The sequence below is a fragment of the Bacillus sp. MYb56 genome, from assembly GCF_002976445.1.
GTDB classification, from domain to species: Bacteria; Bacillota; Bacilli; order Bacillales; family Bacillaceae_G; genus Bacillus_A; species Bacillus_A mycoides.
In genome coordinates this window covers 1-51,144 of record NZ_PCOH01000033.1, presented here as the reverse complement: position 1 = coordinate 51,144, position 51,144 = coordinate 1, and the positions used below count along the sequence as shown (strand labels likewise).

The window sequence follows — 51,144 nt, the reverse complement described above, 5'->3', positions numbered from 1 at the left end:
ATACCCTAGAGGCTGCCTAATGAAACGACCTGTCTAACTTTCGGGGGTCACTTCATTAAACGCCACGACTTTTTATATTAATTCGTACTAATTCCTCTCGCTGTCCAAATTCGATCGATTTCCGCGGCATGTTGTCCGCCGTATAAAAGAGCATCCGCTTGCTTAATTGCTTTCGCTCCATCACGGAATTTCGCATTTGGCGTTAATGACCAATGTGATTGTAAAATAATTTTTGTTGCTACATCACGTCCAAAAGATTGCGCCATTTCGTATTGACCTTGAGCCCAAATTTCCCCATCATTATGCACTTCATTCGTTATATCTTTCGGGTATACTTTATTCGTATCTAATCGGCGTAAGCACGTCGGATCTGAACTAGAATAAGCAGCCGCATCCCATTCTCCAATACATGCTTTCCCGTATCCTGTTGTCGAAACTGCATCTTCATAAGTAGCACCTAAGAAGTCTCCAAATCCTTCTCCCATCGCTCCACCTTCTGGTGAACTTCCGAAGCCTGGCACTTGATTATCTTGAATAGAATGACCATATTCATGCGCAATAATGCCAGCATCTTCTGCATCATCTACTCCGCCAGTACCGAAGGTTAAAGCTTTCGTTGATGGAGAATAGAATGAATTATCGTCAGTTGTACCATTTACATTCACTTTAATCGAACGTTTATTAATATTTTGAAAGCCTAATCCTTGAATGTAACGCTGTAATGTATCAATATAATAATATGACATAACATCTTCAAAACTATCATTTGCACGTGTATAGTTAAATTGTAAGTTTGTAGATTTCGTCTTCGCTTTTGAAGAAATCGTAACATACTCACCAATTAAAAATCCTGTACCATCTAAACCTTTTAACGTAACAGTTTTCAATTGATTCGTTAATGCTGTTGAATCTGCATCATTATTATCTTTTAACCCTGCTAAACTTCCACTAGATACGACAGGGTTAGGTAAAAATACTTTTCCTGTTCCTTCTGCTTTTCGGTTTATATCAACTTTTTTAATTAACTTTCCATTTTCCGCATCAATGAATGTTTCCCATGCACCGAATGGATTATTAGAATGGACTACCACTTTATATACAGGAATAGCGACTCCCTCTTCAACAATATATCCGAATTCTTTTTCTGTAGGAGCCCATAAGTTTTGCTCACTTTCTCCTCCAACATACGCCATCGATTTTTGTTCTGCATCTTTTTCACTAATTTTTTTCGTAACTTCCTTCACACCTGTAACAGGCTGATAATCAGAAACCGCAAGTAAGCCTTTTCCCTCTCCGTTAAGAGTAACTGTAATTTGTTTTGAAAATACAGGCGCACCATTGACCACTTGTTGGAACCTAACATATGAAGCTACTGATGTTTCTGTTGTAGAAATATATTGCAAGTCTGAAAGGTCTGCCTTCAATCCATATTCCGTAGCATGTCCTTTTAAATATTCAATTGCTTTTTTCTGTGGTGAATAAGCTTCTAGCTTTACTTGCTGTTGTTTTTCCAGTGCTGAAACAGTAGAAATTGTCCCCATTACTAATGGCACAGTCATTGCCATTGCCACCATTTTTTTGTTTAACATAAAACCACTCCCCCTAATAAATTGAAAACTTTACCCCATTCCTATAAGGCTATTCCTGTCCACAAGTAACGAAATAAAGTGAATCTACAAGTAATTCTATACAAACAATTCTATTACCTTTACATTTTGGGTAAGTGAAATTTTCTCAATATTTATGTGTAAAACGAGAAAAATACTGTAGAAATATATTTCTTTTGTAAATTTCTTTACCTTATGCTTTTTAAAGTAATGTGTAAAAAATAAGTTATTTTTTACCTAACGGTAGGTTGAAAATAATATTAATGAATGATACGATTTATGTAACCTTTTTTATTAGGAGGACTTATCATGAGCAAAAGTGAAGAAACACTCTCTTCCATAGTCGAAGCAAGTTATCGACTATTTGCCGGTCACGGCATTGCCAAAACGACCTATACAATGATTGCTGAAGAAGTTGGTATTGCCAAGCCATCTATTTATTATTACTTTAAATCTAAAGATGCATTAATTGAAAGTATTTTTAATGAATTATGTGCAGCGATGCAGTTCTCCTCATTCTTTCATACAGAAGAATTTACGAAAGAGAATTTCATTGAGAAATGTGTTGAAATTGGCTTTAAAATGATAGACGAACAACAGAAAGATCCTTATTTTAATCTTGTATTACAAGAATATGTATTACTATCTTCAAGAAACGATATGTACAAAGATCGATTACTAACTGTACAAACAGAATATTTAAACGGATTTGAATCACTCCTAACAAAAGCAAATGAACTTCAACTCATTCAAAATAAAAATCTAGTTTCAAAAGCTCATATGTTAACATTAGTTCTTGATAATATTGGGAATTTTATGATGTTACATTTAGATATGGATTATAAACAAATATGGATTGAAGCTGTAAATAGCATTTTTGAAAGCAGGGATTGAAGTGAATACAAAAAAGCGCATTATCGGCTTAGATTTTGCTAGAGCGTGGGCAATATTTGGAATGTTACTAGTTAATTTCATGGTGATAACAGGGGCGGAAGGAAATGGACCTCCTCTGTTAAAAACCTTTATAACACTTTTTGAAGGTAGAGCTTCTGCCTTGTTTGTTATACTTGCTGGGATTGGCATAACTTTAATGACTAAATCATCTGTTGCTAGCCAAGAGAAAATAAAAATCAATACCAGCCGAATATTGATTTGGAAACGATCACTATTCTTATTTATTTTAGGATTATTATTGTATGTAATGGAATGGACGGGTGATATTTTACACTACTACGGCGTTTACCTTTTCATCGCTGCATTACTAATTACTGTACGAAGAACTATACTAATATGGCTTTCTATCATTATTTTACTTGCTGCACAATATCTCCAACTTACTTTCAACGCCTTCGAAGGATGGGGAGGCACAATCCCATTTATAAACTATATAGACTTTTGGACCTTAACAGGTTTTCTTCGCAACTTATTTTTTAATGGCTATCACCCTATTTTCCCATGGTTTTCTTTCTTCTTAATCGGTATGATAATTGGCAGATTAGATCTTCATAATAAAAATATTAGAGAAAGATTACTCTTACTTAGTATTATAATCACAATACTGACAGAACTTTTATCAAAAGGACTTACACACTTCTTTATTCCATACATCGGCAAAGAGGCAGCTACATTTTTGTTTAACACAGGACCCATTTTGCCCAATATATTATACGTCGCATCCGCTACAGGATCTGCTATTGCTATATTAATAATTTGCCTCTACATTGCTGAAAAATATGAAAATAATTGGTTTGTTACTTCCATTATACAAACAGGACAATTAACATTAACGCATTATGTAAGTCATGTATTTATCGGTATTGGTGCATTGATTGTATTAAATCGTATGGAACATCAAACACTACTTTTCGTTTTATTATTTGCTACTGCATTTTTCATTTTCAGTATTTTATTTAGCGTATTATGGCGAAGGAACTTTTCTAGAGGACCTATCGAATGGATTATGCGGAAAATAACTGATTAATTTATCTTCATACAAAAAAGGAAGTTGGAATGATTCCATCTTCCTTTTTTCTTTAATTAGCCGCGTTTAATTTAATTCGGATCTTTGTCTCACCTAAAGAAAGTTCATCGTCCTCATTCGTTAAGTGACCAAATGTAAATTGCTTGACGAGTAAGTTTTCTTCCAATAAATCTTTATGATTCGTTAACGTTTGCTGTAGTTCTTCTTCTGTATCAAGAATTACATCCACTCGTAAATTAACTGGTAAATTCAACTGCTTACGATATTCTTGAACTGCACGAATAAATTCACGTGCTACTCCTTCTTGTAACAATTCTTCCGTTACATTCGTATCTAACATTACCGTATATTGACCGTTAGTCGTATTTGAGAATCCTGATTTCGCAACTTTCTCTACTAATACATCTTCAGCTGTTACAACTACTTCTTCTCCTGGTGCTACTTCGTAAACTGCTCTTTCTGTAGATACAAAGTGTTGTACTTCTTCTTTTGATAATTGTTTTAGCCAGCCATTTACTGCATTCACACTTTTACCAAACTTCGGCCCAGCCGTTTTAAAATTCAGCTTTAATTGATAGGACGTGTATTTCGTTTCATCGAGTTCAACATGGAACGCTTTTACATTTAGCTCATCCATGATGATATCACGATAAGATTCCCAATCCATATCATTTTCATTATGCGCTAGTAATACAAGTTCTGCTAACGGCTGTTTTACTTTTAATGAATGTTGATTACGGTTACTTCTTCCAAGTTCAACAACTTGTAAAACAGCATCCATTTCTGCTTCTAACTCAGGCTGGATAAGTGATTCGTTTACAACCGGATAATCTGCTAAATGAACGCTTCTTCCTTCTAAATTCAGATGAATATCCTCAGCTACAAACGGTGTAAATGGTGCGATTAATTTACTAATTGTTACAAGCACTTCATGAAGCGTTTCATACGCAGCTGCTTTTTCAGGATTCATACCAGATTCCCAGAAACGATTACGTGATCGTCTTACGTACCAGTTACTGACTTCATCTACAAGCGCCGCGATTTCACGAGCTGCATTCGTAAATTGATAATCATCAAGTGCTGTTCTCACTTTTTTCGTTGTGCTATGCAATCTTGATAATACCCATTCATCTAATTTCGTACGTTTAACTTCATACTTTTCTTTCGGATTATACTCATCTAACTTTGCATATAAAACGTAGAAGCTATATACATTGACTAACGTATCTACAAATTTAGATTTTGCTTCCAGTACTGTTCTTTCAGAAAAACGCTTTGCATTCCACGGAGCACTGTCAACAAGTAGAGCCCATCTTAAAGCATCTGCACCAAACTGATTTACTAAATCAACTGGATCTAGTGCATTTCCTTTACTTTTAGACATTTTCTGTCCTTCCTCGTCTAGAACATGCCCTAGTGATAACACTCGTTTATATGGTACTTTCCCTGTATATAGCGCTGATACGGCTAATAAACTATAAAACCATCCGCGTGTTTGATCAATGCCTTCTGCAATAACATCTGCTGGAAACTGTTCTTCAAATAACTCTTTATTTTCAAATGGATAATGATATTGTGCAAACGGCATGGAACCACTATCAAACCAAACATCGATTACTTCTGGTGTGCGATTCATTGTACTTCCGCATTTTTCGCAGCAAACTTGCACTTCATCTACATACGGCTTATGCAATTCTAAATCTTCAGGTGTTTCTTTCGTACTATGCTTTCTTAATTCGGCAATGCTTTTCGGTGCGAATTGATGATCGCAGCTTTCACATTCCCATACGTTTAAAGGTGTTCCCCAATATCTATTCCGGCTAATATTCCAGTCCACCATGTTTTCTAAAAACTTACCAAACCGTCCATGCTTCATATGGTCTGGATACCACTTAACAGAATCATTATTTCGTAAAAATGTTTCTTTAATCTCAGTTGTTCGGATTAACCAGCTTTCTCCTGCATAATAAAGTAATGGTGAATCACAGCGCCAGCAATGCGGATAGCTATGTTCATATTTTTCTTTATGATATAGCAAACCTTCTTTCGCTAAATAACGAACGATATCAACGTCACAATCTTTTACAAACTTACCTTTAAGAAATGGTACTGCATCCGTATACTCACCTTTCTCATCTACAACATGTAAGAACGACAATCCTTCACTTTGAACGACTTTATAATCGTCCTCCCCATATGCTGGAGCGATATGAACGAGTCCTGTACCACTATCTGCTGTTACAAAATCTGCTGCAATTACGTGGTACCCATTTGTAACTTCCTTCATCGGAAACGGTGCTGTATAAGATATGTTTACTAATTCTTCGCCTTTGTGAACAGATAATACTTCATAGTTTTCTTTTAATACTTCTTGTACACGCTCTTTCGCAACAATGTATACATACCCTTCTTGTTTCGCTTTAACGTATTCCATATTTGGATGTACGGCAAGTGCAACATTCGCTGGAAGTGTCCACGGCGTTGTCGTCCATCCAAGGAAATATTCATTTTCACTATCTTTTACTTTAAACTTAACCGTTGCGCTTAAATCTTTCACTGTTTTATATCCTTGTGCAACTTCATGTGAACTAAGCGATGTTTGACAGCTTGGACAGTATGGAGAAACTCTATGTCCTTTATATAACAAACCTTTTTCATGAATCGTCCCTAAAATATTCCATACACTTTCGATATATGGATTCTCTAGAGTAACGTATGGATCATCCATATCTACCCAATATCCAATGCTCTCCGTAAATTCACGCCACTGCTTCTCATACGTGAATACACTCTCTTTACACTTTTGAATAAATGGCTCAATGCCGTACTCTTCAATCTCATGCTTACCTGAAATACCAAGTTGTTTTTCGACGCCTAATTCTACAGGTAATCCATGTGTATCCCAGCCAGCTTTTCTTAACACTTTATATCCAGCCATCGTTTTATATCTTGCTACTAAATCTTTAATTGCCCGACCAAGTGCATGGCCGACGTGTGGTAAACCGTTCGCCGTTGGTGGTCCTTCATAAAACACAAACGATTGTGCGCCTTCTCTATTCTGAATTGATTGTTCAAAAATGCCCTGTTCGTTCCACTGCTTACGAATACGTGTTTCTCTCCCTACAGCCGACTCTTTTACATCTACTTTCTTCATCTACAATCACTCCTTTGAATGTTTTAAAAGCACACAAAAAAACCGCCCCTATGAAGTAGGGACGGGTTTACCCGCGTTACCACCCTAATTCTATTAGCTTTTCACTAATAGCACTTAGCAACGTACTAATATACGCGTTCTTTGTAACGGTAGACATCCGTCCGAGCTTACTTTATTCAGCCACGGCTCCTCGGAGATGATTTTCAAATAACGTCTGCACACCGGCTTTCAGCAATACACCGGCTCTCTGGAGAACAGCTCACTATTTTACTCTTTCTCGTCTTCAGATTTGTATACTTTATTAAAAGTTATTTTATGCCATTAAACAATTAATTGTCAACTAATTCGAAATATATTTTTATTTATACCCTTTTTCTCTATTCTTATACAATTACTTTTCAAATTCTCGCAATCCTGCTAAATCTTCATCTTCCTCTGCAAGTTCAGCGAAAAATCCTGTTTCATCTTCACGAAGCACAATTTCAAGTTCATCTCTTGCCTCTTCATTTCTGTTTAATGATGTTAAATAACAAGCATGATCGTATCTTGCTAACAAGTCAGTAGCATCAATTGCTAATATTTCACTTGTTATTTTTTCTGCCTTTGTCGTTTGCCCAGCTCTATGATACGAAGATGCTAAAGCAAGAAGAATTGCCGTTTCATTCGGATGATATACAGAAGCGTCTTCTAATAACTGAATCGCGTCCTCAATTCTCTCTTGACTTTGATATATTTCTGCTAAAGCAAGGAATCCTCTACTTACAAATGGTGTTTTCTCAATTAATTGCAAGTAAATTTTTTCGGCTTTTCTTTCTTCGCCTAGCTTACATAATACATTCGCTTGTAAAAGAAGAGTATCATAATCATCCGGTAGCTCTCGGACCATTTGTTTCGTTAATTCAAAAGCGTCTCGTAACATATCTTCTTCTTCACACTCAATGAAAAGATTTACAAGTTGCTTCGCTACATCATAATCCCACTTATTTTCTAACGATGTTTGTAAAACCTCTATAGCTTCTTTATTCATCGCCGCATTCTCATAAAATATTGCGAAACGCTGCGCTGCCATACTATTTTTCGGATTTAACTTTAAGGAGATTTCAAATAAATCAATAATAACTGTAATCATTGAAATTTCCTTCGCACGATTTTTCATACGATAAAATGCTCTTGTAAATATAGATTTTTTCGGTTGCTCATTTTGTTGCCTTTCTACTAATCTTTCGGCAACCGCAGTAGCTGCATACATAAACGCTGTACTTCTTTCTGCTTTTTTCACCTTTAGCGTATGAAGTACGTCTCGTATTTGGGATAATTTTTTATGTTGTTCCATTGCTTTTACGTACACACCAAAAATACGTTCACTTTCCAAATCTTTATGCATTACTTTCAGCGCAACTTCGATTGCTTCTGCATTCTGCTTTTTAACTAGCAATTTCGCATAATGATATAGTACTTCCACATGCGCTTCATCTATTTTCATTGCGCATTCGATATATTCTTTTTCTTTATCTATGTCATTCATCGCGCCAAACACGTATGCAATCGCATCTAAACGCCATGTTTCAGGAACTTCTTCCTCCAATTTTTCTAGTTCAACTAGCAATTCTTCCTGAAGATTCATTTCTACTGAAAGCTGCGCTAAATATTCCATATTTATATGCATTGGTTCTTCTTTCATCGCCTGGACCATATGCTTTTGTTCTTTGGAACGATTCTCTTCTTTTTCGTATATTTCAGCAAGCTGCAAATGTACACCTAAGAAGTTCTTATCCATTTCTAAACATGTTTCATACGCATGCTTCGCTTCTTGAAATTGCCCTAACGCCATGAATGTTTCACCGATACGGAAATACGGCAATGAATCTTGTTTTTTCTTAAGTGCATCATTATACCGTTTTATCGCCTGATCATACTGTCCAATAGATTCATATAAAACACCTGCGTAACAACCGTATTCAATTACATCCTCTTTTTCTTTTTCTAACGTTCTTAAAAATGCTATGCCTCGTTGCACAAAAGCTGTGTCTTTTATTCGATTTACATACTCATCCAACACGCTCGCTATATTAGCGTATACGCTTCGTATACCGTTCTCTAATTTAGAAAGTGCAAGTTTTAACTCTTTTTCATCCTCACCTAATGCCATTTCAGCATCCCATAACACCATACCAGCATTCATAAGGAAATCTTGATTGTCTTCAAATTGCTTATTAATACTGACAATATAGTTTTTTGCATCCTTATATTGTTCCTTTGCCATATAAACTTGAATTAAACCGAAATGAGAATATACATCTTCATTATTTTCTTCTAAAGAACGCTTATATATAGTTTCCGCTTCTTCAAGTTCATCATTTTGAAAATGAAAATCTCCTAAACGAACATATAAAGACGCCTGATCTTCACAATTTTGAATTCCTTGTAATAGAATTTCCTTCGTATTTTTCTCATCATCCAAATCCGATTCATAGATTTCCGAAAGCTTCGTATATAAATAGGCTGCTGTTTTATCTAATTGAATCGCCACTTTAAGTCCTTTTACCGCCAAATACACTTTCCCTAAATACTGAGCACATCTTGCACGTTCATACCATATGTGCGCTTCATATTTATATTCTTTTAATAAATCATTAAAGAATCCATATGCTTCTTCATATCGTTCTAAATCTATTAAAATTAAACCGTGATTTACAAGTGTAAACCTTTCTGGACTACGTTCTATAGCTGTTAGAGAATACTCTAGCCCCTTTTCGGATTGATCCATATACATGTATGATAATGCTAAGAAACTCCACGCAACTGGTTGATCTGCATCCAATTGTAATGATGAACGAAAACTAGCAATCGATTCTGCATAATTATCTTGCTCAAAAGAATAACGTCCATTTATAAAATGATACAACGCTTGATTGCTTTTCTTCTCCACACTTTGAAGCATCTGTCCTGCTTTTTCCATATCCTGCAGACGAATAAAACACTGTGCACTATGCAATTTCACAAAGTCAGAGCTCGGAAACTTTTTCATTAATTTTTCTATACAAAACTGAATAAAATCTTTATCTACTTCAGCATCTAAATGTTTAATCGTATATAACCAAGTGTTTGGATTTTCACTTGTTTCTTTTAAAAATAGTACTAATTTTTCAATTCCCTCTTTATCTTGCTCACCTAAATGATCTGTAAGAGAAAAGATTGTTTTATAATAAGTGTGTTCTTCCTCATTTAAAAATGAAAGTTGTTCCATTCTATCTTTTGGTATAAACGTAATAGCTAAACAATCTGTATAACGATATTTTTCTTGCAACTTATCATATTCCACAAGAATCGGTTCCAAGAAATTCGGATCTTGAATATAAAAAGCTTGCAGTACATCGTCATAACCAGAAAGCACTTGTACATGGGAAGCGTGCTCAATATCTATACTTAATAAAACGGGAATACCTTGATTGAGTAATCTCTTATAATTTTCCTCATTCCCTTGAAAATAACGATATTCGTAACCTTGCTCTTCTATATATGTAACTGTATCTGAAAACTTAGAACCTGTTACATCAAAAATATGTTGAGCAATTTCATCTTGCGTACGTTTTTCTCCCCATACCCCTAACATCATTTCCAAACTTGTCGGAACGCAATAGTTATCCTTTTGTACAACCGGAACTATCGGTAAACGAACCTTTTTTCCATCAGGATTTTTTTCTATATGATGATATAGAGAATTTTTCAAACTCTTTTCACTTTTCAATAGTGCTTGCAAATCGTGAATATTATTCATTTTATAAAATGCTTCTGCACGTAAATGTATAAAATAAGTTGTATATGCATGATGCGGAAGCATATGATTGATTTTATCTATTACCGCTAACATTTCTTCATAGCGCTCTAAATCTAATAAATATTTTACTTTTTCAAAATAGAAATATGGTACTTGAGGGAACTTTGCAATCGCATCATTAATGAGTTGTAACGCTCGCTGCTGTTCACCTTTATATGCATATAATTGCGCCAATAAGTACGTAGCTAACTCTTCACAATCTTTATGCTGCTGACCGAATAAAAGTTGTTCCTCTGCCTTCTCCCACTCACCAGTCTGTATATATAAGTAACCCCATTTATCAAAAACTGCACGCGTACTATATTTTTCCGCCCTTTGCATATAGGCATAGGCCTCTTCATTTCGCTTCATATCTAGCAAACATCTAACTAACGTAAAGTATGCTTTCGTTAAAACATCCGCATCAGTTTCCTCTTCATTTACCTTTTCCAAAGAGGCTTTTAACAATTGTTCAGCATCAAGGATTTTACGCTCATCAATTAATTCATCACAATATAAAGAGAGCGTTCTCATATTTGGGAATTTTTTATAAGTATAACGAATTAAAAAGGAGCTATATTGATGCATCAAACCTTCATCAGCAAGACGAATTAATGTATCAAACTCCTTAGGTGACGAGACGTTAGAAAGCCAGTTCTTCACGTATGATAACTTATTCGTTTCTTTTATATGCGCAATTTCATTATTTATCTCATGTAATCCATCTACGAATCTCTTTTCTTTCAAACAAATCTCTAATTGCTTAAAATCTAGCATGCATTCACCTCAAATTATTATTTATACTGCCATTTGCAAGCAGTATTCTAACCTACTTGCTTAGATTTTACACATCATATAGTATGCATTCAACTAAAACCTCATATAATGAACGATATTATTTAATATTATTCAAGTTTATAACTAAATATCTTAAAAACGATACTTTTTCTCGTTATTTTGTTTAATTTGATGAAATAACATGTATTATTCGAAGATGGGTTTTATCTTCTTTTTTGAGCCTTCATTCAGTGGATGAAATTATATTAACGATTTGATAAGATATATCGATTCACCGAAAAATCTTGATAATAATGATAACCTATCCATATTAGAAATGTAGCAATTCTCCTTCTCCCTTACTTTTCTAATATGATATTTACTTCTTTATTTCACCAAATGTAATTTTCATATTCGGAGCATATACTAAAGATGCATGTATATGAAACATTTCAAAAAATCGTAGTTCTGCTTCATATTGAGCGAGTGCATCAGCAAATGTTAAGCCCCGACTCATTAAACGGTCTATAAATTGTTGTTTTTCACCTGGATTACTAGCAATCCCCTCTTCTTTTAGAGAATTATATAATCCTTGCTTATCATTTTGATTTAAATTAGAATCTAAATAATTCACTTTATCACTTACTCTACATTCAATATTTTTAACACCTAATTCACTTAAATACATTGGTATTTTCATGCCAATATTGCCATCTCTACCACTTCTGTGTACATCTTCTTCAAATAACTTCTGCAAAACACCAAGCTGGATAATTTCCGATTGAATTAATCCGTCTAGCGTGTATGAGGACATATTAGAAATCCAATGTGGTTCAAAACAAATAACATGTCCGCCCTCCTTAATCAAATTTATCATTTTTTGCAACATTGCTTTGGGTGAATTCATATGTAATAAGAAGGCATGACAGATTGCTATATCATATTTATTTTCCAATTCAATTTCTGTAGCATCTCCTTCAATAAATTCTGATTCATATGGAAGCGAACGAAACAACTCTCTCGCTTCAGCTATTAATGCTTCCCCGCTATCAATACCTATATACTTTGATCCATTTGGAAGTAACGGCAACAAAATTAAACCTAAGTAGCCATACCCACAACCGTAATCAACAATATGTACTGGCTCAGAAATCTTCCAAACTGTATTTACTAAAAAACTTAAATAATCATCGTTATAATATAAATCTCTCGTATTTCTTAAATACGCTAGCTTACTATTCCAATCATACTCTTCCAAGTCCAACACCTCCTTTTATATACAAAACTAAAGTTCTCCATTCAATAAACGTATTCCTATGTTTCTAATATTTTTAGAGATGTTTAGTTCTAATTATTGCGTTAAATCGTACATGTTCTTTACTCTCCACCTATTTGACAAACTAATTTTTTTAAAAAAATAAAAAGGATTACATACCTGAAACGATATATAATCCTTTTCATAAAAAAGAAATACATAGAAGTTTAGATAGTACAATCACAATCTGAGCAATCGGTACAATCTATTACGTCACAATCTAAATTTCTCTTTTTTTTGCTTCTTTTTAAATAAAAATATAGTAGCACCATAAATAATACGCAAATAACAAAAGCTATTGTTGCTTCTATATATTTTTCATGAATGATAAAACCAATTCCACTTCCACCTGCTATAAAAATTAGAATTATGTAAATCCAAAACATGTAAGTAGCTACCTCCGTTGATATGTGGTTTAAGATGGAATCCATATAATACTAGATGCAATAAATAGTCCCATACCATTACCGCTTAATAAGCCAGTAGTTACTCTTAGCAAATTTGTGCTGCTTCGCCATTTCCACTTTTGGGTGAATCCATCAATTAATAATGGAATTTGAGCAAAAAAGGATAGCATTAATGAGAGACTAAACGAAGGTGTTATTAAAAAGTAAATTGGAAACATACATAAACCAATAAACATACCTGTGCATCGCGCACATAAAGGCATGTATTTTTGTAGTTTAAGAAAACTCCTTTCCGGTAGTCTATGACAAGGAATATTTAAAATAAAACTTCGAATCAATACGAACCATCCTCTCTACAAATATTTTAATTGATTTCGTAACAAAATTATAGAATTCTTACACTTCGTAGCGTATAACACTTTATAAATAAGAATTTATTTAAGAAAATACAAAAAGACAAATCAGGTTAATGACCGTCTGATTTGCCTTTTTGTTACAAAATTTTTATTTTACATCTCCTCAGGTGCCCCTACCCCAAGTAAACGTAATCCCTCTTTTAATACAACCGTCACAGCATAAGCTAATGCGAGTCTACTCTCTTTCTCTTCGCTCTCTTCTAATATACGAACATTTCCATAATATTTATTGAACGCTTGCGCTACATCTAATACGTATTTTGAAATAATAGATGGCTCATTTTTGTTGAAGGCCGCTTCAATTGCTTGCGGGAATTTATTGAGTAATTTTACTACACTCCAGCTGTAATCGTCTTTTAATTCAAAAGTACACGTTTCAAATTCTACACTTTCTTTTCTTAAAATAGAGCAGGCACGCGCATGTGTGTACTGCACATATGGTCCTGTTTCTCCTTCAAATTTCAACATATTTTCTAATGAGAATTCGATATTATGCATACGCTCATTTTTTAAATCGTGGAAGATAACTGCTCCAATACCGACTTGTTTTGCCACTTCTTCTTTTTGTTTTAAATTCGGATTTTTCTCTTCAATATTTTGTTCCGCAAGCGCAACAGCTTCTTCTAACACTTCTTCCAATAAAATAATTCTGCCCTTACGTGTCGACATTTTCTTACCATCTTTTAATATGAACCCGAACGGTACATGTTCCATACCATCGACCCAGTCATAACCAAGCTTTTTTAATACAGTGAAAAATTGATTGAAATGTAAGCTTTGTTCTGGGCCTACAACATATAACGCTTTATCAAATTCGTATGTGTTTTGACGATACAATGCCGCTGTTAAATCACGTGTTGCGTAAATGGTAGCACCATCTGATTTTCTAATTAAACATGGCGGCATACCTTCTTCTTCTAAATTAACGACTAATGCCCCTTCTGATTCTTCCAGTAAGTCGTACTCTTCTAAAATCCCAATAAAGTCTTCCATTTTATCGTTATAGAAAGCTTCTCCTTGAAAGTTTGTAAATTCCACACCGAGAAGTTCATAAATACGAGAAAATTCTTTTAAAGACTCATGACGGAACCAATTCCAAAGTTCGACTGCTTCTTCATTTCCTTCTTCTAGTTTTTTAAACCATGAGCGTCCTTCTTCTTCTAGTTCTTTGTTCTCTTTTGCTTCTTCATGAAACTGAACATATAACTTAAATAACTCACGAATTGGATCCTCTTTAACAACTTCTTCATTTCCCCATTTTTTATATGCAGTAATTAACTTTCCAAACTGCGTGCCCCAATCGCCAATATAATTGATTCCGACAACTTCATACCCACATTTTTCGGCGATATGTTTCAGCGAATTACCAATCATTGTAGAACGTAAATGCCCCATTGAAAAAGGTTTCGCGATATTAGGAGAGGAATAATCGATAACTACCGTTTTTTCACATCCAAAGTGATTTTGACCGTACTCTTCTTTCTCCGCTAAAATCGTTTTTAATACTTTATCACTTACTGTTTCACGATTAAAAAATACATTTACATAAGGACCCACAGCCTCTACTTTCGTAAAGAACGGATCATTTAATTTCTCCGCCAATTCCTTCGCTATAATAGCTGGTGATTTTTTATATTGCTTCGCTAGTGAAAAGCATGGGAACGCTGCATCTCCGAATTCATCTTGTTTTGGTGTTTCGATTAAATCTAAAATTTGATTTTTTGTTAATTCATTCGTAAAAATATTCGATAAACTTTTCGCAAACTGCGTTTTATAATTCATACTATAACCTCCTTATTTTTTAAAACACAAAAAACTCGTCTCTAAAAAAGAGACGAGTTTTAACCCGTGGTACCACCCTTGTTGTTCATTTCGAACCACTTTCCCGTTTATAACGAGGACAGGGGGCCTCGGCTTACTCTACTATTCGTTCAAGAAGCGTCTCCGAAGTGCGCTTCATCTTTTTCTTCTGCACTAGGCTCACACCATCCCTAGCTCGCTTTCCTTCTGAAAAAGATTACTCTCTTCATCACAGACAGTATATTTAATTAATTATTGCTTATTATACATCTTTTCAAACAATTAGCAAGGGTCAATTACACCAAAGTGAAACTTAGCACTTTTTCTTTTGTATACGTGAAAATTATGTTTTTCAAATCTAGAACTACGAAAATGATCTTTCAGAACGACACGCTTTCTCGCCACACGCTTCGCTTCCGCAATTGTTTCGTCAGTAATATCATGATACAAAGCGAAGTGTTTTAATCCTTTAATTCCATCTGATTCTATGACAGTTTCTTCAAACATTGGATCAAGGTAAACAACGTCATAACTATTATCTTCACATTGTTTTAAAAATGCAAAATGCTCTGTTTGCTTTACATCGATTCTTTGCATTGCTTCATCGATTTCAGAAACGGATGAAGACCATGTTTGCAAGCCTTTTCCCATGATGTAAGACATATATTCGTTTCCTTCAAGCCCTGTTACTTTTCCACTTTCACCAACAACATAACTAGCTACAATACTATCTGATGCCATACCGAGCGTACAATCTAATACTGTCATTCCGCTCTCTAATTTAGCAGCTTGTATAAATGGATCATGTTCTCCGCGCATTAACCTTTTCACACGAAACATCGCTGAGTTTGGATGAAAGAAAAACGACTCTTCCGTACCTTTTGGATAAATGGCTAATCGATTTTTCCCTACGACAAGTACATCTTGTTCATACTGCTCATGCAGTTTATGTACTGGTATGTCATTACGTTTAACGAAAGAAAGATTTAATTCTGCTGCTACCTTGTTTGCATAATCTTTCATTTCTTTATTTGTTCTTCCTGCTGTTGTTACTATCATTTTTTCACCTCTATATAAAGAAAAGAGGGAGATTCACTCTCCCCCTACTTTAGCAATTCTTTTCGAAAGCTTGTTCTAAGTTTGTAATAATTTCGTCCATTGTTGCGCCTTCAATTTCATGACGGTGAATGAAGTGAACAACTTCTTTTCCTTTTAGTAATGCCATAGATGGTGAAGATGGAGGAATTTCTCCGAAGTATTCACGCATTTTTACAGTAGCATCTTTATCTTGACCTGCAAATACAGTTACAAGATGATCAGGTTGTTTTTCAGCACGTACAACCGCTTGACCTGCTGATGGGCGTGCTAAACCAGCTGCACAACCACAAACAGAGTTTACAACTACTAAAGTTGTACCTGATGCATTCTCCATAAATTCTGTTACAGCTTCTTCTGTAGTTAACTCTTCAAATCCAGAACGCACTAACTCTTGGCGCATTGGAATTACCATTTGACGCATGTATTCTTCATATGCATTTGACATCTTGTATCTCTCCTTCAACTTTCATTCCAAATTTATCATATCACGCTCTATTAATAGGTGCAAAAGAAAGATAACGATGATTTCATTTTTTTGTAGGGATTTCACAAACCCCTTCACGACAGTGTCCAACTGGGACAAGTTTTCTATTGTTGGCAATATAATCGTATACTTTACTTCCAAATCCAAGTACGATAGATAGTTTTATAAAAGGTACTGCAAACCAATAAGATGGAACGGCCTTTGCTAATACGTTAATGCTATGAATTCCGTCATACCACTTATTATTTTTTAAAATATACAATCTTTGTTCCATCTTACTTTGTAATTCTTGAGAAAGTTCATACTTCTCAACTACATCTTCATCTCGAAATGAAACAAATTTCATCTTACCCTTTTTATCTAATCTTTTCGTACGTTCTGCAACCGCCGTACACATCGGGCACCAACTATCATAGAAAACAATCATAAACTATTCCCCTTTACGAGACTCCGTCATTTGCTTCCATACTGATCCTTTTGCTTCTTCGCCGCCTTCAATACGTTCTAAAGCTAAACGTGCTTGCATCGCCACTTCAAACTCCGGATCATCTTCTGCTGCTTTTAGTGCCGGAATTGCACTTTCATCACCAAGTTCAAATAAGAACATTGCTGCACGCCAGCGTACTAATTTACTTGAATCTTTCAGAGATTTAATCATAACGAACATCGCTGCTGGATCACCTACGTCTGATAAGCAATCTCCTGCTGTACGACGAACGCTTACTGAACGATCTAATAACGCTTTATATAATAACGGCAATACTCCTTCACCTTTTACCATACCTAAATAAGCTGTTGCTAAACGGCGGATAGATACTTTCTCATCATCTAATGCCATTTTCAATACCATCATATCTTCTTCCGTTGGATCCATTTGTTCTAAAGCTGCAAAACGGTTTTTCCAGTCAGAATCTTTCATCATCTCTTCTGTTACTTTATATGGCTCACGCTTTTGAATCGTTACTTCAACAGCACCTGCTTGATCTAATAATTCTTTAACCGTTTCATTTACCCGTTCTTCTGAATAAGCAGCAATAATTTCTTCTACTACTTCTTTCCCGATTTCTTCAAAATTACCGTAACGTGTACTTTGCTCTACCCACTTACGCTCTTTCACAACGTTAGGTGCAGACATTTGCACTTTCATAATTGATTCTTTAAAACGATCAGGTAAACCAACACGCTCTTCTGAGGTTCCATCTGTTAACTTCACTTGCATCGGAATTGTAAAGAACATTTGAACAAACACTTTCACTTCTCCAAAATGAGAAAGTTGTTGTTCTTCGCTTTCTTCCACTATTTCTTCACCGAAAACAGCACGAACTTGTTGTAATAAAACTTTCCAGTCATACTTCGCATTTCGCTCCACTGCTAAAAAGTCTGCAACATGATACACACCTTTAATGCCTTCAATCTTCAAAATTTCTTGCACTTGCACTGGTGCTTGTTCTTTATTTTCATTTGTATAATTATTACGCGCTCCTGATGGTAATACTTCATTCAAAATAACTTTCATTGTATTTGGACTTGGCGTCGGTTCAATTGCTTTAATCTTCACGTAAAAAACTCTCCTTTATTGCGTGTTCTTAGCTGTATTGTAACATGTTACCCCTTTATACTCCTACTCGGATGCTTAATTTTATTGATTTCTTCCCATCATCATACTTTCTCTTTCCACCTAATTAATCCGAAACTATCATTAAAATTCTAATATTATTGCGATGCACTCTCCCGCCTTCTCTCTAAAAATGTAATATTCTCAATCAGAACTTCAGTTCTATATACTCTCTTTCCTTGTTCATCATCGTAATTACTCGTATGAATACGCCCTGTAATCCCAACAAGTGAGCCTTTCGTACAATATTCTGTTACATTTTCAGCCGACCTTCTCCATACAACACAATTAATAAAATCTACTTGTTGCTCACCTAAACTATTTCGAAAACCTCTATTCACCGCAACACATATTCGTGCATAAGCGACACCTTGTTTTGTGTAGTATAATTCTGGCTCCTTTGTCAATCTACCGATTAATACAACTCGATTCATCATAAGTTATACCACCTCACATATTTTTCTTCATTGTAAGGAAAAATGTGTGCAGGGTAAAAAGTGCAAAATGATATATTTTCAAGTAAAAAGTACTACTTTATATCTTTTAAAAGTAAAAAAGAAACCCTACATAGTTTAAACATGTAAGGTTTCCAAAAACATTATACTTTACTGCAAGATATGTAATATCCTCCGCGGGCCATCTTTATTTCAGCGCGGTACATTACATTTTCTAGGTAGAAAGTAATCGGTTTAACTTTACTCTCAATTTTTAATTGTTCATTACATTCAGCTGTATATCCTTCGATAGCTGAACGAATGACTTCTGCTGATGGATATGTTAAAGCGTCATCTAGTTCTATGAAAAAACTTTTAGAAAATAGTTTTTTCATAATCCCTTTTTTCTCTTTCATCATATTCCATCCCTCTTAATTCAAGTTGCCAACATCATATTTTAAATTTATCTTTGAAAATAAAAAAAACCTGCACATTTCATGCAGGATTTTTTTATTAGTCATTTTTCGTAAAGTAAGAAACGAAACGAAGAATTTCTAAGTATAACCATACTAGAGTCATCATTAGACCCATTGCACTGTACCATTCCATATATTTTGGAGCTTGGCTACGTGCACCGCTTTCGATTAAATCGAAATCTAGTAATAGATTTAATGCAGCAACTACAATAATAACTGCACTAATGATCATACCAATTGTCCCACCTTGGTGAATATATGGAACAGAAACACCGAACATGTTTAGTAAGAATACGATTAAATACATAACCATAATTCCCATTGTTGCTGCCATAACACCTGTGCGGAATTTATCAGTTACCTTCACTACGCGTGTTGCATATAAAACTAACATCGCAAATAGAATTGAGATTGTTAGTAATACAGCGTTTAAAACGATAGAATCCTGAAATTTCATTGCATAAACTGCTGAAATACTTCCTAACACTACCCCTTCTACTGCCGCATAAATCGGTGCACCAATTGGTGATATGCGCGGGAAGAAGATAGATGCAAACGCAACGATTGCCGCAATAACTAAAGCACCAATTAATACTGGCATTTTCATCGTACCATTTGACATCTGTATGTATGAATAGACAGACGTTGCAAGCAGCAAGATAAGCATGATAAACGTTTTGCCTACTGTTCCGCCAATAGTCATCGCAGAAGTATTTGCTCCCTCTTTACGGAATGCCTCTTTTTTCAACATTGGATTAGATGTTCTCATTTTTTCCCTCCTAAAATAGGTTCTACCAATAGTGTAAAGTTTTTCTCTTTACTTTTCAATATATGCAGCTTGTTTTTATTTTAATCCTTCAACGATGTCGGATAGTTCACTCCATCGTTCCATCGTTTTTTCTAGCTCTTCTTCTATCTTCTGCCCTGCTTCAGATAATTCTTGGGCCTTTGTGAAGTCAGATCCAACATTCGTAAGTTCTTCTCCAATTGATTCAAGTTTCTCTTCTAGTTGTGCAATTGTATCTTCAATTGTTTCCCATTCACGCTGCTCATTGTAAGAAAGTTTACGTTTACGTTGTTGTTTCGGAGCCTCTTCTACTACTTTTTTCTCCTTTTGAACTTCTGCTTTCTCAATGAGTTCTCTCGTTTTTTCCATTTCTAAATACTCTGTATAACTACCTAGGAATTCACGCACTTCGCCTTCGCCAGTAAAGATGAACAATTCATCTACTACTTTATCTAAGAAGTAACGGTCATGCGATACAGTTAAAACGACACCTGGGAAATCTTCTAAATAATCTTCTAGCACTGTTAATGTTTGTGTGTCTAAATCATTCGTAGGCTCATCAAGTAATAGTACGTTTGGTTCTCCCATTAAAATACGCAATAAATATAACCGTCTTCTTTCGCCACCAGATAGTTTACCAAGCGTTGTTCCATGTGAATGCGGTAGGAATAAGAAACGTTCTAGCATTTGAGATGCGCCAATTACTTTTCCGTCTGTCGTATGAATAACTTCCGCAATTTCTTTAATGTATTCAATCATACGCTGGTTTAAATTCATCTCTTCATTTTCTTGCGTATAATAGGCAACTTTTACAGTTTGTCCTACTTCAATTTCACCACTATCAGGAGAGAATTTTCCTGCAAGCATATTTAATAGTGATGATTTTCCGCTTCCATTTGCTCCGATGATTCCGATACGATCACCAGGCTTCACAATATGATTAAAGTTATGTAATACTGTTTTATCACCAAATTTTTTCGTTACATCTTTTAATTCAAGTACTTTCTTTCCTAAACGACTTCCACTTAGTGCAATATCAACTGATTGCTTCGCTGCTGGTCCTTCTTGTCCCTTCAGCTCATCAAAACGCTGAATACGCGCCTTTTGTTTCGTAGAACGGGCTTTTGCACCACGGCGAATCCAAGCAAGTTCACGACGATATAAATTTTGGCGTTTTGATTCTTGTGCCGATTCTTGCTCTTCACGAAGTGCTTTCGCTTCTAAAAATGTACTGTAGTTTCCTTCGTAGCTATACAGTTTACCGTTATCTAATTCAAAAATACGGTTTGTCACACGGTCTAAGAAATAACGATCATGGGTTACAAGTAATACCGCACCTGTATATCTTGCTAAATATTCTTCTAACCATTCAACTGTCTCATGGTCAAGATGGTTCGTAGGCTCATCCAAAATTAATAAATCAGGTGTTTCAATAAAACATTGCGCCATTGCAATACGCTTTTTTTGTCCACCAGATAGGTTTCCAACAGTTGCTGTAAAATCAGTAATTCCTAATTTCGTTAATAACGATTTTGCATTCGCATTTGCTTCCCATGCACTCATCGCATCCATACGTTGCTGCACTGCAAATAATTGTTCCTGTACTTTTTCATTACTTGGATCTTTTTCGATATTTAATAACGATTGTTCATAATCACGAAGAAGACGAATTAAAGGTGTATCACCATGGAACACTTGCTCTAATACTGTTAGTTTTTCATCAAACTCTGGTTGCTGTGATAAATAACTAATTGTATATCCGCGTGAATGCGTCATATCACCTGTATCAGGAGTTTCTAATCCTGCAATAATTTTTAATAACGTTGATTTACCAGTACCGTTTACACCGATAATTCCGACACGTTGTCCTTCTGTAATACTACATGATAATCCATCAAATAACGGTTTTTCTCCGTATGATTTCGATAAGTTCTCCACAGTTAACATTTTCATATTTGTGCATTCCACTCTTTCATAAATTGTTCAATAAACTGTTCCATATAACGATGACGAACTTCAGCCTCTTGTTTTGCTGCGTTCGTGTTCATTAAATCTTTTAGTTTTAAAAGCTTTTCATAAAAATGATTTAAAGATGGATCATTATTTTTTCTATATTCATCTTTCGTCATCACTTCTCGAGGAGGGATAGTTGGATCATACATTAATCTCCCTTTCGCTCCTCCGTATGCAAATGTTCGAGCTATTCCAATTGCACCAAGAGCATCTAAACGATCCGCATCTTGAACAATTCTCCCTTCAAGTGACTCAACTGTGCCACCATGACCGCCCTTATAAGACATATTGGCGATGATATGAAGAACATGCTTACTTTCCTCTTCTTCAACACGTAACTCTTCTAACCAATCAGAAACTTTTTTCATTCCTGCTTCTTCACTCTCATTTAACTTCTCATCTGCTACATCGTGAAGTAATGCTGCCATTTCAATTATAAAACGATTTCCCCCTTCTTGCTCGGATAAAGAAATCGCCAATTTATGTACGCGTTCAATATGATACCAATCATGCCCACTCGCATCTTTTTCTAAAATATGCTTTACGAAAGTTATTGTTTTTTGTATTTTTTCTTGTTTTATCATTTTATCTTCACCCAGTTACTTATTGTAACACGCCCGCATTTTTTCATCACATATTTTCTTGTCCGCCCATACACTAGGTGGTAGGCATCATTATGAAGGAGGAATAAAAATGTTCTATAATAACCAACCGCCTTACCCACAACAACCATTTTCCCCTCAACATCAGGAACAAAGATATGCCGAACAATATGAGGAGCAAGAGACACAACATCAAGAGCCACAATACGAACAAAATCCATACGCAACACCGCAAACTCAAGGAGCTGAATATCAACAAAATCCATATGACACACGTCCAAATTATGAATATCCTCAAAACCCATATGCAGCACCACCAACTCAAGAACAACAATATCAGCAAAATCCATACACAACTCAGTACACTCAAGAACAACAAAATCCATATGTACCGCAGCGCACCCAAGAACAACAATATCAGCAAAATCCATATGCAAATCAGCCACAACAGCCAATGTATCAACCAAACTCCGAACAACGTGTCTCACCACCTGCACCACCAACTATCGATCCGACGCAACCACAAATTTTACCGCCTGGTCCAACATTCGATATTACACAGTCACAAATTTTACCACCAGGACCTATTACAGAACCAACACAACAACAAATTCAACAAGTTGTCGGTACACAGTTTTTACCTTTAAAGAAACCTGTACTAGATTTCGTAAAACCTTGGGTAGATTACGGTTTAAATGAAGCAAAACATACATCACATCAACACGCTTTAACTGAGGTTGCTGCAATTATGTTCTTAGTTGGTAAAGGATTCAACCCAACGATTGCTCATTATATTGTTGAATCTTGGGAGAAGAATGAGCAGTTTTAAGGTGGTTCATTTTATATTATATAAAACTAGAAAAGTGTCACAAATGCCTGTTATACAAGCATTTGTGACACTTTTTATTTGTTATATTATATTCTATTGCAAAAGGGGATTTCATATTTTTTCACGTGTTTTTATATTATTTGTGAGCAATGTTTTCCCCTACTACTCACAATACAACTATAACATGCTAATTCCAAAACAACCGGCACATATACTGCCAAAAAGCGGTCAAAACTCTGCCACTTATTTTAATTTACTAATAGCCTTTATTTCCCTAGACAACCTCACTACAACAGCCATAAAGAATAGATTGAATTTTATTTAGGTATTATGCTTGATCTGATTGTAGAACATGTAATGGAGGCGGAATAATCCAACTTTTTTTCTTATTCAGTCGAAGTAATATAGCTCCAGCTTGTGCTTTTTTCATATGAAATTGACCAAACATCATTCCAACATCTTCTCGAAGAGATTGTCCCATAGCTTGACTACATGCTACTAACCCAGCAGCAAGATCCATAGAAACTTTAGCTGCAATTTCTGCATCATTAATACGAGCACCAGGAGGAATCGTTTCAATAGATGCAACTGGTCTTTCTGGAGGTGCTGGTGGTAATGCAACACCATTCAATTTTAATATATTTTTTAATTCTTCAACTTCTGATTGGATATCATTCTCTACAAGGTTTTCTAAAAATTTCTTTAAATCCTCGTCTCCTGTGTGGTTAATAAGAACTTGATATCCAGCAATTGCACCTTGTGCCGCTGCAAGGTAACTCCAAATCCCAAAGACTTCTCCGTAGTGCATTGGTTCATTTTGTGGATTTCCACTTAAAATACCCATAAAAATATTCCTCCTTAAAGAAATTAGACTTTTAGCAACAATACTTACTATAGAAAAAATTTTCCCAACCATGTTCTGGATTAAAGAAAATAAGTTCTTATAACTCATAAGGAACACCTTACCCAAATATAGTAATTACCTCTCATAGAATGTACCGTTACCAAAAATTTATTCTTATAAAGAATAAATACATTTCAATTAACTTAATCCATTATTATAAGTACTTTTAATAATATAAATTAAAGATGTTTATCGGAATTTCAATTCAAATGGTTTTATATATTTTCAACCGAATATTGTCTAAAGGAACTGGAGACATTACTAAATACGAAAGGAGGGAAAACCATGAAGAAAAAACTTTCATCTATTTTAGGTGCCCTATTACTAACTATTATGGTTTTTGGTACAAGCGTCCATGCTGAATACGATGGATATAATACGAATAGAGTTAACAATAATAATATTACAACTCGAGTTAATGACAATAACATGAATAGAGTTAATAATGATGTGAGAACTCGAAATGTAAATACGACAAATGATTTAAATGATAATCGTGATAAAAATAATAATTGGGCTTGGCTTGGTTTATTGGGACTAGTAGGATTATTTGGTCTTAGAAAAAAAGACAAAGATCCAGAAACACGTTAATGTAGAACATTGCATTTAATTTTAAAAGATATTTATTTATCAAAAGAATACAAAATGAATAAATTATGAATCGCCTTTACTAAGGCGATTTTTTATTTTTTTTAGAATCAATAACAATCACATAAAAACGGATACTATTAATCGGAAACAATGAATTTCTTAACTTGATGGTAATGGAGCATTACGTCCATTTGACGAACTACGCTTCTTTTTATGCCGTTTCTTCACTTACCCATATCTTATATTTTGTGTAACTGATCCTTTCGCTAGAGCCCTTGATATTCATAGCTTCATAAACCTTCTCTTTTTGAGTTACACAACACATAAAAAATGGGTAATTATAAAAATCAAAAAATAAAAAGGATGTTGCTATATTTTAAATTTAATCATAGCTTTATCCATCGCATCTTGATTGACACCTATGTATCTTAACGTAACCCTTTCAGATGAATGATTAAATATCTCCATAAGTAAGGCTATATTCTTCGTCTGCGTATACATGTGATACCCAAATGTCTTACGTAATGTATGTGTCCCTATCTCATCTAATCCGAACTCTGCTGCTATACTTCTAAGTATCTTATATGCCATGCTGCGACCAATCGGTTTATTCTTTCCTTCTCGACTCTTAATTAAATACTCACTATCTTCTCTTTCTTCAATGTACCAACGTAATTCTCTTTTTAATGCTGGTGTCAATTGAATCCGTTTCTGTTTACCCGTTTTCTTTTCTCTCATTGAAATATGACTACCCTTTAAATCGCCTATTTTAAGCTTTAGAATATCACTTATACGCAACCCCGTATTAATTCCCATCACAAACAAAATATAATTACGTTCATTGTTTTCCTTTAGATATTCTTTAATATGTTGTATTTGTTCTGGATCACGAATAGGTTGAACAAAGTTCATAGATACTCCCTCCCATTCTGCTCTTCTATCTCATATACTTCTAATCTAAGAGCGAAAGCTAATTTATAAAAAGCATTAGATTTATTTCTTCTATATGTACGTTCACTCATACCAATATCGTTATAAATCATATAATCAAAGACTTCCTCATCTTCCAAATATCGTTTTACAATGATATCTCGTTGATTTTTGCTAAATCGACTTAATGCTTTATCAATTTGAAAAGATAAACGTTGTAATTTTAATTCTCTTTCACTCATTGCAACATTTGCTAAAGCAACATCTTCAGCTGGCTTTCCTACTATGTTTGTTGGACCATGATATCTTACCTCACTAGAGGCTGTGACCCTCATCTCGTTTCTAATCATCCCAAATTGTCTGTAAATACGAACGTTTTCTAAAATCTCTTCTAAACGAACCTGTGTTGCTTTTCGGTCAATTTTAGGTAAGAAAGTTAATTGCATCATATATAAAAACACCCCTTATTTATTTTGTTAATAAAAAACAAAAAGCGGACACCAAACTACAGAGCAATATCACTAATGCTCTTTATAGTTTGATGTCCGCTGGTTCTTCCAGTAGGACTAAATGTTTAATTGGTATTATTATATCATTTTCTCATATTTTAGTAACTTTCTTATTAGAAAAGGATTATTTTATTAGGTTTTCTATGAATTATTTTCCTCTATCTCTTGGCTTTCTTCTCTTATTTGACCGATTAATGAAACTACTGAACCGACCGCTTGGACCCAACTCCCCGTAATCACTATAAGCTGTCCATCCTCCTCATCGCCTTCCGAAATTCCCTCCACTTTATCCCGACTAGCTTTCAATTCATCTATTCCACCTATTGCCTGTAATGAATTACCAGTCGCTTGTAACACATTCCCGACAATGTTATACGATTCATCTATATTGGAACTATCCTCTATTTCCCCACTTATTGATGTAACACCACCTAATGCTTGTATCCAATTTCCTGCAATCACTAATTTTTTTGTGTTTCATCTTCAAATTCTATAATGAGTCCTGTTAGAACCGTTACATTACCAATTGATTGGATTGCGTTCCCAATCAATTCAAGGGATATTTCTCCTTGTCCATCAGCTTCCAGACCATTCCCCGTTGCCTGTAATACATTCCCCCATACGTTCAAGTCTTTTCTTAATTCGCTGTTCAATCTTTTTAAAGGTGTACTCCCAATCGCAGCAATAATTGTCCCTACTGCAACAAACCAAGCGCCAACTATCTCCTTAATCGGATCATCCATTCTCAATCTACCCCGTCATTAATTTAGTACTTACAGGATATGAATTGGCACATCTTCATGTTAATGGCCTACTTCTCTCCCTCCTGAATAAAACTCAATATTTCGTCAATAATGTAGATAGGCTGTTAGCCAGAACTCATTTAAAGTAGTTTTCTCTGTATCTCCTTGTAGGCAGCAGTTAGCTTTTGCTAGCTGCTCTTTTGCATACATTGTTATATTTAAACCCATACTAAACATTAGTTATGTGTATACATGACCAAAATTTCTAATAACAAATTTACTGTTCAAATGCATCCTTCGATTATTCTCCTTTTGGATGCATTTGAACTTTACAAAATGAGATTTTTATTAAGCTCATTTTCACTCCCACATAATATTTTTAATTCTGCTTATACTATAGCTGTAACTAAAAGTTACATATCATTTACTTGTAGGGCCTAATTTTCTTTTGTAAAACAAGTAGTTAGCTTATTAAGCTAGCTACTTTGTCGTGCAATATGAAGTTTTTCAATTCACTTTACCCGATGAATAAACTTTTAAGTTTCTAACTATACTACTCATGAGCTATTACAGATGTAGCTCAATCTTTCCAAATCACATTTGTTCATTCATTTAGCAGGCAGTTCATTTACCAACTGTCTGCCATCTTATTTTCATTGGTCCTTTATTATAAAATTCAAGAATTAATTCCCACAAATTATAGATACTATAGGTAGGCTAACAGCCATATTAGTTTTCCCATGAAATTGTGCGAATCACATATCCTTTAGAGAAAGTACTAAGAACATTGCAGTTAGCTTAATTAGCTAGCTGCTTTGTTTGTTAACCATTTTTTGCATGAATACAGTTTATATGCATAACTTTTAAATTGAAATCCATACTATATTTAGGTCTTAATATCTAAAACCCTTATTTCAACCTTAGACCTAACAAATCGCTCCTCTCCCTTCCCTGGGGCTAAGCAGTTAGCTATTGCTGGCTGCTCTTTTATTTTTATTAGATTGATGCACCAAAAAATTAAGAAAACTATGGAACTTCCAATGAACATTAGGTGAAAAACATAGAAAACGCAAACCTAAAAAGGGTAAATATGATGTTAATTGAGCATTTCAAACGTAAAGTAATAAGATAAAAACCCTATTCTATTTTTGGGTTTTACATTATAAAATTTAATTTTCATCCCAAAGTGAGGGTTTCACTCCTACACTTCGTAATATCATTATCTCGTGAATTATTTTAAAAAAACTTATTTATATATATATTTATACGTACGAATTATTTTACATTCAATTGAACTAACGGTTGCATGTTAATTAAAGAATGAATTAATAAACTACCAAATACCCCTTTAACTAAAAAAGGATGCTTGTCCATGTCAGATAGGGTATTTCTTTCATATCTTGTAATATCTTCATAGAAAGGAGAAAAGATCCTATGGAAAATGTAACGATACAACAAACAGAAGAATGCCCTACATGTCCAGAAGGCACTGTTTGTGAAGATAGTGATTTACTATGTATAAACATTCCTTGTACGACTACGGTAGTATTATTGGGATTGATTCGGTTAAATATTGGTCCATTATGTATTCGAGTTAGTTCAGTAGATGATTTATCAAAATTCTCAGACGAAGAGAAACTTGCCAAAGTACAACAGGCATTTGATGGACTAAGAAACACTCTCCCAAATTTTAATTCACTACCTAAAGAGTAACAGTTAGTAGGAAACGATTGCTCAACAAGGGCAGTCATTTTGTTTACTAACGGAGGCAATAGTGAAAGAAGGGAATCGTAACATTGATTCCCTTTTATTTTAGGTATGCTAACAGCCATATTATTTTTCCCATGAAATTGTGCCGAATCACATATCCTTTAAAGACAGTATTGAGAACATCGCAGTTAGCTTAATTAGCTAACTGCTTTGTTTACTGGCTGAATAAATTCAAAAAATATGTTAATTCTATAGATACACCAAGTTGGAATACGAATGACCATTGTATTCTTCTTATGCATGGAGTAGTTAGCTTTTGCTAGCTGCTCTTTTTTATTAGTCTGATTATAAAATTTTGTTCTTATTTATTTTTCACACCATATACTTCTAACCTAGACCCAGCTCATAGAGTTACCTCCTATCTTGAAGAGCACTTGTACATGGTGCTCTTTTTTAGCTTCCTCATTTCTACACAATGCAATTTTTGTGCAAAAGATACACACTCAATTAAAAATAACCTCATATGATATCTTCTATCCTCTCTTTTTAGAATAAATAGCCTTTACAGAGCACTTTCCAAAGTGCTCTAACTTTTACATATCAAATAGCGTTTTTGTTCCAATACTTCACATCCATGAAAAACTTACATTTGGTATCACGTACTCTTTTACACTAAGAGATTTGATCCGAAGAGCACTTATATATAGTGCTCTTTTTGGTATGGAATGTGAAATAAAGGCTTGCTCTTAAAACCTTTTATGTAATTATTATAGGTTTTTTCCTTACACCCGTGTGGTTGTTTACTCATAAGTTGTTAAAGTATAAATATAAATTGTTAGTTAATTTATAAGGGAGGTGAAAAAATGAGTAAATTTAAAAAGAATTGTCACATACCCTTTCAATGTGCCTTTCCTTTACCTCAAATAGGGCCTACTGGACCAACTGGAATAACTGGAGTAACCGGACCTTCTGGTGGACCTCCGGGGCCTACTGGGCCTACCGGCATAACCGGAGCAACTGGACCTTCTGGTGGACCTCCAGGGCCTACTGGACCTACCGGATTGCCAGGAACTGGTGGACCTCCGGGGCCTACTGGGCCTACCGGCATAACCGGAGCAACTGGACCTTCTGGTGGACCTCCAGGGCCTACTGGACCTACCGGAATAACTGGAGTAACCGGACCTTCTGGTGGACCTCCAGGGCCTACTGGACCTACCGGATTGCCAGGAACTGGTGGACCTCCGGGGCCTACTGGGCCTACCGGCATAACTGGAGCAACTGGACCTTCTGGTGGACCTCCAGGACCTACTGGACCTACCGGAATAACTGGAGCAACTGGACCTTCTGGTGGACCTCCGGGGCCTACCGGACCTACCGGATTATCAGGAATTGTTGGAGCTACTGGGCCTACTGGACCTACCGGACTTACAGTATCTGGGTTATCTCATTATGCTTATGTTTTCAATACAGCAACTCAAGTTGTTGCCTTAGAAGCACCTATTCTTTTTAATTCACATGGTAGAATGACATCTGGTTTTACTCATACGCTGGGAACTTCTCAATTAATGGTTCTTAATGCAGGAGATTATAAAATTTCTTTTTCTGTATCAGGAGTTGAGCCTAATCAATTCACACTTTTTTTAAATGGCGCTCCGGTTACCAGCGCAGTTTATGGATCAGGTGCAGGGACTCAACCAAACAACGGTCAAACAATTCTCGCTTTAGCTGCAGGTGATATTATTACCCTTAATAATCATATTTCCGCTGCTGCAGTTACTTTGCAGACTTTGGCAGGTGGAACACAAACGAATATAAATGCTTCGATTGTAATTGAAAAATTAATTTAATGATTTATTTCTTGAAACTCTAGCAGTTAATAACCTAGAGTGGATTCTTTTTTTAACAAGCAGTTAGCTTTTGCTAGCTGCTCTTTTAATTAAAATAACGCTTTTGTTTAAAAACTTTTCACATTTAAACCAGACAAGCATATGTTATTGTATGGAAGCTTTCCATTCATAGCATTCTACCTTTCTTATTTGAGAGCACGCTTATTTGTGTGCTCTTTTGTATTTGCTATGAAATAAGGATTTTATTTAGTTGCCATTAACCTTTTTATCCACTTTGAATATAGTATTATCATCCAAGTGAATACACAGGTCGCCCTGGACCAGCCTCCTTGTATTCCTTGTGTTCCTTGTATTCCTTGTACACAGAACCCGTTATAACTAGCGGGTTCTGTGTATTTTTATCTATACAATAACTATTTTGTTTAATTTATAAAATACAAGCGCTTGTCCATTTCATTTTGTTCTACCCCTACATTTACTATTAGTAATAAGAACTGAACTTTTCAGAGGTGAAAATATAATGGACGAGTTTTTATCTTCTACTTCAATAAACCCTAATTTAGTTGGACCTACTTTACCACCCGTTCCACCATTCACACTACCGACTGGGCCGACTGGGCCAACTGGGCCGACTGGACCGACTGGACCGACTGGACCGACTGGACCGACTGGACCGACTGGACCGACTGTATCACTATCAGTAGCTTACGGAACTTTTTGGCAAACGGAAATCATTACAGTCCCTTTCGAATCCCCTTTTTCTTTTAATCAGGCTGACCCTATGGTGGGGGGAATTTCTCTGTTAAATCCAACCACAATTAATATCACACAAGCTGGGGATTATCGAATTTCTTTCATTTCCTCGATTAACTTGACTGTAGCCCTTTCATTTCCTTATTCGCCTACCATTTCTATACTATTAAATAACAGTCTGATTCCAAATTTCAAAGCTACTTTCGGTCTTTCAATACTAGATCCAGAGGATGTAGATTGCGCTCAACTCATTGGAGACACTATTTTATCAGTCCCAGCCAACTCAACACTTCAACTTATAAATAATAGCTTTGTAGGCGAAACAGCCATTCGTACATGCGATAATGGAATAAATGCTTTAGAATTAAACATTATCAAATTAAACTAGTACAAGTACGCCTTTAAAACTAGGGGTTATTATGGCATCTAGTTTGCAGTTTCCAATGAAATTTTTGTACAAAGAATACACACAAAATCAAAAATAAATTCATAAAATATTTTATATTCTTTTCTTTTTAGAATGAATAGTCTTTACAGAGCACTTCCCCAAGTGCTCTTACATTTACATATTAAATAGCTTTTTTAATTATTTACGAGAGCGGATTTTATTATTTTGTACAAGCACCCTTTCCTTTTGTTTAATAAAATATATAGACATCTCAAAGAAAGGAGAGCAACATAAGTATGGCTGATTATTTTTATAAAGATGGTAAAAAGTATTATAAAAAACAATCGCATTCGGGCAATCAAAAAAACAACTGTTTTATCGAGACTCATACAATTGCTGGTTCTGAAGAAAATGTAAATGGAAATATACCTGTATCTGTTTTCCTTGAAACCACCACTCCACAAACTGTATTTGAGGATTTTACAAACAATCATAATAAAACATTAATTCAGTTATTCGTTGTCGGTATGAGTGCACCTGTTCAAGTAACTATTCTAACAAGAATATCTACCAGCCCAATTAATACTATATTACAACCCGCTCAAACAAAAATATTTCAAGTTGAAGATTTTCAAAGTCTTACTCTTACAAAGCAGGAAGGTCCTACTAGTCTAGTTAGCTTATTTGTTCAAAAAACATTTTGTATCTGTTGTAATGAGAATAACGATTCATGCGATGAATATTACAAAGAATGTAATTAATAGATTAAACCACCAGAAGAATCCTTTATATAAAGGGTTCTTTTTCTTTCACTTCCCTCATTTTCAAAACCATTTTAGAATCATACTCAACGATTTTTCTATACATTCCTCATTTCCCCGTTTTTTTATTAAAATAACGTTTTCATTAAATTTTTCCAGTAATATTCTTCTTTTCCAGTCACAAATATGTTCATATTTCATTAATACTGTGCATCTATTAGATACGATTAGAAATTTTTTTGGAGGTGAACTATGTCAAAGAAAGATGAACTGAATTTATTTTAAATTTTACATGCTGCTGCATTAAACCCAGATTTAACCGGGCCCACATTTCCTACTATCCCACCATTCACATTTCCTACAGGGCCAATTGGACCTACCGGCAACACTGGGCCTACCGAACCTACTGGACCACCCGATGGGCCTACTGGACCCACTGGACCTACCGGGGACACTGGACCTGGATGCATAGAACCTCTACCAATATTCACTCAAATAGTCTATGTAAACAAAGCTGGTAATGACGTTACCGCTGATGGTTCTGAATGTGACCCGTTCTTGACAATTACTGCAGCAATGGCATCTATCATAGATGCTTCACCAGCTAAACGCTACGCTATCTCTATTGGACCTGGCACTTATACAGAACCATTAATTCATTTAAAAGCAAATGTACAATTAATCGGAACTAGTACTTTATTAACTAGATTAGCTATCCCCTTCGATATTAATGATCCGTCATGGTTTGAAAACGGATTTCAAAATGATAATCGATCTGGATTTGTAGACCTGACATTATTAACTGGACCACTTGATTTTAACTTTGTAACTGCAAGTAGTTTTAGTGGGAAGTTATTCTTTGTTAGCGTTAATATAACCCCTACTCCTATATTCACAGCTTTAACTACTTCTGTGAATCAAGTTAATATCCGTGACTCAATGTTATCCGCTGGTTATACTCAAAATGGCATTAACATGGTGATGTTTGCTTCATTCGTTTCTAGTGGGAATATTACTATTAATTCACAAGCAACAACAGATACCCAAGTCAATTTAGTAGGTGGCGGAATAAATGGTAATGTCATCATTAATGTGCAATCTGGTCATATTCCAATTGACCCTTTAAATTTAACCAGTTTTGCTATTACAGAAAACATCTTCAATCCCAGCCCTAATTCAGGGAATTTAATTGTTAATGGCGTTAATAACGTTATTACAAGAGTGAGAGCGACAGTTGATTCTTTACCTATTCGTTCCCCAGTAACTCTTATAGGCACAAATACATCTTTAATTAGAGTTGATGACGTTTTCGATTTAGCTTATACACCTATTAATCCAGTGAATTGGGCAGTTCCTCCTCCTACTACAGTACAGGAAGCTTTAGATAGAATTGCTGCATTACTGGCAGGAACTATCGGTACTCCCTAAATACCTTAGAAAGAGCTTAAACCCTATTTTAATAAGAGCTAAGTTGCTATGGTATGTGAAAGAAAAGTCTCTTCAAATCTTATTGGAGAGACCTTTTTTAATTTCTAAGTAAATCCAATATCAAAAAATGAATCTATATGATAAACAAAGTATTTATCTCTTAACAAAATTCAAATTCGATTATAGTAACTGTGTTTTTCGTTCTTCCATATTATCAAGAAGCAAAGGCTAAAAACTTCGCACAACAATTTTGCGTACCTACTTTTATGTTACGAAAGCTACCTCCCCTACAGTTAAAAGCATATATAATCTCAGAAAAATTCAATGTAACAACACAATTTGCTGAAAAAAGGCTTTTACATTATAAAAATCAATTATTAGCAAGTAAATTACAGAATCAATTATCACTATACCGCAATTTTCAAAACTAACGATACAGGAGGTATTGAATATGAAAGGAAGTTTTCGTAAACGTGGAAATACGTGGTCTTTTACAATAGATATCGGTATAAATCCAACTACAGGAAAGCGACAGCAAAAAAGTAAGAGTGGATTTAGAACAAAAAAAGAAGCCCAACATGCTGCTGCAACAATGATTACAGAGATAGAGAAAGGAATATATTTTGATGACAAACAATTAACTGTTTTAGATGTATGGGAAAAGTTAAAGCCTCTTCGTAAAGCTGAATTAAAAATTACATCTTATGAAAAAGACATGAGCTTAGTTAGGCTCTATATCCTTCCCCCATTTAGTTATAAAAAAATTAAAAGTATTAAGCCTGTAATGATTCAAAGCTACTATGCTGAACTTAAGGAAAAAGGACTATCAAATGGTACAATCAGCAATATCCACCGCTGCCTAAGATGCATTTTCAAACACGCTGTAGAATGGGAAATCATACATGATAATATAATGAATAAGGTTAAAAAACCACGTGAAGAGCAAGGTGAGATGAAAACATGGTCCAGCGAAGAATGTAATCGATTCCTCCAGTATCTAAAAGAAAAAAATATTAAGTACCATATGTTCTTCTTACTTGCAATCTATACAGGTATGAGACGCGGAGAATTACTTGCACTAACATGGAAAGATATTGACTTTGATAATAAACGTATCCTGGTTAATAAATCGCTTGTAAAAACAGAAAAAGGACTTTTTAAAGCTGCTACAAAAACTAAGTCTTCAAATAGAAGCATTAGTATCTCTTCTTTTGTTATAGGGAAGTTACAATCCTACTACTCCTATAAAAAGAAAGAATTTTTCCGCTGGGGTATACACTTGAATGAAGAGGCCTATATTTTCACTGGAAATACGATACATTCGCCCTTACATATAGATGCTCCCCATCGCTTTTTGAATGATCACTATAAAAAAGCTGGTGTTCCCCGAATTCGTATACACGACTTACGACATACTCACGCTACACTCATGCTTCAGGCTGGAGAACACCCTAAAATCGTACAAGATCGCTTAGGACACTCATCTATTCAAATGACGTTAGACAAGTATAGCCACATCACACAGAACATGCAGCAACAAGCAGCGGAAAACTTCGAGAGCATAATCAAATCTAATGAAAACACCTGATAAAAAATGAAAAGATTTAATGTGAGCAAAATGTGAGCATCGAGGGAAATCGCCACTTATAAACCTTGATACAATAAGGTTTTTCATACTATATCGTTGAATCTTGGGAGAAGAATGAGCAGTTTTAGAATTGTTGATTTTAAAAAACATAAAAACCTCAAAAATGCCAAATCCCTTATGTCACAAAGGATTTGGCATTTTTAAGTTTCTAGAAAAACCCGCTAAATATAAAGAGGAATTAAAAGTCATAAATCCGGTACAATACTGTATCCACGCCCAAGGAACTGTCAAATGAAATAACGTGTCTAACTTTTTGGAGTCTATTGACCTTTTCAAATCCCCTTATATTAATGCTCGCTATTAAGATCTTCTCCTTCTAGGACCTACAATTAATTTGATTGCTGTTCTTTCTTGATTATCGATAGTAACCTCTTGAAACGCTGGAACAAGAACCAAGTCAATGCCACTTGGAGCTACAAAACCTCTTGCAATCGCAATTGCTTTAATCGCTTGATTTAAAGAACCAGCTCCAATCACTTGGATTTCTACTTTGCCACTTGCTCTTAGTACGCCCGCTATTGCACCTGCCACTGAATTCGGACTTGATTTTGAGGATACCTTTAATATATTTTCCATGTAAGTTGCTCCCTCTATTATTTAATCTCTCTTTTCTTACTGTTTGAAATATAACTAACGTATCTTTAACTACTATTCGAAATAAATACAAACAATTCTGTATAATTACATTCATTCGATATTTTTTGCCTTCTTCCTGCACAACTACATAAATAAAAAGCGACGACTAAGTTAAAAACTTAATCATCGCTTTATCCATTTCTCTGTTTCACTAAAATGCTGTCCTTTAAATACTTCTCTTCTTTACTTTGGCGATATACTATCTTAAAGTTTAAATACTTCAACATTTTAAAACCTTGGATAGAGTTATCTGCTAAATATTCATCCTTTTTCTTCTCCAAAATTCATTACATAGAATATTCTAACTCCATTTTTTTGAAAACTATATCTCCTCATTAGAGCACTTTATATTATGCCAGCTTTTTATCCCAAATCTATTACCTTATATATGGACAAGTATACACGCCAATTGCTTTTCGATTGCATAAACTACTATGTGTTATACATTTATTAATAATAGGAGGTAATATATTGGGTTCATACTATCATTCTTCAAGTTCATATAAAAGATCTTCATGCCACTCTTCTTCTAGTTCATATAAAAAATGTTCGTGCCATCAATCTTCCAGTTCGTATAAAAAATGTTCATGCGACCATTCACATAAATCATCTAAGCCTGCTTACGGCACTTTTTGGCAAACTGAGTTTATAACTGTTCCTTTTGGCGGTTCTTTTCCGTTTAATCACGTTGGCCCTTTGGCAGGAGGAGTTTCCTTATTAAATCCGACTACTATACAATTTAGTAAAGCTGGTGATTATAGAATTTCTTTCATTTCAAGTATTAACACTACGTTAAATCCTGTATTTCCCCATATTCCAGTCATCACTATATTTTTAAATAATAATCCACTTGCTAATAGTCAAGGTGATTTCGCTTTTCAAATGAATACTTCATCAAATAACGAATGCCTTCAACTAGTTGGCGAAACTATTGTTACGGTGCCTGCTAATTCAACTCTTCAACTTAGAAATAATAGTGGTTTCAATCATCAAAGTATTGTAACTTGTGATAATGGTATAAATTCAGTTGAATTAACAGTTACAAAACTAAGTTAATACTATTCCCTCACATTCAGATGCTAATTCAGCATCTTTTTTATTGCATAACGTTTTTTTGATTCCTATCGTCCTCTTATAGAACATAAACTCCTATTTCACTTTTCTATTCATCTAATAAACATGAAAAAGTGCCGAAATCCTTCTTCCACAAGAATTCGGCACTTTTTTTATTAAAGCCGATTCATTCTTTCCTACTTCTCCACATAAACCGATTTAACTATCGTACGATTATAAGGTTGTCCTTCCTTATTCATTCCTTTCATATCAATTGTAACGTTATATACACCTGGCTGTTCTATATTTTTCAAAGCACCTGTAAATGTAGTTGTATTAATGTTTTTCGATTCATTTGATTCAGAAACTAATTTTCCATCTTTATTAATTACTCGTACTGTTACTGAAAGATCGCCTTTCATTTCTGGAGCTACAGGTGATTTTTTGAGTTTATACTCTGCTTTATTTACTTTAACCTTTGCCGGCATTTGAAGGACGAACTGAGCATCTTTTTTGTAATCGGTCACGATTAAATATGCATCTTTCGGCTGCTTCGCCATCATTTTAACTTGCCATTCTCCTGCTTCCATTTTATCAAATTTAAATGTTCTTATAGTGGCTCCTTTAAAGAGAGATTCACCTTCACCAGTAGATACAGCACTATCTTTATTTGTATAAACTTTTCCTTTTGGAGATATTAGTTGTATTTCTACATCTGAAGAAGCTGTTAAAATAGAAACTACCCCTTCTGCTTTTTTATCAACTGCGACAGTTTGTCCTACCCACTCATTTTGTGACAACTCTCCTCCTAAAATAGCTTGATTAGAAGTTGTGTTTAATTGTTCTACCTTATCCTCTGAACTATTACTCGGGGCTAATAAAGCTGGTACTGGTACATTTACTGTCCGTAAATATGGTTCAATTCGTGCGAAAACGGCTGAACCTTTTCGTATATTATCATGATCAAATCGTGAATCTGTAAATAAATGTGTTCCATATGGTAACTTAGCACTCCATTCGTTCACCAATCCATCATTAGAACCGTATGATGACAAATACAACCCGCCCATAGATAGTGCTGAAAAAACAGGTCCCCAGCTTGTCCCAGTAGCCGTATAGTAACGGTTTAATTTAGCTGCAGGATTATTATCTATTGTAGAACGAAACTTTGCCATTTCACCTATTTGCAATGAATATGTCCCATCATCTTTTTGACCTAATATAGAGGCAAGCCATCCTGCCCACCAACTATATGATAAATCCGCTAAATTGGATCCGTAATGCGGAGTGGCAAGAGTAATAACATTTCCAACAAATCGATTCGCTCCATATCCAACTAACGCAGCTTGTGTATCAATACCACCTTTACTGTGAGCTACAATATTTACTTTTTTGCCAAAATGATTATAAATCTCTTCAAGCTTTTGTGCTAACAATTTTCCATTGTCCCATTGGCTAGCTGATCCTTTGCCCGCGGCATCATATAATTGAATAAATACAGTTTGATAGCCTGCTTTCAAAGCATAATCGTACATATCATTCATCTCATGATATACTGTCTTTCCATACCAACTATCCGCATTACCATTTCTTCCTTGTACAAAGAGAATTGGTGTTTTATTCTCATCATAATTAGCAGGTTTCTGACCTAAAAACCATTCTCCAGGAGTAAATACTTCTTGATCTGGAAAGCCAGTCTTAAGCTCTGTTACAACCTCCGCGTGTACATTTGCACTAAAAACCAGCGGACTCATAAAACAAAGTACAATAAATAATGCGATACTCCTTTTCATAATTCCCATTAACATCCCCCTTTTTCTCCTGAAAGAAAACGCTGCCATTCCGTTGAACACCAATTGTTTTAAATTCCATTTAATCAATTACTTTTACGTTACAATATAATAAGAAATTAATAGCCGCATTTCTTTCTTATCAAACGTTATTCTCTCAACATTTCTTCATTCCTTTTTACAATAAGCGTTTTGAATATTTCTCAATAAAGCTTTCTCTTTACAAAAAAAACTGCGTATAAAAGGTCTCTTTAATAACCTTTTATACGCAGCTTCTTTGTTTAAAACTCGATGATGTACTCATCATCATATTTATCGTATTGCAAACCCGCTCCTATTTTGAATTCTGTAACTTGATCTCTTAGAAATGGTGCATCTTCTATTTTACTAGTTGCTATTTCAATCCCATATTTTTTTGTTAAATGCGCTAATTCTATTAAAAACCATTCTCTTCGTAATACGACTGGAATATCATACGTTCGTCTTTTCATATATACTAGCACCTCTTCTATTTTCATTATTGAAAAGAATATCACTTCTACTTTCGATACACTTTTTAAAACTATCGTTCATCATCAAAGGCCAATGAAACATTATAGTATATGCATGTCCGTTTTAAACGTGCTATGGCAAAAATAATATTAAAAAACTTAAAAAGTCTTATTTAGTTTACATAAAAAAATTATGTAATAGTAAAAGGGGAAGGCTTGTCCCTCATCCTTTTACTATCAAAAGCTAAATTAAGAACATCTTGGTACACCTAAAGCTAAGAATAAACCTGCTACTCCTGCTGTAATTGGCACTTTCAACGTAATAACATCGTCTACTTTTGTTACTAAAAAGTAAGCATTCCCTTCTTGTAACACGCAATTCACTAATAATTGAAATTCCATTCAAATCTCCTCCTTTCAATCGATATACTATAATTTATGAAATCTCTTTCAAAATGTAATAGTAAATATATCTATTTTCCCTTATATACGAAATAAACGTTTATACATCTATTAAAAATATTAATTTTCTAAATTAATATAAAACGTGTAATATCCAATAAGTCCCTATATAATCAATAGAGAAAATCTTACAAATGGAGGTATGAAAATGGCAGTTTTGAGTAATATTGGTGTAGCTTTATTTTTTATAGCTTTTATTCTTTTAATCTTATGTATCATTTCATTCTTTAAGAAAACTGGAAAAACAAAACAATATGGTCGTCCTACTGTTATTCTTTTTATGATTTCAATTCACTTAATAGGAATGGGCACTACAAAATCTGAACACCCAGTCATCGATTTTTTTGCTACTTTAAGTTTAATTTTATTTATTTTTTTCCTTGTTCTAGCAATCTTATCCGTAATTAAAAAGACAGGTGTAGCAAAAAAACAATTTATTATCACTGCTATTTTATTTGTCATTTTTGTTGCATTATCAAGTATTTCAGCTCCTTCTTCTGAAAAGACGGCAGCCACTAGTAAAAAAGTTGCTTCTAACAATGCAGAACAAAAAGAGAGCGAGAAGAAAAAAGAATTAGAAAAGAAAGAAGCGGAAGAACAAGCTCTTAAGCAAGAAGATGAAAAGCGTCTAGCTGATGAACAAGCTCGTAAACAACAAGAAGAGCAAAAACGTCTAGCTGATGAACAAGCTCGTAAACAACAAGAAGAGCAAAAACGTCTAGCTGATGAACAAGCTCGTAAACAACAAGAAGAGCAAAAACGTCTAGCTGATGAACAGGCTCGTAAACAACAAGAAGAGCAAAAACGTCTAGCTGATGAACAGGCTCGTAAACAACAAGAAGAGCAAAAACGTCTAGCTGATGAACAGGCTCGTAAACAACAAGAAGAGCAAAAACGTCTAGCTGATGAACAGGCTCGTAAACAACAAGAAGAGCAAAAACGTCTAGCTGATGAACAGGCTCGTAAACAACAAGAAGAGCAAAAACGCCAGGCTGATGAACAAGCTCGTAAACAACAAGAAGAGCAAAAACGCCAGGCTGATGAACAAGCTCGCAAACAACAAGAGGATCAGCAAAAAGTACAGCAAGCTCAAACACAACCAGCTGCAAGTAACAATAGTAATGTAACTTACAAAAATTGTACTGAAGTTAAAAACGCTGGAAAAGCTCCATTATATAGAGATCAACCAGGTTATAGCTCTAAACTTGATCGTGATGGCGATGGAGTTGCATGTGAAAAATAGTAGTAAAAAAGAAGCTTCTAGTAAGCTTCTTTTTTTATTATCAGAAACTATTGCGACGAATTACCCTCCCTCTCCCTTTTATAAAACTCATTTTATTATTCTCAAAAATGACACATAATAAGTGATTTAAATCACCACATTGATTTTAATTTAACGCTATTCTTAATTTAGATATTACATTTAAACTTTATGGAGGCATTCATATGAAACATACATTTACTGAAACTTCAATTATCGGTGAGATTGTTACACAATTTCCGAAAGCTAGTGATCTTTTTAAATCATATAGAATAGATTTTTGTTGTGGTGGTAGTAGACCACTTATTGATGCAATTAATGAAAGAAATTTATCGGCAACAGAGGTAATTACAGAGTTAAATACGCTTTATCATAAAACAAAACTATTAAACGAATCTGAAATTGATTGGAAAAATGCTTCTTATCAAGAATTGATTGATTATGTTGTAAATAAGCATCATCGCTATTTAAATGCAGAGTTGCCACAGTTAAGTCCATATGTGACGAAAGTATTACGCGTTCATGGGGTAAGTCAGCCTCATTTAGCTCAAATTCATAAACTATTTCATGAACTTAAAATGGAATTAGAACAACATTTAATTAAAGAAGAAACGGAAGATTTCCCATTAATTTTAGAATTCGAACAAAATCCAACTAATGAAAACTATGCAAAGTTACGTAAAGTAGTAGATGCGCTCGAAAATGAACATAACCACGCTGGCAATATTATTAAAGAACTTCGTAAGGTGACAAATGACTTTACTCCACCAGAAGAAGCTTGCGGCACTTATCGCCTTGTTTACCAGCGCCTTGAAGCCATTGAATCTGATTTATTTGAGCATATTCATTTAGAAAATAATATTTTATTTCCGCGTGCAATTTCAAGAGCATAAATAAAGTGCAGGACATGAGTATAAATGCTCCTGTCCTGCTTTTTCATTGTGTAAAAAATATTTACACTTCTCCTCTACCCATATAACCATATTCCCTTTCGCTTCTCCCTTCACATAAATCCGAATTTTAACAATTTGTGAATCATTATAAAAATGTGATAAATATCACATCTCCCCCTTTTTTAATTTTCTATAATGGAAATATAATTCTTTGTTCAACTTTTCACATAGAAAGGGAAATGAATATGAAAAAACGTTTAGTTATGATCGGGAATGGTATGGCTGGCATACGCTGTATGGAAGAAATATTAAAACATGATAGTGATTCATATGAGATTACTATTTTTGGAGATGAACCACATCCAAACTACAATCGCATTATGCTCTCTCATGTTCTACAAGGCAAAACAAATATGCAAGATATCATTATGAATGAATATAGTTGGTACGAAGAAAACGAAATAACTTTATATACAAACGAGAGAGTTCAAAGTATTAACCGAGAAGAAAAAATCATTATTACAGAAAAGAATCGTACTCTTACATACGACAAACTCATTATCGCAACAGGTTCTAGTGCTTTTATTTTACCAGTTGAAGGTTCCACCCTTCCTGGTGTAACAGGATTTCGAACAATTGAAGATACACAATTTATGATGGATACCGCTAAAGAAAAGAAAAAGGCCGTTGTCATTGGTGGTGGATTACTCGGTTTAGAAGCCGCAAGAGGTCTTATTGACTTAGGAATGGACGTACATGTTGTTCATTTAATGCCTAGCTTAATGGAGCAACAACTAGATACGAAAGCAGCTTCCCTATTGCGTGAAGATTTAGAAGCGCAAGGCATGAAGTTTCTAATGGAAAAGAAAACTGTAAAGATTCTTGGTACAGACCATGTTGAGGGCATTCAATTTGAAGATGGTGAAGTTGTAGATTGTAATTTAATCGTGATGGCTGTTGGAATACGCCCAAATACTCAAATAGCAAAAGATGCTAGTTTACTTGTAAATCGCGGCATTGTAGTCAATGACTATATGCTAACAAATGATGAATCCATTTATGCAGTTGGAGAATGTGCAGAACATGACGGTATCGCATATGGACTTGTTGCCCCTCTTTATGAACAAGGCGCAATATTAGCAAAACATATAACGAATTTACAAACTAATGGATATACGGGCAGCATCGTCGGTACACAGTTAAAAGTTGCAGGTTGTGATTTATTCTCTGCTGGTCAAATTTATGAAGATGATCAAACGAAAGCAATTTCAATCTTTGATGAATGTAAACGTTCCTATAAAAAAGTATTAATTCGTGACAATAAAGTCGTCGGTATCGTTTTATATGGTGATGCAACTGATGGTACACGCCTCTTTAGCATGTTAAAGAAAGAAGAAGATATACAAGAATATACAGCCGCTTCCCTTCTTCACAAAGCTGGTGAAGAAAGTGAACTTGACGTTGCTACAATGAGTGCGGATGACACAATTTGTGGATGTAATGGCGTTACGAAAGGTACAATCGTTCATGCCATTTTAGAACAAGAGTTAACTACTTTTGAAGAAGTTAAAGGATGCACGAAAGCCGCAGGGTCTTGTGGTAAATGTCGTCCGCTTGTGGAACAAGTTCTAGCTCATACACTCGGAGATGCTTTTGATGCTTCTGCGCAGTCTGCTGGTATGTGCGGATGTACAACTTTATCACGTGACGAAGTCGTAGCCGCCATTCACGAGAAAGGTTTAAAATCGCCAAAAGAAGTACGAAATGTACTCGGTTTTGCACATGAAGACGGCTGTTCGAAATGTCGTCCTGCTTTAAATTACTATTTACGTATGGCGATTCCGGAAGAATATGTAGATGATAAATCATCCCGTTACGTTAATGAAAGAATGAATGGTAACATCCAGCATGATGGTACATTCTCTGTTATTCCACGTATGTACGGAGGCGTTACAACCGCAGATGATTTAATGAAAATTGCTGAAGTCGCAAAAAAATATGACGTTCCTCTTGTGAAAATTACAGGTGCGAGCCGAATCGGCTTATATGGTGTTAAGAAACAAGATTTACCTAACGTATGGGCTGACTTAAATATGACTTCTGGATATGCGTACTCAAAATCGCTTCGTAATGTAAAATCATGTGTTGGTTCTCGCTTCTGTCGTTTCGGTACGAAAGATTCTTTAGGACTTGGTATGCTCCTTGAACAGTCATTAGAAATGGTAGATACACCTCATAAAATGAAAATGGGTGTAACGGGTTGTCCACGTAACTGTGCGGAAGTACTGACGAAAGATTTCGGCGTTGTGTGTGTTGAAAATGGATTCCAACTGTATATCGGCGGAAATGGTGGTACGGAAGTACGTGAAGCTGATTTTGTAATGATCGTCCCTACTGAAGACGATGTCCTTCGCATCGCTACAGCTTACATGCAGTATTATCGTGAAACTGGTATTTACGGAGAGCGTACTGCCTACTGGACAGAACGTTTAGGCTTCGATCACATAAAAGAAATACTACAAGATGCAAGTATGATTACTACGCTAAATGAACGTTTCCAAACAGCTCGTAGCACATATACGGAAGCTTGGGGACAAGCACTAGAAACGAAGTCTTTAAAAGCGATGTATGAAGTAGAAACTGTGAAATAAGGAGCTGTGATCTATATGATACAAACGAAAGAAAAAATAAAAGTTATGCGTGCGGAAGACCTTCCTATTCAAATTGGTAAAGAGGTACAAATGAAAGGTATGTCTATCGCCCTATTCCGCCTTTCAAATGGCGATATTCGAGCTGTAGAAAATCGTTGTCCTCATAAAAACGGACCGTTAGCGGAAGGAATTGTATCTGGGGAATTCGTCTTTTGCCCACTACATGATTGGAAAATTTCATTACTAACAGGTGAAGTCCAAAAACCGGATGACGGTTGTATTCAAACGTACGAAGTAGAAGTTATTGACGGTGACATTTATATAAAGTGAAACTTTAATCAGCGGGGATTGGTTCATCCCCCGCTGATTATTAGCCCTCACCAATCGGGCTTTTACGGACAGTTGATCCCCACCTAACTATTTTGCTTTCGCTGAATTTTGAGGTAGGGGTCTTACTGCCCGGCAAATAGCGGGATAAACATGTAATTTACGAAAGGAAGCCTCCTCTGGCTTCCTTTTAAATAAAAAATGATGAGGTGCGATTATGAACGGATATGTATATTTAGTTGGTGCAGGACCAGGTGATGAAGGGCTTATTACAAAGAAAGCGATAGATTGCTTAAAGCGTGCAGATATCGTTTTATATGACCGTTTATTAAACCCTTTCTTTCTTAATTATTCAAAAGAAACATGTGAATTTATTTATTGCGGAAAAATGCCAAAGAATCATACTATGAGACAAGAAATGATTAACGCTCATCTCCTTCAATTTGCACAAGAAGGAAAAATCGTTGTCCGCTTAAAGGGCGGAGATCCATCTATTTTTGGCCGTGTTGGTGAAGAAGCAGAAACTTTAGCAGCAGCGGACATTCCATATGAAATTGTACCAGGTATTACATCTAGCATCGCCGCTAGTAGCTATGCAGGTATCCCCCTCACCCACCGCAACTACAGTAATAGCGTTACTTTACTAACTGGGCATGCAAAAGGTCCTTTAACCGATCATGGAAAATATAATTCATCCCACAATAGCGACACAATTGCCTACTACATGGGTATAAAAAACTTACCTACAATTTGCGAAAACTTACTACAAGCAGGAAAAAAAGACGATACGCCAGTAGCAGTCATTGAATGGGGTACAACTGGAAAACAGCGCGTTGTCACAGGAACACTTTCAACCATTGTTCCTATCGTCAAAAACGAAAATATTTCTAACCCTTCTATGACAATTGTTGGTGATGTCGTTTCCTTACGGGATCAAATCGCTTGGAAAGAACGTAAACCATTGCATGGTAAAAAAGTTTTATTTGCATCCGCAACAAATAAAACCAGTTTCATGAAGCAAAAGTTACAAGAATGCGGTGCAGAAACATATCAAATTCCAACTTTCAAAAGGGAAGAATACACATTAACATCTGAACAAATCAATGAAATTTTTAACGTTGATCGCCTTGTATTTTGTTCAGATGAAAGTGTAGAAATCTTGATGCGATCATGTAGTAAACACCAGAAAGATATTCGTTCCTTACAGGCGAAACTGCAGTATATGAACGTTGCCACTCAAGAAAAACTTATGCAATATGGGCTACTAAGTAAACAAGCAGAGTTCTCTTCCGGTACAACTATTTATTTAAGCAGAAATATTAATCGAATTGGTTTTATTCAAGAAAAAATTGGTGCTGGGTCTTATATGATGACTCATGAGTATACAATTGATCATCGCTTCGATGAAATTCATTCTCGTATGCTTTCTGAGTTCTCATGGGATAGCATTGTGTTTGACGGCCGTGCTTCACTTGATACATTTTTATCAGAAATAAAACGACTTGGCTTTATCGATATTCTTACTCTTCCCTTCTCGTATACCGACATTCCAACGTTACACTATGCGAATAAAGTTGGTTTTCATAATGTAGATGAGCAATTACAAGACATGATTATGAAGAAAGATTTGGTGGTACGATGAAAGGAATTGTATATGTTGGACACGGTAGTCACCTGCGAGAAGGTAATGAACAATTCATTCACTTTATTCAATCTGTTATGAAAGAACGTAACGAAAGGAGTCAAAAAATAGCTTTTCTAGAACTAACGACACCTACCATTTCGGATGCAGTTACAGAAGCAATACTAGAGGGTGCAACTGAAATAATGATTGTACCTGTTTTATTATTTGCAGCAGCTCACTATAAACGTGATATTCCTTTTGAAATAGAGCAACTACAAAAGAAATATCCTCAAATAACATTTTCAGTTGTACCACCTTTTAGTACGCATCCACATATGGTTGAACTTGTAGTGAAAAGAATACGTGAAACTATGCCAAAGCAAGATAGTAGCGTTTTACTCGTAGGACGAGGCAGTAGTGATCCACAGCCGATACATGAGTTACAACAAATCGGAGCAGCGGTCGAACGAAAACTCGGTATGCCAGTATCGTGCTCCTTTTTAACGAAAGGAGCGCCCTCTTTTACTGCTGAGCTCAAGACGATAACATCGACTGCGTCCCATGTATATGTCATGCCCTACCTTCTCTTTACCGGTTTGTTGCTTCAAAAAATTAAGTTGCATACAAAAAAATATGATCACATCACGACTTGCAACTGTCTTCAGTTTGATACATATATGAAGTTAACATTATTAGAACGAATGGAGGAATGTGTGTATGTATAACATGTGCCCTCTTATGTTTAATTTAGATAAAAAAGTAGTTGTTATAGTTGGTGGTGGTAAAATCGCATATCGGAAAGCATCTGGATTAAAAGATACAGGCGCTTTTGTCACCGTTATCAGCCCAGAGATTTGCGAGGAAATGAAGGAACTTCCTTATATTACTTGGAAGCAAAAAACTTTTAGTAATGATGATATTAAAGATGCTCACCTTATTTATGCAGCTACAAATCAACATGATGTCAATATGATGGTCAAACAAGCCGCACATGATTTCCAATGGGTTAACGTTGTAAGTGATGGCACAGCATCATCCTTTCACACACCTAGTGTCATCCGAAATGATGAATATATTGTAACGATTTCAACTTCCGGTAAGGATCCATCGTTTACAAAGCGTTTGAAGCAGGAACTAACATCTATATTTCCTAAACTTATAAAAAAGCTTTCTCGTACTCACAAATAATAATCTATTTCTTAGCTAAAATAGTAATTACCTTTGGACAAACGTTTTTTAGAAGCGTTTGTTCTTTTTGTTTTGGTTCCTTTTTTGAATTAAGCCGCTTGATTATCAGACATGGTACAATTGTAAACGACACCCAATATATCAAAGACTGTTTTCTTCTCATATCGATGGGATTTCCGTCCATCATTTACCGCCTCAAGTCTATCCGTTTTTGCACGTATATTCAAAACAAAATATATGACAAATAAATAACGACAGTTACTGTAATAATGCTGAAAAGTGTTGAAAATAAAACGATTTGTGCATGTAGTTCAGGCTCTATTTGATACTCCATAGCAATAGTTGCTGTATTTCTTGAAGTAGGAAAAGAACTTGCAATAAATAATGATTGTGCAACAATACCATCAATGTTTAGTAGGTATATCATGGCAAGTGCTAATAATGGTCCCATCAATAATCTTCCAATTAAAGCCCATGTTATGACTCGATGGAAAAAATTAAGCTTAATGTTGGATAATTGCGCTCCTAGCAATATGAGTGCTATTGCAACAAAACTATTCGCAAGCTGATTAAGAGGTAGAAAGATAGAATTAGGTATTTGAATTGTAAAAGATTGAAAGAGAACCCCTAATATGAGTGCATGAAATACAGGCAGTCTTAGAAATGATTGAATAATACTTCCGATTGTTTTTGTTGCTGATAGTAAGTTATATATCCCGTATGAATAAGTTAAAAGATTCTGGAAAATCACAATGAAAATCTGAATGGAAACCCCCACTGGATTGTGACTGAAAATCAATTGACTTACTGGTAATCCATAATTACCGGAATTCATTAACGAAATGCTATTTTTTAGAGCTGCACTTTCTCCTTTTTCTAACCTTAATGTTTTTGAAATGAAATGACTTACTATCATCACACTCAGACTGTAAAGTATTAAATAGTATATTATCTGGAGCAACAAACCTGTTTCTATACTAATATCATATATATTCACAAATACAGCCGCTGGCATCAAGCAATAAGTAATAAGTGTAGATAGCTGCTTTAAGTTAAATTGGAACTTTCTTTGTAAGATTGCACCAATTAGAATCAATATTAATATTGGTAATATCACGTCTAATATAATAAAAACAAACATTTAATACCCCATTCTAAATACATTATAGTTGGATTAAACTCTTTACTAAATATGGATACAGTTAATTCAAATGTAGCCCCTGACGCTACCCAAAATACCATTTGAAAGCATTCGTATACAGGATTTTATCGGTAGCTTGTTCATCAAATAGCTGTTGAATCAATTTGATATCTCCATACTCAAAAGGTCTTTTTGCTCTTGTAGATGGTAAATCTGTTCCAAACATAAGTGCATCTGGGTTAACTTCATAAATCGACTTTAAGGCATTCTCAACATCTAATTCGACACGACCAAAACCAGTAGCTTTCACATGTACCCCTTTATCAACTAGTTTTAATAAATGTGGTAAACCTTCTTCTGATAACCCTAAATGGTCAATTGATATAGCTGGTAACTTTTCTATAGTGGATGCAATTTCGGGCAACTCTATTGCATCCATATAAAGCTCACTATGCCATCCTACTAAATCATGAACTCTTCTAGCAAAGTAATCCAGCTTCGATAAATCTTCTGAACCACCTCTTTTAATATTAAAGCGTAATGCTTTTACCCCATTTTCATTTAAATTTAGTATTTCTTCATCCGTCACTGTAAAAGGTAATTGTGTTACGCCACAAAATGTTGAACCCAACTGTTTTAGTGCCTTTAATAAATATTCTTGATCAAACCCTTGGAAAGAACCAGATACGATCGCTCCACCAATTACATTCAAATTAGGAGTTTCATTCTGATAATCTTCTACAACAAAGTTGGGTGGAAAATACCCTTGGTTCTCAATAATCGGAAAATTAAAATCAACAATATGAAAATGTGCATCAAAAATTCTCATTTCATTTCCCTCCCCTCTCTTTTCTTTAACATATCAAATATGACTCATAAAGAAAATTATGGATTATTTATACAAATTCATAATTTTATCTTATCGACCTAAACTTTATTCTTTATTTTAAGTGTACTTTTTCACAATATCCATTAGCCTTACCAAAAAATCTGGCCCTAAAAAATATGAAGTTTTTTCTTGTTATAAATACCTTCATATATTTTTAAAATTTCTGGATATTTCTATATATTTATATATAGTTTTTAGAAAATGGCGACTATTTATCGATTCGTTAGCGATCAATAGTCATCGTTTAATTCAAAAGTTATTATTTTCGTTCTCGATATATTCCGAATGTTTTATGAGGATTTTTCGTTTGTTCATTTCAGTCTTATAACAATCGTACTATTGCTTTTACTTTGGAAACTTTCAATAGACAAAAAACAGAGTTCTCGATTGTGGAATTAGATTTAAGTTCATACATTTATCTCTTAATATCTTTATCTGTAGGCAAAACAATTGCAGCTATTATATAAAGTAACACCGTAAATCCACTAGTAAAAAAGGCTGATAATGCAGTTACTATTCGAAGGATACTTACATCAATTCCATACTTATCGCTTAAGCCACCTAATACACCTGATACTTGTTTATCTTGAGTGGACTTATATAATTTTTTCATCTAAACACCCCGATCCAATTAAATATTTGTATGCTAAAAATTAGTTCTATCTTTGGAAGAGATTTAAACTTTCTTTAACTAACCCTTTAATTGAATAACATCTGATATCTATATTTTAACATAAAATTCCATAAAACTTCTGTTTTTCATTTTTAAACCACATTATTTTAGAATACAAGTGTTTGTTAAGTTAGCAATAAAAAACATATCGAAGCCTATTACTAAAAGAACCCTCCTAGATTACTTTGAACTGTACCCCGAATCATGGACACTTAAAAAAAGCCCCATGATTCGGGGTTTT

44 protein-coding genes, 2 pseudogenes and 2 other annotated features are annotated in these 51,144 nt (G+C 34.8%); of the genes and pseudogenes, 19 read left to right on the top strand and 27 right to left on the bottom strand.

Features of this window, described 5'->3' with window-relative positions; translation table 11 throughout:
• Positions 1 to 77 precede the first annotated feature (77 nt).
• Positions 78 to 1,589 (bottom strand): M36 family metallopeptidase, encoded by a 1,512-nt coding sequence (locus tag CQ058_RS26385; protein WP_105590060.1) that lies wholly within the window; start codon positions 1,587 to 1,589, stop codon positions 78 to 80.
• 327 nt (positions 1,590 to 1,916) lie between these two features.
• Between CQ058_RS26385 and CQ058_RS26380 the strand changes: the two genes are divergently transcribed.
• Complete coding sequence (locus tag CQ058_RS26380; protein WP_105590059.1) at positions 1,917 to 2,501, top strand: TetR/AcrR family transcriptional regulator; 585 nt, start codon at positions 1,917 to 1,919, stop codon at positions 2,499 to 2,501.
• A 1-nt stretch (position 2,502) separates the two neighbouring features.
• The gene (locus tag CQ058_RS26375; RefSeq protein WP_142396411.1) at positions 2,503 to 3,588 is read left to right on the top strand and encodes a DUF418 domain-containing protein; all 1,086 of its coding nucleotides are present in this window, start codon (positions 2,503 to 2,505) and stop codon (positions 3,586 to 3,588) included.
• Positions 3,589 to 3,640: 52 nt separating this feature from the next.
• On the opposite strand, the gene ileS is transcribed toward CQ058_RS26375, so the two are convergent.
• The 15 genes from ileS to CQ058_RS26300 form a co-directional block, all read right to left on the bottom strand.
• Positions 3,641 to 6,742, bottom strand: coding sequence for an isoleucine--tRNA ligase (ileS, locus tag CQ058_RS26370; protein WP_002189455.1), 3,102 nt, complete (start codon positions 6,740 to 6,742; stop codon positions 3,641 to 3,643).
• Between the two features lie 54 nt (positions 6,743 to 6,796).
• Positions 6,797 to 7,035, bottom strand: a binding site (T-box leader).
• A 98-nt stretch (positions 7,036 to 7,133) separates the two neighbouring features.
• Positions 7,134 to 11,336, bottom strand: coding sequence for a bacteriocin-processing peptidase family protein (locus CQ058_RS26365; protein ID WP_105590057.1), 4,203 nt, complete (start codon positions 11,334 to 11,336; stop codon positions 7,134 to 7,136).
• Between the two features lie 379 nt (positions 11,337 to 11,715).
• Positions 11,716 to 12,594 (bottom strand): class I SAM-dependent methyltransferase, encoded by an 879-nt coding sequence (locus tag CQ058_RS26360; protein WP_002189453.1) that lies wholly within the window; start codon positions 12,592 to 12,594, stop codon positions 11,716 to 11,718.
• A gap of 224 nt (positions 12,595 to 12,818) precedes the next feature.
• Positions 12,819 to 13,037, bottom strand: a complete 219-nt coding sequence (locus CQ058_RS26355) for a hypothetical protein (protein ID WP_002189452.1) — start codon at positions 13,035 to 13,037, stop codon at positions 12,819 to 12,821.
• Positions 13,038 to 13,066: 29 nt separating this feature from the next.
• Positions 13,067 to 13,396, bottom strand: a complete 330-nt coding sequence (locus CQ058_RS26350; RefSeq protein WP_002189451.1) for a DUF2085 domain-containing protein — start codon at positions 13,394 to 13,396, stop codon at positions 13,067 to 13,069.
• Between the two features lie 171 nt (positions 13,397 to 13,567).
• Complete coding sequence (gene argS, locus CQ058_RS26345) at positions 13,568 to 15,256, bottom strand: arginine--tRNA ligase (RefSeq protein ID WP_002189450.1); 1,689 nt, start codon at positions 15,254 to 15,256, stop codon at positions 13,568 to 13,570.
• A gap of 45 nt (positions 15,257 to 15,301) precedes the next feature.
• Positions 15,302 to 15,516, bottom strand: a binding site (T-box leader).
• Positions 15,517 to 15,556: 40 nt separating this feature from the next.
• Positions 15,557 to 16,333, bottom strand: a complete 777-nt coding sequence (locus CQ058_RS26340) for a class I SAM-dependent methyltransferase (RefSeq protein ID WP_002141576.1) — start codon at positions 16,331 to 16,333, stop codon at positions 15,557 to 15,559.
• A gap of 49 nt (positions 16,334 to 16,382) precedes the next feature.
• Entirely contained in the window at positions 16,383 to 16,817 is a 435-nt protein-coding gene (locus CQ058_RS26335) for a BrxA/BrxB family bacilliredoxin (RefSeq protein WP_002012568.1), read from the bottom strand.
• 82 nt (positions 16,818 to 16,899) lie between these two features.
• Positions 16,900 to 17,283, bottom strand: coding sequence for a thiol-disulfide oxidoreductase DCC family protein (locus CQ058_RS26330; protein WP_002085930.1), 384 nt, complete (start codon positions 17,281 to 17,283; stop codon positions 16,900 to 16,902).
• 3 nt (positions 17,284 to 17,286) lie between these two features.
• Entirely contained in the window at positions 17,287 to 18,414 is a 1,128-nt protein-coding gene (locus CQ058_RS26325) for a conserved virulence factor C family protein (RefSeq protein ID WP_002012566.1), read from the bottom strand.
• 155 nt (positions 18,415 to 18,569) lie between these two features.
• The gene (locus CQ058_RS26320; protein ID WP_002012564.1) at positions 18,570 to 18,908 is read right to left on the bottom strand and encodes a single-stranded DNA-binding protein; all 339 of its coding nucleotides are present in this window, start codon (positions 18,906 to 18,908) and stop codon (positions 18,570 to 18,572) included.
• A 161-nt stretch (positions 18,909 to 19,069) separates the two neighbouring features.
• Positions 19,070 to 19,324, bottom strand: a complete 255-nt coding sequence (locus CQ058_RS26315) for a DUF4318 domain-containing protein (RefSeq protein WP_002189447.1) — start codon at positions 19,322 to 19,324, stop codon at positions 19,070 to 19,072.
• A 94-nt stretch (positions 19,325 to 19,418) separates the two neighbouring features.
• Positions 19,419 to 20,150: a Bax inhibitor-1/YccA family protein gene (locus tag CQ058_RS26310; RefSeq protein ID WP_002189444.1), complete on the bottom strand. Its 732-nt coding sequence runs from the start codon at positions 20,148 to 20,150 to the stop codon at positions 19,419 to 19,421.
• Positions 20,151 to 20,225: 75 nt separating this feature from the next.
• A complete protein-coding gene (locus CQ058_RS26305) occupies positions 20,226 to 22,121 on the bottom strand; it encodes an ABC-F family ATP-binding cassette domain-containing protein (protein WP_002127139.1) in 1,896 nt (631 codons plus the stop codon).
• The gene (locus tag CQ058_RS26300) at positions 22,118 to 22,765 is read right to left on the bottom strand and encodes an HD domain-containing protein (protein ID WP_002065130.1); all 648 of its coding nucleotides are present in this window, start codon (positions 22,763 to 22,765) and stop codon (positions 22,118 to 22,120) included. Before CQ058_RS26300 ends, CQ058_RS26305 begins: the two co-directional genes overlap by 4 nt.
• Positions 22,766 to 22,874: 109 nt before the next feature.
• Between CQ058_RS26300 and CQ058_RS26295 the strand changes: the two genes are divergently transcribed.
• Complete coding sequence (locus tag CQ058_RS26295; protein ID WP_002189441.1) at positions 22,875 to 23,612, top strand: hypothetical protein; 738 nt, start codon at positions 22,875 to 22,877, stop codon at positions 23,610 to 23,612.
• Positions 23,613 to 23,940: 328 nt separating this feature from the next.
• Here the strand turns inward: CQ058_RS26295 and CQ058_RS26285 are convergent, their stop codons facing one another.
• Positions 23,941 to 24,456, bottom strand: coding sequence for a DUF3231 family protein (locus CQ058_RS26285; protein ID WP_105590056.1), 516 nt, complete (start codon positions 24,454 to 24,456; stop codon positions 23,941 to 23,943).
• Between the two features lie 345 nt (positions 24,457 to 24,801).
• Here CQ058_RS26285 and CQ058_RS26280 point away from each other — a divergent pair, with 345 nt between their 5' ends.
• Positions 24,802 to 25,107 (top strand): WGxxGxxG family protein, encoded by a 306-nt coding sequence (locus CQ058_RS26280; RefSeq protein WP_002031652.1) that lies wholly within the window; start codon positions 24,802 to 24,804, stop codon positions 25,105 to 25,107.
• A gap of 369 nt (positions 25,108 to 25,476) precedes the next feature.
• On the opposite strand, the gene CQ058_RS26275 is transcribed toward CQ058_RS26280, so the two are convergent.
• The 3 genes and pseudogenes from CQ058_RS26275 to CQ058_RS32930 all read right to left on the bottom strand — a co-directional run bounded on the left by CQ058_RS26275 (position 25,477) and on the right by CQ058_RS32930 (position 27,289).
• Positions 25,477 to 26,019 carry a site-specific integrase gene (locus CQ058_RS26275; protein WP_002127134.1) on the bottom strand — a complete coding sequence of 181 codons (543 nt, stop codon included), beginning with the start codon at positions 26,017 to 26,019 and terminating at the stop codon, positions 25,477 to 25,479.
• Complete coding sequence (locus CQ058_RS26270; RefSeq protein WP_002127133.1) at positions 26,016 to 26,486, bottom strand: ArpU family phage packaging/lysis transcriptional regulator; 471 nt, start codon at positions 26,484 to 26,486, stop codon at positions 26,016 to 26,018. The genes CQ058_RS26275 and CQ058_RS26270 overlap by 4 nt, the downstream gene beginning before the upstream one ends.
• A gap of 201 nt (positions 26,487 to 26,687) precedes the next feature.
• Positions 26,688 to 27,289 (bottom strand): annotated as a pseudogene (locus CQ058_RS32930) (DUF6944 family repetitive protein).
• 1,434 nt (positions 27,290 to 28,723) lie between these two features.
• Here CQ058_RS32930 and CQ058_RS26250 point away from each other — a divergent pair.
• The 7 genes and pseudogenes from CQ058_RS26250 (at position 28,724) to CQ058_RS26220 (ending at position 35,764) form a co-directional block, all read left to right on the top strand.
• Positions 28,724 to 29,002 carry a hypothetical protein gene (locus tag CQ058_RS26250; protein ID WP_002127130.1) on the top strand — a complete coding sequence of 93 codons (279 nt, stop codon included), beginning with the start codon at positions 28,724 to 28,726 and terminating at the stop codon, positions 29,000 to 29,002.
• Positions 29,003 to 29,862: 860 nt separating this feature from the next.
• On the top strand, positions 29,863 to 30,846 hold the full coding sequence (locus CQ058_RS26245; RefSeq protein ID WP_105590054.1) for a BclA C-terminal domain-containing protein: 984 nt from the start codon (positions 29,863 to 29,865) through the stop codon (positions 30,844 to 30,846).
• Positions 30,847 to 31,366: 520 nt separating this feature from the next.
• Entirely contained in the window at positions 31,367 to 31,987 is a 621-nt protein-coding gene (locus CQ058_RS26240) for an exosporium leader peptide-containing protein (protein WP_105590053.1), read from the top strand.
• A 296-nt stretch (positions 31,988 to 32,283) separates the two neighbouring features.
• Positions 32,284 to 32,748, top strand: a complete 465-nt coding sequence (locus CQ058_RS26235) for a hypothetical protein (RefSeq protein WP_002035352.1) — start codon at positions 32,284 to 32,286, stop codon at positions 32,746 to 32,748.
• 285 nt (positions 32,749 to 33,033) lie between these two features.
• Positions 33,034 to 34,176, top strand: coding sequence for an exosporium leader peptide-containing protein (locus tag CQ058_RS26230; RefSeq protein ID WP_050551316.1), 1,143 nt, complete (start codon positions 33,034 to 33,036; stop codon positions 34,174 to 34,176).
• Positions 34,177 to 34,388: 212 nt separating this feature from the next.
• Positions 34,389 to 34,607 (top strand): annotated as a pseudogene (locus CQ058_RS32435) (ImmA/IrrE family metallo-endopeptidase); the annotation flags it as partial.
• Positions 34,608 to 34,627: 20 nt separating this feature from the next.
• Complete coding sequence (locus tag CQ058_RS26220; RefSeq protein WP_002035357.1) at positions 34,628 to 35,764, top strand: site-specific integrase; 1,137 nt, start codon at positions 34,628 to 34,630, stop codon at positions 35,762 to 35,764.
• Between the two features lie 360 nt (positions 35,765 to 36,124).
• Here the strand turns inward: CQ058_RS26220 and CQ058_RS26215 are convergent, their stop codons facing one another.
• Positions 36,125 to 36,400 (bottom strand): stage V sporulation protein S, encoded by a 276-nt coding sequence (locus CQ058_RS26215; protein WP_002035358.1) that lies wholly within the window; start codon positions 36,398 to 36,400, stop codon positions 36,125 to 36,127.
• A gap of 531 nt (positions 36,401 to 36,931) precedes the next feature.
• On the opposite strand from CQ058_RS26215, the gene CQ058_RS26210 reads away from it, so the two are divergent.
• A complete protein-coding gene (locus CQ058_RS26210; protein WP_002127124.1) occupies positions 36,932 to 37,516 on the top strand; it encodes a hypothetical protein in 585 nt (194 codons plus the stop codon).
• A gap of 194 nt (positions 37,517 to 37,710) precedes the next feature.
• Here the strand turns inward: CQ058_RS26210 and CQ058_RS26205 are convergent, their stop codons facing one another.
• From CQ058_RS26205 to exsG, 3 genes are all read right to left on the bottom strand, one after another.
• Complete coding sequence (locus tag CQ058_RS26205; RefSeq protein ID WP_002127122.1) at positions 37,711 to 39,321, bottom strand: lipase family alpha/beta hydrolase; 1,611 nt, start codon at positions 39,319 to 39,321, stop codon at positions 37,711 to 37,713.
• A 263-nt stretch (positions 39,322 to 39,584) separates the two neighbouring features.
• Complete coding sequence (locus CQ058_RS26200) at positions 39,585 to 39,794, bottom strand: hypothetical protein (protein ID WP_002085943.1); 210 nt, start codon at positions 39,792 to 39,794, stop codon at positions 39,585 to 39,587.
• A gap of 249 nt (positions 39,795 to 40,043) precedes the next feature.
• On the bottom strand, positions 40,044 to 40,196 hold the full coding sequence (exsG, locus tag CQ058_RS26195; protein WP_000395676.1) for an exosporium protein ExsG: 153 nt from the start codon (positions 40,194 to 40,196) through the stop codon (positions 40,044 to 40,046).
• Positions 40,197 to 40,404: 208 nt separating this feature from the next.
• Between exsG and CQ058_RS26190 the strand changes: the two genes are divergently transcribed.
• From CQ058_RS26190 to CQ058_RS26160, 7 genes are all read left to right on the top strand, one after another.
• On the top strand, positions 40,405 to 41,499 hold the full coding sequence (locus tag CQ058_RS26190; protein ID WP_105590052.1) for an excalibur calcium-binding domain-containing protein: 1,095 nt from the start codon (positions 40,405 to 40,407) through the stop codon (positions 41,497 to 41,499).
• A gap of 203 nt (positions 41,500 to 41,702) precedes the next feature.
• Positions 41,703 to 42,410: an iron-sulfur cluster repair di-iron protein gene (gene ric / locus CQ058_RS26185; RefSeq protein ID WP_105590051.1), complete on the top strand. Its 708-nt coding sequence runs from the start codon at positions 41,703 to 41,705 to the stop codon at positions 42,408 to 42,410.
• A gap of 245 nt (positions 42,411 to 42,655) precedes the next feature.
• Positions 42,656 to 45,061, top strand: a complete 2,406-nt coding sequence (gene nirB, locus CQ058_RS26180) for an NADPH-nitrite reductase large subunit (RefSeq protein ID WP_088265721.1) — start codon at positions 42,656 to 42,658, stop codon at positions 45,059 to 45,061.
• Between the two features lie 15 nt (positions 45,062 to 45,076).
• The gene (gene nirD / locus CQ058_RS26175; protein ID WP_002127109.1) at positions 45,077 to 45,391 is read left to right on the top strand and encodes a nitrite reductase small subunit NirD; all 315 of its coding nucleotides are present in this window, start codon (positions 45,077 to 45,079) and stop codon (positions 45,389 to 45,391) included.
• Between the two features lie 214 nt (positions 45,392 to 45,605).
• Entirely contained in the window at positions 45,606 to 47,030 is a 1,425-nt protein-coding gene (locus CQ058_RS26170) for a uroporphyrin-III C-methyltransferase (RefSeq protein ID WP_105590050.1), read from the top strand.
• Positions 47,027 to 47,737, top strand: a complete 711-nt coding sequence (locus tag CQ058_RS26165) for a sirohydrochlorin chelatase (protein WP_105590049.1) — start codon at positions 47,027 to 47,029, stop codon at positions 47,735 to 47,737. Before CQ058_RS26170 ends, CQ058_RS26165 begins: the two co-directional genes overlap by 4 nt.
• Positions 47,730 to 48,200 carry a precorrin-2 dehydrogenase gene (locus tag CQ058_RS26160; RefSeq protein WP_105590048.1) on the top strand — a complete coding sequence of 157 codons (471 nt, stop codon included), beginning with the start codon at positions 47,730 to 47,732 and terminating at the stop codon, positions 48,198 to 48,200. The genes CQ058_RS26165 and CQ058_RS26160 overlap by 8 nt, the downstream gene beginning before the upstream one ends.
• Before the next feature lie 223 nt (positions 48,201 to 48,423).
• Here the strand turns inward: CQ058_RS26160 and CQ058_RS26155 are convergent, their stop codons facing one another.
• From CQ058_RS26155 to CQ058_RS26145, 3 genes are all read right to left on the bottom strand, one after another.
• The gene (locus CQ058_RS26155; protein ID WP_060749855.1) at positions 48,424 to 49,341 is read right to left on the bottom strand and encodes an AEC family transporter; all 918 of its coding nucleotides are present in this window, start codon (positions 49,339 to 49,341) and stop codon (positions 48,424 to 48,426) included.
• 85 nt (positions 49,342 to 49,426) lie between these two features.
• Positions 49,427 to 50,170 (bottom strand): amidohydrolase family protein, encoded by a 744-nt coding sequence (locus tag CQ058_RS26150; RefSeq protein ID WP_002127101.1) that lies wholly within the window; start codon positions 50,168 to 50,170, stop codon positions 49,427 to 49,429.
• A gap of 475 nt (positions 50,171 to 50,645) precedes the next feature.
• Positions 50,646 to 50,843 (bottom strand): PspC domain-containing protein, encoded by a 198-nt coding sequence (locus tag CQ058_RS26145; RefSeq protein WP_000737853.1) that lies wholly within the window; start codon positions 50,841 to 50,843, stop codon positions 50,646 to 50,648.
• Between the last annotated feature and the right edge of the window lie 301 nt (positions 50,844 to 51,144).

Excerpts from the sequence above, each read along its gene's own strand:
- argS (WP_002189450.1), bottom strand. The coding sequence starts at position 15,256 with ATGAATTATAAAACGCAGTTTGCGAAAAGTTTATCGAATATTTTTACG.
- CQ058_RS26380 (WP_105590059.1), top strand. The coding sequence starts at position 1,917 with ATGAGCAAAAGTGAAGAAACACTCTCTTCCATAGTCGAAGCAAGTTAT.
- CQ058_RS26355 (WP_002189452.1), bottom strand. The coding sequence starts at position 13,037 with ATGTTTTGGATTTACATAATTCTAATTTTTATAGCAGGTGGAAGTGGA.
- CQ058_RS26220 (WP_002035357.1), top strand. The coding sequence starts at position 34,628 with ATGAAAGGAAGTTTTCGTAAACGTGGAAATACGTGGTCTTTTACAATA.
- nirD (WP_002127109.1), top strand. The coding sequence starts at position 45,077 with ATGATACAAACGAAAGAAAAAATAAAAGTTATGCGTGCGGAAGACCTT.
- CQ058_RS26250 (WP_002127130.1), top strand. The coding sequence starts at position 28,724 with ATGGAAAATGTAACGATACAACAAACAGAAGAATGCCCTACATGTCCA.
- CQ058_RS26365 (WP_105590057.1), bottom strand. The coding sequence starts at position 11,336 with ATGCTAGATTTTAAGCAATTAGAGATTTGTTTGAAAGAAAAGAGATTC.
- CQ058_RS26295 (WP_002189441.1), top strand. The coding sequence starts at position 22,875 with ATGTTCTATAATAACCAACCGCCTTACCCACAACAACCATTTTCCCCT.
- CQ058_RS26240 (WP_105590053.1), top strand. The coding sequence starts at position 31,367 with ATGGACGAGTTTTTATCTTCTACTTCAATAAACCCTAATTTAGTTGGA.
- CQ058_RS26335 (WP_002012568.1), bottom strand. The coding sequence starts at position 16,817 with ATGTCAAATGCATATGAAGAATACATGCGTCAAATGGTAATTCCAATG.
- CQ058_RS26310 (WP_002189444.1), bottom strand. The coding sequence starts at position 20,150 with ATGAGAACATCTAATCCAATGTTGAAAAAAGAGGCATTCCGTAAAGAG.
- CQ058_RS26155 (WP_060749855.1), bottom strand. The coding sequence starts at position 49,341 with ATGTTTGTTTTTATTATATTAGACGTGATATTACCAATATTAATATTG.
- CQ058_RS26205 (WP_002127122.1), bottom strand. The coding sequence starts at position 39,321 with ATGTTAATGGGAATTATGAAAAGGAGTATCGCATTATTTATTGTACTT.
- CQ058_RS26270 (WP_002127133.1), bottom strand. The coding sequence starts at position 26,486 with ATGATGCAATTAACTTTCTTACCTAAAATTGACCGAAAAGCAACACAG.
- nirB (WP_088265721.1), top strand. The coding sequence starts at position 42,656 with ATGAAAAAACGTTTAGTTATGATCGGGAATGGTATGGCTGGCATACGC.
- CQ058_RS26305 (WP_002127139.1), bottom strand. The coding sequence starts at position 22,121 with ATGAAAATGTTAACTGTGGAGAACTTATCGAAATCATACGGAGAAAAA.
- CQ058_RS26315 (WP_002189447.1), bottom strand. The coding sequence starts at position 19,324 with ATGATGAAAGAGAAAAAAGGGATTATGAAAAAACTATTTTCTAAAAGT.
- exsG (WP_000395676.1), bottom strand. The coding sequence starts at position 40,196 with ATGGAATTTCAATTATTAGTGAATTGCGTGTTACAAGAAGGGAATGCT.
- CQ058_RS26150 (WP_002127101.1), bottom strand. The coding sequence starts at position 50,170 with ATGAGAATTTTTGATGCACATTTTCATATTGTTGATTTTAATTTTCCG.
- CQ058_RS26145 (WP_000737853.1), bottom strand. The coding sequence starts at position 50,843 with ATGAAAAAATTATATAAGTCCACTCAAGATAAACAAGTATCAGGTGTA.
- ileS (WP_002189455.1), bottom strand. The coding sequence starts at position 6,742 with ATGAAGAAAGTAGATGTAAAAGAGTCGGCTGTAGGGAGAGAAACACGT.
- CQ058_RS26160 (WP_105590048.1), top strand. The coding sequence starts at position 47,730 with ATGTATAACATGTGCCCTCTTATGTTTAATTTAGATAAAAAAGTAGTT.
- CQ058_RS26320 (WP_002012564.1), bottom strand. The coding sequence starts at position 18,908 with ATGATGAATCGAGTTGTATTAATCGGTAGATTGACAAAGGAGCCAGAA.
- CQ058_RS26190 (WP_105590052.1), top strand. The coding sequence starts at position 40,405 with ATGGCAGTTTTGAGTAATATTGGTGTAGCTTTATTTTTTATAGCTTTT.
- ric (WP_105590051.1), top strand. The coding sequence starts at position 41,703 with ATGAAACATACATTTACTGAAACTTCAATTATCGGTGAGATTGTTACA.
- CQ058_RS26200 (WP_002085943.1), bottom strand. The coding sequence starts at position 39,794 with ATGAAAAGACGAACGTATGATATTCCAGTCGTATTACGAAGAGAATGG.
- CQ058_RS26170 (WP_105590050.1), top strand. The coding sequence starts at position 45,606 with ATGAACGGATATGTATATTTAGTTGGTGCAGGACCAGGTGATGAAGGG.
- CQ058_RS26245 (WP_105590054.1), top strand. The coding sequence starts at position 29,863 with ATGAGTAAATTTAAAAAGAATTGTCACATACCCTTTCAATGTGCCTTT.
- CQ058_RS26385 (WP_105590060.1), bottom strand. The coding sequence starts at position 1,589 with ATGTTAAACAAAAAAATGGTGGCAATGGCAATGACTGTGCCATTAGTA.
- CQ058_RS26285 (WP_105590056.1), bottom strand. The coding sequence starts at position 24,456 with ATGGGTATTTTAAGTGGAAATCCACAAAATGAACCAATGCACTACGGA.
- CQ058_RS26165 (WP_105590049.1), top strand. The coding sequence starts at position 47,027 with ATGAAAGGAATTGTATATGTTGGACACGGTAGTCACCTGCGAGAAGGT.
- CQ058_RS26280 (WP_002031652.1), top strand. The coding sequence starts at position 24,802 with ATGAAGAAAAAACTTTCATCTATTTTAGGTGCCCTATTACTAACTATT.
- CQ058_RS26330 (WP_002085930.1), bottom strand. The coding sequence starts at position 17,283 with ATGATTGTTTTCTATGATAGTTGGTGCCCGATGTGTACGGCGGTTGCA.
- CQ058_RS26300 (WP_002065130.1), bottom strand. The coding sequence starts at position 22,765 with ATGATAAAACAAGAAAAAATACAAAAAACAATAACTTTCGTAAAGCAT.
- CQ058_RS26340 (WP_002141576.1), bottom strand. The coding sequence starts at position 16,333 with ATGATAGTAACAACAGCAGGAAGAACAAATAAAGAAATGAAAGATTAT.
- CQ058_RS26275 (WP_002127134.1), bottom strand. The coding sequence starts at position 26,019 with ATGAACTTTGTTCAACCTATTCGTGATCCAGAACAAATACAACATATT.
- CQ058_RS26215 (WP_002035358.1), bottom strand. The coding sequence starts at position 36,400 with ATGGAAAATATATTAAAGGTATCCTCAAAATCAAGTCCGAATTCAGTG.
- CQ058_RS26235 (WP_002035352.1), top strand. The coding sequence starts at position 32,284 with ATGGCTGATTATTTTTATAAAGATGGTAAAAAGTATTATAAAAAACAA.